Origin of the sequence: Halobacteriovorax sp. ZH5_bin.2, assembly GCF_043196375.1 — a bacterium.
Classification (GTDB): Bacteria; Bdellovibrionota; Bacteriovoracia; order Bacteriovoracales; family Bacteriovoracaceae; genus Halobacteriovorax_A.
Genome location: NZ_JBEBMJ010000005.1, coordinates 122,082 through 172,691 on the forward strand (window position 1 = coordinate 122,082; position 50,610 = coordinate 172,691).

56 protein-coding genes and 1 pseudogene are annotated in these 50,610 nt (G+C 37.7%); 25 read left to right on the forward strand and 32 right to left on the reverse strand.

From position 1 onward, the window contains the following. Positions 1-249: 249 nt before the first annotated feature. The 4 genes from ABMA76_RS13210 to ABMA76_RS13225 all read left to right on the forward strand — a co-directional run bounded on the left by ABMA76_RS13210 (position 250) and on the right by ABMA76_RS13225 (position 2,983). A complete protein-coding gene (locus ABMA76_RS13210) occupies positions 250-885 on the forward strand; it encodes a MarC family protein (RefSeq protein ID WP_392911793.1) in 636 nt (211 codons plus the stop codon). Between the two features lie 63 nt (positions 886-948). Next, the gene (locus ABMA76_RS13215) at positions 949-2,286 is read left to right on the forward strand and encodes a D-alanyl-D-alanine carboxypeptidase (RefSeq protein ID WP_392911795.1); all 1,338 of its coding nucleotides are present in this window, start codon (positions 949-951) and stop codon (positions 2,284-2,286) included. Then, entirely contained in the window at positions 2,287-2,757 is a 471-nt protein-coding gene (locus ABMA76_RS13220; protein ID WP_392911797.1) for an ankyrin repeat domain-containing protein, read from the forward strand. 16 nt (positions 2,758-2,773) lie between these two features. Beyond that, on the forward strand, positions 2,774-2,983 hold the full coding sequence (locus ABMA76_RS13225; protein ID WP_392911799.1) for a hypothetical protein: 210 nt from the start codon (positions 2,774-2,776) through the stop codon (positions 2,981-2,983). A 106-nt stretch (positions 2,984-3,089) separates the two neighbouring features. Here the strand turns inward: ABMA76_RS13225 and ABMA76_RS13230 are convergent, their stop codons facing one another. The 7 genes from ABMA76_RS13230 to cdaA form a co-directional block, all read right to left on the reverse strand. Continuing rightward, the gene (locus ABMA76_RS13230; RefSeq protein WP_392911802.1) at positions 3,090-4,244 is read right to left on the reverse strand and encodes a cysteine desulfurase family protein; all 1,155 of its coding nucleotides are present in this window, start codon (positions 4,242-4,244) and stop codon (positions 3,090-3,092) included. Beyond that, positions 4,228-4,788: an Rrf2 family transcriptional regulator gene (locus ABMA76_RS13235; RefSeq protein ID WP_392911804.1), complete on the reverse strand. Its 561-nt coding sequence runs from the start codon at positions 4,786-4,788 to the stop codon at positions 4,228-4,230. The genes ABMA76_RS13230 and ABMA76_RS13235 overlap by 17 nt, the downstream gene beginning before the upstream one ends. Positions 4,789-5,126: 338 nt before the next feature. Next, entirely contained in the window at positions 5,127-5,582 is a 456-nt protein-coding gene (locus tag ABMA76_RS13240; RefSeq protein WP_392911805.1) for a tRNA (adenosine(37)-N6)-threonylcarbamoyltransferase complex ATPase subunit type 1 TsaE, read from the reverse strand. 80 nt (positions 5,583-5,662) lie between these two features. Further along, positions 5,663-6,427: a pyridoxine 5'-phosphate synthase gene (locus ABMA76_RS13245; protein ID WP_392911807.1), complete on the reverse strand. Its 765-nt coding sequence runs from the start codon at positions 6,425-6,427 to the stop codon at positions 5,663-5,665. Continuing rightward, on the reverse strand, positions 6,427-7,791 hold the full coding sequence (gene glmM / locus ABMA76_RS13250) for a phosphoglucosamine mutase (protein WP_392911809.1): 1,365 nt from the start codon (positions 7,789-7,791) through the stop codon (positions 6,427-6,429). Before glmM ends, ABMA76_RS13245 begins: the two co-directional genes overlap by 1 nt. After that, a complete protein-coding gene (locus tag ABMA76_RS13255) occupies positions 7,791-8,723 on the reverse strand; it encodes a YbbR-like domain-containing protein (RefSeq protein ID WP_392911811.1) in 933 nt (310 codons plus the stop codon). The genes glmM and ABMA76_RS13255 overlap by 1 nt, the downstream gene beginning before the upstream one ends. 1 nt (position 8,724) lies before the next feature. Further along, positions 8,725-9,528 (reverse strand): diadenylate cyclase CdaA, encoded by an 804-nt coding sequence (cdaA, locus tag ABMA76_RS13260; RefSeq protein ID WP_392911813.1) that lies wholly within the window; start codon positions 9,526-9,528, stop codon positions 8,725-8,727. Between the two features lie 43 nt (positions 9,529-9,571). On the opposite strand from cdaA, the gene ABMA76_RS13265 reads away from it, so the two are divergent. Continuing rightward, a complete protein-coding gene (locus ABMA76_RS13265) occupies positions 9,572-9,991 on the forward strand; it encodes a secondary thiamine-phosphate synthase enzyme YjbQ (protein ID WP_392912040.1) in 420 nt (139 codons plus the stop codon). Between the two features lie 76 nt (positions 9,992-10,067). Here the strand turns inward: ABMA76_RS13265 and rplT are convergent, their stop codons facing one another. The 9 genes from rplT to ABMA76_RS13310 form a co-directional block, all read right to left on the reverse strand. Then, entirely contained in the window at positions 10,068-10,412 is a 345-nt protein-coding gene (rplT, locus tag ABMA76_RS13270) for a 50S ribosomal protein L20 (protein ID WP_021267308.1), read from the reverse strand. Between the two features lie 142 nt (positions 10,413-10,554). After that, positions 10,555-10,752: a 50S ribosomal protein L35 gene (gene rpmI / locus ABMA76_RS13275; protein ID WP_021267185.1), complete on the reverse strand. Its 198-nt coding sequence runs from the start codon at positions 10,750-10,752 to the stop codon at positions 10,555-10,557. A gap of 198 nt (positions 10,753-10,950) precedes the next feature. Beyond that, a complete protein-coding gene (gene infC / locus ABMA76_RS13280; RefSeq protein ID WP_392912042.1) occupies positions 10,951-11,505 on the reverse strand; it encodes a translation initiation factor IF-3 in 555 nt (184 codons plus the stop codon). Positions 11,506-11,621: 116 nt separating this feature from the next. Then, positions 11,622-12,035, reverse strand: a complete 414-nt coding sequence (locus tag ABMA76_RS13285) for a hypothetical protein (protein WP_392911815.1) — start codon at positions 12,033-12,035, stop codon at positions 11,622-11,624. A gap of 3 nt (positions 12,036-12,038) precedes the next feature. Beyond that, positions 12,039-12,941, reverse strand: a complete 903-nt coding sequence (locus ABMA76_RS13290; RefSeq protein ID WP_392911817.1) for a cation diffusion facilitator family transporter — start codon at positions 12,939-12,941, stop codon at positions 12,039-12,041. A gap of 12 nt (positions 12,942-12,953) precedes the next feature. Next, positions 12,954-14,738: a 1-acyl-sn-glycerol-3-phosphate acyltransferase gene (locus ABMA76_RS13295; protein ID WP_392911819.1), complete on the reverse strand. Its 1,785-nt coding sequence runs from the start codon at positions 14,736-14,738 to the stop codon at positions 12,954-12,956. A 15-nt stretch (positions 14,739-14,753) separates the two neighbouring features. Then, a complete protein-coding gene (locus tag ABMA76_RS13300) occupies positions 14,754-15,815 on the reverse strand; it encodes a guanosine monophosphate reductase (RefSeq protein WP_392911821.1) in 1,062 nt (353 codons plus the stop codon). Between the two features lie 103 nt (positions 15,816-15,918). Beyond that, on the reverse strand, positions 15,919-17,040 hold the full coding sequence (locus ABMA76_RS13305; RefSeq protein WP_392911823.1) for a PQQ-binding-like beta-propeller repeat protein: 1,122 nt from the start codon (positions 17,038-17,040) through the stop codon (positions 15,919-15,921). A 4-nt stretch (positions 17,041-17,044) separates the two neighbouring features. Continuing rightward, a complete protein-coding gene (locus ABMA76_RS13310; RefSeq protein WP_393061823.1) occupies positions 17,045-17,707 on the reverse strand; it encodes a YfgM family protein in 663 nt (220 codons plus the stop codon). Between the two features lie 121 nt (positions 17,708-17,828). Between ABMA76_RS13310 and ABMA76_RS13315 the strand changes: the two genes are divergently transcribed. From ABMA76_RS13315 to ABMA76_RS13325, 3 genes are all read left to right on the forward strand, one after another. Continuing rightward, positions 17,829-18,308: a hypothetical protein gene (locus ABMA76_RS13315; protein WP_392911826.1), complete on the forward strand. Its 480-nt coding sequence runs from the start codon at positions 17,829-17,831 to the stop codon at positions 18,306-18,308. A 26-nt stretch (positions 18,309-18,334) separates the two neighbouring features. Continuing rightward, a complete protein-coding gene (locus ABMA76_RS13320; protein ID WP_392911827.1) occupies positions 18,335-19,102 on the forward strand; it encodes a hypothetical protein in 768 nt (255 codons plus the stop codon). Positions 19,103-19,463: 361 nt separating this feature from the next. Further along, complete coding sequence (locus tag ABMA76_RS13325) at positions 19,464-19,838, forward strand: DoxX family protein (protein WP_392911828.1); 375 nt, start codon at positions 19,464-19,466, stop codon at positions 19,836-19,838. Here ABMA76_RS13325 and ABMA76_RS13330 read toward each other — a convergent pair. From ABMA76_RS13330 to rnc, 4 genes are all read right to left on the reverse strand, one after another. Continuing rightward, the gene (locus ABMA76_RS13330) at positions 19,828-20,658 is read right to left on the reverse strand and encodes an NAD(P)H-hydrate dehydratase (RefSeq protein ID WP_393061825.1); all 831 of its coding nucleotides are present in this window, start codon (positions 20,656-20,658) and stop codon (positions 19,828-19,830) included. The two genes, ABMA76_RS13325 and ABMA76_RS13330, sit on opposite strands and share 11 nt — an antisense overlap. 118 nt (positions 20,659-20,776) lie before the next feature. Next, positions 20,777-22,582, reverse strand: a complete 1,806-nt coding sequence (locus tag ABMA76_RS13335) for a GTPase (RefSeq protein WP_393061827.1) — start codon at positions 22,580-22,582, stop codon at positions 20,777-20,779. A gap of 30 nt (positions 22,583-22,612) precedes the next feature. Beyond that, positions 22,613-23,581, reverse strand: a complete 969-nt coding sequence (gene era, locus ABMA76_RS13340; protein WP_393061829.1) for a GTPase Era — start codon at positions 23,579-23,581, stop codon at positions 22,613-22,615. A 15-nt stretch (positions 23,582-23,596) separates the two neighbouring features. Beyond that, positions 23,597-24,451 (reverse strand): ribonuclease III, encoded by an 855-nt coding sequence (gene rnc / locus ABMA76_RS13345; RefSeq protein WP_393061831.1) that lies wholly within the window; start codon positions 24,449-24,451, stop codon positions 23,597-23,599. Between the two features lie 133 nt (positions 24,452-24,584). Between rnc and ABMA76_RS13350 the strand changes: the two genes are divergently transcribed. After that, positions 24,585-25,559, forward strand: a complete 975-nt coding sequence (locus tag ABMA76_RS13350; protein ID WP_392911836.1) for a tyrosine-type recombinase/integrase — start codon at positions 24,585-24,587, stop codon at positions 25,557-25,559. A gap of 2 nt (positions 25,560-25,561) precedes the next feature. Here ABMA76_RS13350 and ABMA76_RS13355 read toward each other — a convergent pair whose 3' ends face one another. Continuing rightward, complete coding sequence (locus tag ABMA76_RS13355) at positions 25,562-26,395, reverse strand: hypothetical protein (RefSeq protein ID WP_393061833.1); 834 nt, start codon at positions 26,393-26,395, stop codon at positions 25,562-25,564. Positions 26,396-26,508: 113 nt separating this feature from the next. Between ABMA76_RS13355 and fsa the strand changes: the two genes are divergently transcribed. From fsa to ABMA76_RS13380, 5 genes are all read left to right on the forward strand, one after another. Then, positions 26,509-27,153 carry a fructose-6-phosphate aldolase gene (fsa, locus tag ABMA76_RS13360; RefSeq protein ID WP_021267224.1) on the forward strand — a complete coding sequence of 215 codons (645 nt, stop codon included), beginning with the start codon at positions 26,509-26,511 and terminating at the stop codon, positions 27,151-27,153. Between the two features lie 173 nt (positions 27,154-27,326). Continuing rightward, positions 27,327-28,226, forward strand: coding sequence for a matrixin family metalloprotease (locus tag ABMA76_RS13365; RefSeq protein ID WP_393061835.1), 900 nt, complete (start codon positions 27,327-27,329; stop codon positions 28,224-28,226). Positions 28,227-28,284: 58 nt separating this feature from the next. Continuing rightward, positions 28,285-28,956 (forward strand): paraquat-inducible protein A, encoded by a 672-nt coding sequence (locus ABMA76_RS13370; RefSeq protein ID WP_393061837.1) that lies wholly within the window; start codon positions 28,285-28,287, stop codon positions 28,954-28,956. Then, positions 28,943-29,539 carry a paraquat-inducible protein A gene (locus ABMA76_RS13375; RefSeq protein ID WP_392860401.1) on the forward strand — a complete coding sequence of 199 codons (597 nt, stop codon included), beginning with the start codon at positions 28,943-28,945 and terminating at the stop codon, positions 29,537-29,539. The genes ABMA76_RS13370 and ABMA76_RS13375 overlap by 14 nt, the downstream gene beginning before the upstream one ends. Next, positions 29,532-31,103, forward strand: coding sequence for an intermembrane transport protein PqiB (locus ABMA76_RS13380; protein ID WP_392911845.1), 1,572 nt, complete (start codon positions 29,532-29,534; stop codon positions 31,101-31,103). The genes ABMA76_RS13375 and ABMA76_RS13380 overlap by 8 nt, the downstream gene beginning before the upstream one ends. 53 nt (positions 31,104-31,156) lie before the next feature. Here ABMA76_RS13380 and ABMA76_RS13385 read toward each other — a convergent pair whose 3' ends face one another. After that, positions 31,157-33,100, reverse strand: a complete 1,944-nt coding sequence (locus tag ABMA76_RS13385) for a sigma 54-interacting transcriptional regulator (protein WP_392911846.1) — start codon at positions 33,098-33,100, stop codon at positions 31,157-31,159. Positions 33,101-33,330: 230 nt separating this feature from the next. On the opposite strand from ABMA76_RS13385, the gene ABMA76_RS13390 reads away from it, so the two are divergent. Genes ABMA76_RS13390 through ABMA76_RS13400 form a run of 3 tightly spaced genes read left to right on the forward strand, consistent with a single transcriptional unit; the run spans position 33,331 to position 35,631 of the window. Beyond that, a complete protein-coding gene (locus ABMA76_RS13390) occupies positions 33,331-34,263 on the forward strand; it encodes an adenosylmethionine decarboxylase (RefSeq protein ID WP_392911848.1) in 933 nt (310 codons plus the stop codon). A gap of 22 nt (positions 34,264-34,285) precedes the next feature. Beyond that, positions 34,286-35,152 (forward strand): polyamine aminopropyltransferase, encoded by an 867-nt coding sequence (gene speE, locus ABMA76_RS13395; protein ID WP_392911850.1) that lies wholly within the window; start codon positions 34,286-34,288, stop codon positions 35,150-35,152. 17 nt (positions 35,153-35,169) lie between these two features. Then, positions 35,170-35,631, forward strand: coding sequence for an EVE domain-containing protein (locus ABMA76_RS13400; RefSeq protein ID WP_392911852.1), 462 nt, complete (start codon positions 35,170-35,172; stop codon positions 35,629-35,631). Here the strand turns inward: ABMA76_RS13400 and ABMA76_RS13405 are convergent. The 5 genes from ABMA76_RS13405 to ABMA76_RS13425 all read right to left on the reverse strand — a co-directional run bounded on the left by ABMA76_RS13405 (position 35,628) and on the right by ABMA76_RS13425 (position 41,251). Beyond that, the gene (locus ABMA76_RS13405) at positions 35,628-35,909 is read right to left on the reverse strand and encodes a hypothetical protein (protein ID WP_392911854.1); all 282 of its coding nucleotides are present in this window, start codon (positions 35,907-35,909) and stop codon (positions 35,628-35,630) included. The two genes, ABMA76_RS13400 and ABMA76_RS13405, sit on opposite strands and share 4 nt — an antisense overlap. Before the next feature lie 79 nt (positions 35,910-35,988). Further along, complete coding sequence (locus ABMA76_RS13410; protein ID WP_392911856.1) at positions 35,989-37,047, reverse strand: hypothetical protein; 1,059 nt, start codon at positions 37,045-37,047, stop codon at positions 35,989-35,991. Between the two features lie 108 nt (positions 37,048-37,155). Next, the gene (speA, locus tag ABMA76_RS13415) at positions 37,156-39,069 is read right to left on the reverse strand and encodes a biosynthetic arginine decarboxylase (protein ID WP_392911858.1); all 1,914 of its coding nucleotides are present in this window, start codon (positions 39,067-39,069) and stop codon (positions 37,156-37,158) included. A 21-nt stretch (positions 39,070-39,090) separates the two neighbouring features. After that, the gene (speB, locus tag ABMA76_RS13420; RefSeq protein WP_392911860.1) at positions 39,091-40,005 is read right to left on the reverse strand and encodes an agmatinase; all 915 of its coding nucleotides are present in this window, start codon (positions 40,003-40,005) and stop codon (positions 39,091-39,093) included. A 103-nt stretch (positions 40,006-40,108) separates the two neighbouring features. Beyond that, positions 40,109-41,251, reverse strand: a complete 1,143-nt coding sequence (locus ABMA76_RS13425) for a M14 family zinc carboxypeptidase (RefSeq protein ID WP_392957781.1) — start codon at positions 41,249-41,251, stop codon at positions 40,109-40,111. A gap of 87 nt (positions 41,252-41,338) precedes the next feature. Between ABMA76_RS13425 and ABMA76_RS13430 the strand changes: the two genes are divergently transcribed. From ABMA76_RS13430 to bfr, 3 genes are all read left to right on the forward strand, one after another. Beyond that, a complete protein-coding gene (locus ABMA76_RS13430; RefSeq protein ID WP_393061839.1) occupies positions 41,339-42,202 on the forward strand; it encodes a RimK family alpha-L-glutamate ligase in 864 nt (287 codons plus the stop codon). Positions 42,203-42,298: 96 nt separating this feature from the next. Further along, positions 42,299-42,523 carry a bacterioferritin-associated ferredoxin gene (locus tag ABMA76_RS13435; RefSeq protein WP_392911864.1) on the forward strand — a complete coding sequence of 75 codons (225 nt, stop codon included), beginning with the start codon at positions 42,299-42,301 and terminating at the stop codon, positions 42,521-42,523. A gap of 67 nt (positions 42,524-42,590) precedes the next feature. Continuing rightward, complete coding sequence (gene bfr, locus ABMA76_RS13440) at positions 42,591-43,073, forward strand: bacterioferritin (RefSeq protein WP_393061841.1); 483 nt, start codon at positions 42,591-42,593, stop codon at positions 43,071-43,073. A 100-nt stretch (positions 43,074-43,173) separates the two neighbouring features. Here bfr and hemH read toward each other — a convergent pair whose 3' ends face one another. Beyond that, positions 43,174-45,606 (reverse strand): ferrochelatase, encoded by a 2,433-nt coding sequence (gene hemH / locus ABMA76_RS13445; RefSeq protein WP_392911866.1) that lies wholly within the window; start codon positions 45,604-45,606, stop codon positions 43,174-43,176. 64 nt (positions 45,607-45,670) lie between these two features. On the opposite strand from hemH, the gene queF reads away from it, so the two are divergent. Together queF and ABMA76_RS13455 are read left to right on the forward strand one after the other, a co-directional pair. Next, a complete protein-coding gene (queF, locus tag ABMA76_RS13450) occupies positions 45,671-46,240 on the forward strand; it encodes a preQ(1) synthase (RefSeq protein ID WP_392911868.1) in 570 nt (189 codons plus the stop codon). 22 nt (positions 46,241-46,262) lie between these two features. Further along, positions 46,263-46,469 (forward strand): twin-arginine translocase TatA/TatE family subunit, encoded by a 207-nt coding sequence (locus tag ABMA76_RS13455; protein WP_392911870.1) that lies wholly within the window; start codon positions 46,263-46,265, stop codon positions 46,467-46,469. A gap of 3 nt (positions 46,470-46,472) precedes the next feature. Here ABMA76_RS13455 and ABMA76_RS13460 read toward each other — a convergent pair whose 3' ends face one another. The 3 genes from ABMA76_RS13460 to rpsP all read right to left on the reverse strand — a co-directional run bounded on the left by ABMA76_RS13460 (position 46,473) and on the right by rpsP (position 47,495). Continuing rightward, complete coding sequence (locus ABMA76_RS13460; protein ID WP_392911872.1) at positions 46,473-46,859, reverse strand: response regulator; 387 nt, start codon at positions 46,857-46,859, stop codon at positions 46,473-46,475. Positions 46,860-46,948: 89 nt separating this feature from the next. Beyond that, positions 46,949-47,188 (reverse strand): KH domain-containing protein, encoded by a 240-nt coding sequence (locus ABMA76_RS13465; RefSeq protein WP_021267274.1) that lies wholly within the window; start codon positions 47,186-47,188, stop codon positions 46,949-46,951. A gap of 58 nt (positions 47,189-47,246) precedes the next feature. Next, a complete protein-coding gene (rpsP, locus tag ABMA76_RS13470; RefSeq protein WP_021267155.1) occupies positions 47,247-47,495 on the reverse strand; it encodes a 30S ribosomal protein S16 in 249 nt (82 codons plus the stop codon). A 140-nt stretch (positions 47,496-47,635) separates the two neighbouring features. On the opposite strand from rpsP, the gene ABMA76_RS13475 reads away from it, so the two are divergent. Both ABMA76_RS13475 and ABMA76_RS13480 read left to right on the forward strand, forming a co-directional pair. After that, on the forward strand, positions 47,636-48,343 hold the full coding sequence (locus tag ABMA76_RS13475) for a TatD family hydrolase (RefSeq protein ID WP_392911874.1): 708 nt from the start codon (positions 47,636-47,638) through the stop codon (positions 48,341-48,343). After that, a complete protein-coding gene (locus ABMA76_RS13480; RefSeq protein WP_392911876.1) occupies positions 48,298-49,359 on the forward strand; it encodes a tRNA-dihydrouridine synthase family protein in 1,062 nt (353 codons plus the stop codon). Before ABMA76_RS13475 ends, ABMA76_RS13480 begins: the two co-directional genes overlap by 46 nt. Here the strand turns inward: ABMA76_RS13480 and ABMA76_RS13485 are convergent. Next, entirely contained in the window at positions 49,356-49,802 is a 447-nt protein-coding gene (locus ABMA76_RS13485) for a MerC domain-containing protein (RefSeq protein ID WP_392957784.1), read from the reverse strand. The genes ABMA76_RS13480 and ABMA76_RS13485 overlap by 4 nt on opposite strands. A 181-nt stretch (positions 49,803-49,983) precedes the next feature. Between ABMA76_RS13485 and ABMA76_RS13490 the strand changes: the two are divergent. Then, positions 49,984-50,610, forward strand: a pseudogene (locus ABMA76_RS13490) (hypothetical protein); the annotation flags it as partial.

Sequence of the window (50,610 nt, forward strand, 5' to 3'; positions counted from 1 at the left end):
ATTTAACTCTTCAAAGAACTGTACCCGACTCGTCCCTTCCTGGGACTCGCTGGGTTGAATAGCGTCATCTGCTCCTGCCCTGTTGTGCGTAGATATTCATTCAATATAAAATTATTTAACTCTTCAAAGAACTGTACCCGACTCGTCCCTTCCTGGGACTCGCTGGGTTGAATAGCGTCATCTGCTCCTGCAGATGACGCTAACAAAAAACTAACTTGAATAATCTTTGAAAGTCGTCATAATAAATTCATGGAATTTAGTATCATGGTCTCTTTCTTTGTCGCATTATTATCAGTCGTAAACCCAATTGGTGCACTTCCAATGTTTATGGGGCTTACGAAGAACCTTTCAAAAACCCAAAGAAGAAGCATGGTACGAGTCTGCTCAATTGCAGTATTTGTTACCTTAATCATTTCACTATTTATTGGAAAAAAAATCTTGTCCTTCTTTGGGATCTCTATTGGTGCCTTCACTGTAGGAGGAGGAATACTAATCTTCTCAATGGCAACTTCCATGATCAATGCTAAGGACGTTGAGTCTAAGCTGACTCAAGAAGAGATGGATGATGACTCAATTCGAGAAGTCGGTATTGTACCGCTTGCAATTCCCCTACTAGCTGGCCCTGGAGCAATTTCAACAACCATCATCTATGCTCAGAATCTGACCTCACCACTTGATTGGGCCCTAAGTATTCCAATTATCTTCCTGGCCGTTCTTTGTATTTATATTGCCCTTATTAACGCTAATCGTATTAGTGAGAAAGTTGGTCAATTAGGAGTAAATGTCACAACACGAGTCATGGGTCTTTTCCTCTTGGCCATGTCAGTTGAAATGATAACAAATGGCCTTGCTTCAATTCTACCGATTCTGAAAGCAAAGCTTTAAAGCTCAACACACTGCGTACGCCTTTCTTGACCGAAGAACTTATATTCTTTAGAATTAGGCTTCATGTTTATTTTAAAGATCCTAGTTACTATATTTATCACACTATCCCTTGCTCATGCGTCTAACCATCAAGCAATTGAGGCGAAGTGGTTATCCCTTTCAAAAGAATTTAACTTAGACCCAAGCGAGCATGGCTTCTGCTATATTTATCAAGGTCAAGTCTTTGGTAGAAACGCACACTTAAAAAGCCGTTTGGCCTCAACGAGTAAGCCAATTACCTCACTAATGGCACTTGAAACATTAGGCCCAAACTTTCATTATGAAACAAAAGTCTACTCTAATGGAAATAGCATTCACTTAGAGGGTTCAAATGATGGGATGTTTAGTGAAGAGAAAATCTTCTATTTAATTGCAGCACTAAATGCAAATGGGATCACGAAACTCGATACAATTAGCTTTGATGACAACACTCCTATTTTTGCCATTGCTTTAAGGCCATATATGAGCATGAGTGAAGCTTGGTATTCAAAAGAGTATAATATTGAACAATTGCAAGAATACTTTAACCTGAGTAGTAATAAGAAAATCAGAACAAGACTTAATGAGTTTTTAGAAAAAACAGGAGAAGACAGACTAAGAGAATTAGGGCTCCCACTTAAAGCTTCCGCATATCAAATGAGCGTTAAAAGAGTTCTCTATGCCAAATCAAATCCACTCAACAATATTAACAGGACTTATCTAATAAAGTCTCCTGACTTACTTACTTATTTAAAGTTTCAAAACTCTGTCTCACATAATTGGCTTTCTGATATTACTTATAAGAGCTATGGAGCAGAGAAATACTCGAGCTGGTTTTTACAAAACTTAGTCGAAGAGAAACTCGGAAACGACTACTATCAAAAGAGAGTTGGGTTCAAAGAGAATGAAAAGAACATTAAGTTATATACGGGCTCTGGCCTTGATTCTAAAGTCGACGGCAAAAGAGTTGATAACTACGCCACCTGCGCCATCGTCTTAAGCTCGTATCTCGAACTTGAAAACAGCTTACACCAAACAGGCAATTCTCTTGAACATGTTCTCCCTGTTGCAGGTATTGATATTGGAACACTTTCAAAGAGATTAAACTCACAAAGAAATCGTGGTGCCATTCTAGCAAAAACTGGAACCCTCATGAATACAAAGTCTTTAGCAGGGAAGATTTCCACACAACAAGGCCCAATCTTTTTTGGCCACTTTCATCATGTCTTTAAGTCAAATGGCCAAGATCAATACAATGCGAAGATCGTTCAAGACCTAATGACCGAGTTTATGATTGAAAAATTTGGTGGTGCAAAGAAAATCAAGAATTATATGAAACCAAGACATTTTATCCCACTAGAAGGTACGGTGGAAGAAATCTAAATGAATAAAACTGTAATCCCAATCGTCATCTTACTAATCGGACTTGCCACTTATATCTCTAATGAAAGTACAAAAATGGTACAAGAGAAATTTCAGGAACCTACACCAATTAATGCAATTGAATCATCAATTGCACAAAAGCAAGCGACACTAAAAAAGCCTAAAAAAATTATTTCTAAAAAAGATGAGGCCAACCACAAACTCTTAGGGGCCCTGGCAGACGAACGCGAGGATCTCGTTATCCAAGCTCTAAAAAGTGGCGCTAACCCTAATCTCATCTTTAACAATAGACACTTCACCATGGCCATGGACAAGAGCTTAAACTGTAATCCAAACGTCTTAAGAGCATTAATTAAAGCAGGGGCCAATCTCCAACTTAAAGATACGCACGGAAAAAATGCAATGGACTATGCAAGAAGAAACGGTAGTCCAGAGTGTATTAAAATTTTGAGTGAGGCCGGTTTAAACTAAAAAAGAAAATTGGGCCTTGGTTTTTACTTTAAGAAGAAAAGATAGGATTTTAGAACAAGAGAAAAAAACAGATTCCTGTTTTTCAGCATGGCCGGTAGAAGTGATTTTGGGACTCTTATTAAAGAACCAAGGCCGTCCAACCATTGATACTATTAATAAAGCAATGACCGTGCCAACTTTTTATATGAGCAAACCAGGGTCTCTCATAATAATATCAACAACTTAGTACTGGAGCAAAAAGGTCACTGAGGTCAAAATGAACTCGTTTTCTAACTTAAAGAAAGGGTTCAAAGTGCACACCGCAATGCATCGTTCGTATATCTTGTGTCTTGCTATGATAAGAATTTAGATAAAACAGGATCTAATTTTGAAATAATAGATTTTGCTTCTTGCGAGAATGGAGAAAAAGAAAATCGAATCACATTTGTAGCGGCCTCATCACTTAAGTCATAGGCCTTTGCAATACGTGAAGGCTTGATAATACCGGATGCACAAGCAGAACCGCTTGAAGCACAAATTCCGGCCATATCTAAGGCCATCATAACAGTATTAATATTCTTGTCATGCACACTAAAGAAAATGGTAGTGGCATTTCTCATTTTTGCCTTAGCACCAATTATAGTAATTTTTGGGCCAAAGTTTTCAACTAACCAATTTTCAATTTCATCTTTTACGCCTTGAGTTCTTTCAATATTTGAATTTGAAAGATTATAGTCGAGAGCAAGATTGATTGTATAAACACCAAAGGCATTCTCTGTTCCTGAGCGCATGGCCTTTTGTTGGCCACCACCTCGAATTAATGGGGTCCAACTTGCCTCTTTTGAAACAAGAGTAAAGCCGACACCTTTAAGCGCGCCAAATTTATGACCAGAGAAAGTATAATAATCAAGGCCAAGAGTTAATTGGTCCCAGTCTTTGATTTTTCCAACAACTTGTACACAATCGACATGAACACAAGCGCCAGTTTCTTCTTTAACTTTTAGAACCTCATCAAGATCCCATACGACACCATTCTCATTATTCACATATGTGAAGTTAATGAGTTTCTCACCTTCAAAGTTGTTTAAGGCCTCAACGACTTCTTGTCTATCAAAGTCACCACCATGTGTTTTCAACACGTGAAAAGTGCCACCAAGAAGCTCGACGTGCTCCTTCTGATTAACCATACTCGAGTGATCAACATCAAAGCAGAAAACATGAAAACTTTCTTTTGCTTTTAAAGCATTAAAGCAAAAACCCTTTACAACACTATTGATGGCCTCTGTTGCACCAGAGTGAAAGAAGACATCATACTTTGTCGCATTGAAAGTATCTTGAATTATTTTAATGGTTTGATTGATTAAGGATTTTGATTTCTTTCCTACTTGGTGAATCGAAGCTGGATTACCAAAGTAGACGGCCCCCTCGCAAAGCCAGTCTTGGACTGGTTTAACTAAGGGGGCCGTAGCATTATAATCTAAGTAGAGATAATTATTGATTAATTTCACCTAAACCTGATCTAATTCCTGAAGCGTACTCGCTAAATGCACTTTCAGTTGAAGTGTTCTGAGTAGCAGCTTCTACAGTTTGAGTAGTTTGCTCATTAGAAGCTTCTTCACCTCTAACTTCTGACTCAACCTCACCTGATTTTCTTACAAGGTCACCTAAAGAAGTTGTCGTTAGGTATTCGCTCATAATGAAACCAAGATTTTGAAAGTAGTTCTTAGACAGGTGGAATTCAACAGTGCTTGCTTGCTCTGCCTCTGTTCCAAGGATGTCTTTAGCTGGGTTGATATTTTCTCCAACACATTCAAGAACATCTTTAATTGTGATTTCTTCCATTGAACGAGCAAGAACATAACCACCACCTGGTCCTCTTACAGACTTAACAGCTTGGCCATTTCTTAGCTTTCTGAAAAGTTGCTCTAGGTAGTGTAGTGAAATGTTTTGTCTTTCTGAAATTTCCTGAAGTCTTACAGGGTTTCCGTTGCTGTGAGTAGTTAGGTCAAGCATTGCTCTAACTGCGTAGCGTCCTTTCGAAGTGAGTCTCATTGGTCTTCCTCCATAAATCCAAATGTTAAATAAAAAAATAGTTTTTAAACTTTAAGCAAATAAATTGTGTGCTAATTAAGGACTCGCATTCCGTGCTATCCTTTCAAGTGAAAGATTTATTCCGTTAAAATCTTTCTCCTAAATATTATGTCAGCCCACAAGTCTTAAAGTCAACTTGATTTAATCAATTATTATAAAAAAATATTTTTTCTTTACTAGAGCTCATGGAACACGACGAAAAGTCAATAATATCTGTATGTTAGAAAATATTATGAAGATGATGACAAGATATGCCAAACAGACTTAATCGGTTATTTCTGCCCACTTGTTAGAAGATGTTAAAAAATAATTTTCTTTAAAAAATAGTTTCGAGAAGCGTTTTCTTCGTCATCTTTTTTGTCGTTGGTTTCAATACTTAATTGAAAATAATTGAAATCATCAGATAGCTCGCGGTAGATATCTCTGATGTAATCCTTACCCCACTCAACAAGAAAGTATTTTTTCTCATCTAGGTACATTGCTAATTCAAGGTGGATGATTTCTTCAGCTGAATCAAGACGGTAGAAGTCTGCATGGACAATATCACCACAGTCATTGATAAGGGAATATGTTGGAGAACCTGACTTGTCTTCACCAAGGAAGACATTAGTAAATGTCGTTTTACCAGCACCAACTGGGCCATCAAGAATAACAACCGATGGCTCACTTAATGATTCTTTTAACTCGACAATAATATTTGAAATATCACTTTGGTAAACTTTTTTCCAATGCCTAACATCTTGATAGTCAAACAACAGGTGCTCCTTAGAATTAATTGCTTAGATATTTATTTTCCACGATAAAGATCAATACGCAATCAAAGGCAAACCATACCTTACTTAACTGGATGGTTTCTAAATAAATTTAACATATCCTTAGTAACATTTGAGATTCCACTAAATACGGCCTGAGACACAATCCAGTGTCCAATATTGTATTCAGCAAATAGACCTTGTTCTAAAAGTGGTCTAACACTCTCCATTGTTAGTCCATGGCCTGCATGAAATGCAACGCCAGAACCTTCAAGAGTTTTAAAACACTCAACATAACTATTTAAGTGAGGGTTTAGATCCCCTTCTTTAAGGAAATCGATCGCAAAGGCACCAGTATGGATTTCAACAGCATCGGCCTTAAGTTCAATGGCCTTCTTCATTACCTCTGTCGAGGCTTCAACAAAAAGAGAAATCTTCGTTTTAGGTGAATGCTCCCTTAGGTATGACATTGTTTGAGAAACCTTGTCATAATTAGCAGGAGACAAGTCTAGGCCACCTTCAGTGGTCTTCTCTTCTCTCTTTTCAGGAACAAGACAAATCCAATCTGGTTTAAAATCTGCTGCTATTTCAACAATTTCTTTAGCACAACCAATTTCAAGATTAAGTGGTTTTTCAAAACGCTTTGTTACGGCCATAACACTCGTTAAGTCCGTATCTTGAATATGTCTTCTATCTTCACGTAAGTGAATTGTAATTTGATCAGCACCGGCCATTAAAACATCTTGGGCGGCATTTGCAACACTTGGGTAGCCTTCATCTCTTTGTTGTCTAAGAGTTGCTACGTGGTCAATATTTACACCAAGTCTTGGAATCATTTTATCAGTCATTATGCAATTTCCTTTTTAAGAGCGCTTACAAGACGATCACAAACAGCATTAATTTTGTCTTCACAACGTCCTTCAACCATAACACGAGCAAGAGGCTCAGTTCCTGAGTATCGGAAAATCACACGCCCTTCTTCACCTAATTCTTCTTCACATGCCTTAAGTTCTGCAGCAAAAGCTGGCATCTCTTCTACCTTTTTCTTTTGTGAAACAGAAACGTTCTTTAAAACTTGTGGGTATAATTCAACTTCTTGAGATAATTCATTGATCGACTTCTTAAAGAAGTAAGTCGCTTCAATTGACTTAAGGGCCGCAAGTGTCCCATCACCAGTTGTCGCGTGTTCAAGGAAGATAATATGACCAGAAGGTTCTCCTCCAAGTAGAGCATTTTCACTTCTCATATATTCCATAATATAGCGATCACCAACTGCGGTACGGTGAAACTTAAGTCCAAGTTTTTTTAGGTAATTTTCAAGGCCAAGGTTTGACATAATTGTCCCAACGACAGTGTCACCTTTTTTAAGCTTACCTTGCTCAAGTAAGAGCTTAGCGAAAATACCAATAAGTTTATCGCCTTTGATGAGACCGCCATCTTTATCTATTACTTGAATTCGATCAGCATCTCCATCAAGACAGAAGCCCATATCAGCACGAAGCTTTACAACCTCTTGACTTGCAAGTGTTGGGTGTAAGCTTCCACAATTTAAATTGATATTTTGTCCATTAGGATTTACGCCTAGTGGAAATACTTCAGCTCCAAGCTCACTCATCACAAGCGGAGCAACTTTGTAGCTGGCACCGTTTGCACAATCAACAACAACACGCATACCACTTAGATCGCATTCCTCATCAATTGCAGACTTAACGTGAACAACATAGCGTCCTTCAACACCCTCAAGTCTTTTAGCACGGCCAATTTCGGCCCCTACCTTAGGTGGGATCAACTTAGGATTTAGAACAAGCTCTTCAAGTTCAAGTTCTACTTCATCAGGGAGCTTAAATCCATGAGCGTCAAAAAGTTTAATTCCATTATCATCGTAATCATTATGTGAAGCTGAGATCATAACACCTGCATCTGCACGCATTGAAGTTGTCACAAAAGCAACACCTGGTGTTGGAAGAGGTCCTGTAAAAATCACTCGTCCACCTTGTGAAAGAACACCAGCTGAAAAAGCTTGTTCAATCATATAACAACTAAGTCTAGTGTCTTTTCCTACGATGATTAATGGTGTTTTCTTATTCTTATTCTTCTTTTGGAAATAAAATGTTACAGCACGGCCAAGGGCCGTCGCGATCTCTGGAACCATTGGATAAATATTTGCCTTACCTCTAATTCCGTCTGTTCCAAATAATTTTCTTTCTGTCATTATCTACTCACTTTAATTATTTCTGGGTGTATTTTTAATAAATGAACGTCCTCTGGCAGCTCAGCCCTTAGGTGAATATCTGCACTTCTTCCCATATCAGAAGGAATCTCTGCATATACCTTAACTTCGCTCGCCTTTATATCATCTCGGCCCGTCGTTAGTACATCTAAAGAGACTTTTCTAATGCGAGAACGAAACTTTATATTAGGCGCAACAAATAGTATTGGAATATTCTTAAGAGTTAAATTCGCCTTTTGAGGTCTAATATCATACTTGAAGTTAATTGTATCACTTTCACCGTAACGAAGAAACTCAGGAAGGTCTTCAAGTTGAATTGGAACTTCTCCTTGACCAGATAACTCAGAGAGGTCGATAAGACGTGTCTTAACTTGTCCAACAGTTCTCATGATATCACGCGCACCTTCAATTTTAATCTTAGAGCGATTAATTGAAGAAGAAATAAGCTTAAGTTCCTTTGGGAGATTATTCATATAATTTATCTTAATTGGAACATTCTTATAAATTAGCTTATCTAATTTTATCGTTAAGTGTTTTGGCTTAATATCGACGACTTCAACACCAAATGGAACAATCAAGTCAGTCTCACTAATTGAGTACTTAACTTGTTTTGTGGAGCGATCAACCTTCATCTTCTTTAAATCAACTTGTAGCTTTAAATGATCATCACCATGAAAGTCTTTTAAAAATGCACGGGCACCTTTCAACGTAACATGAATTTCATTTGCCGATACAGAAGTAACATCCATACTAGTGGCAGGAAGAACCTCTAGGTTGTATATTCTCTCAGTTGTTATAGGTTCAGAGTTTACAACATAGAACCATAAGAAGATGGCCAAGATAATACTCAGTAGAGTTAGTAGTTGATTTTGAATTAGTTCAAATAAGTTATTACTTTTAATTTTTTTTAACATCTTATGCCTGCCCTACGATTTGAGATTGTAGATCAAGTCTCTTTCCGGCCCACGCCTTTTTAAGCATCATGCGTAGCTCATTTTCATTATGTGAATAGAAAAATTGGCCATTGATACATAATTTAATCTTACCTGTCTCTTCACTAACGATGATAACGATAGCATCTGAGACTTCAGAAACCCCAAGGGCCGCACGGTGGCGAGTCCCGAAGTGGCGATCAATTTCAATATTCTTTGAAAGTGGCAAGAAGCAGCCTGCTGCTAAGATCTTTCCATCTCTCAAGATAATTGCACCATCGTGCAGTGGTGAGATTGTTTGAAAGATCGAGTAGATAAGATCAGAGTGAATGGTCGCATCGATAATCGTTCCAGTATCGATATAATTTTGAAGTCCATTCTTTCTTTCAATAACAATAAGAGCGCCGGTTCTCTCTTTTGAAAGGGCCGTTACACTTTTTATAACTTCTTCAATATCATAATTTACTGGAGAACGATCAAAGAAGTTAAACATCTTCCTTCCTGTCCCAACAGTAGCAAGAGCTGCTCGTAACTGATCTTGAAAGATAACAATAAAAATAATGAAGATATAATCAAAGAAATGTTCGAGAATCCAATTTACTGTGTAGAGATTGTATTTAATCCCTAGAGTATAAAGGACAGCGAGAAAAACCATTCCAAGTAGAACCTGAATGGCCCTCGTCCCTTTTACGATCTTTAAAACCTGATAGATCATAAGAGCGACAATGCCCATGTCGAAAAAATCTTTAATGCTTAATTGCTTTAGTAGCGTTGAAAATAATGTCATAATATATAAGTTGCTAAATATTTAAAATGTTTGGAGTTTAATGATGCCTATAAAAACGCAGATAGTAAACACATCAGGTGAAGGCTTTTACGACATAACTAAAGAGATCCGACAATGTCTTAGAGATCTGGATCCACAAAGCACAGATGGTATCCTAGTGTGTCAAATTCAGCACACCAGTGCCGCGTTGTGCATCAATGAGGCATTTGACCCCAGCGCCAAGCTAGATCTGGAGAACTTTCTAAAACATCTGGCCCCAAGAAACCTCCCTTTTATCACTCATACAGCTGAAGGTCCTGATGACTCTCCTTCTCATATGAAGTCTATACTTATGCAAACGTCACTCACATTAATCGTTGAAAATGGTGAACTTGATATCGGTCGTTGGTCAGGGATTTATCTTTGTGAATTTCGAGATGCCCCTCATACGAGGAAAGTAAAAGTGAAGTTTATGCAGGGATAATACAAGGGCCTCAAAAATGAGGCCCAAGCACTATATAGTTTTGTTTGTGTTTTATTAAATCAAATAGTTTAATGAATTATTTTGTTGATTCGTAGATTGCTTTGAATCCGTCGAAATCTCTTGCAGCGATTTCAGCAAGCATCTTTCTGTTGATTTCAACATTGTTCTTCTTAAGCTGTCCCATGAACTTTGAATAAGAAGTACCAAGAAGCTTAGCAGCTGCAGAAATACGTACGATCCAAAGTCTTCTCATATCTCTTTTAAGAAGTCTTCTACCGATGTATCTGTAGTGTAATGCTCTTTTTACTGTTTCAGAAGCGTGATAGTATTTAGTTCTTCTTGAAAAGTGAAAACCTTTCGCTAATTTAAGAACCTTATTTCTTCTCGCTCTTGCTTTAAAACCTCTTCTAACTCTAGACATAATTTACTCCATTTTTTTGACGTTTGGGGACCAAGTGAATGGTTCTTTCGTTCTTTCCCAAAAATCAGGTTAAAAAAACAATTTTGTCGATTTAAAGTTTCGACCAACTCACTCTTTTTTTGAATCGCTTGCGCTTAGAAAATTAAGCGTAAGGTAGACATCTCTTTACACGAGCAACATCTGAAGCGTGAACGTAGTCAGTTTTACCTGCTCTTTTCTTCGCATCAGTTGGCTTCTTTTCAAGAATGTGTCTTAGGTTAGCTCTTTTTCTTTTGAACTTTCCGTTACCTACTGGCTTAAATCTTTTAGCAACAGCTCTTCTAGTCTTCATTTTTGGCATTTTATACTCCTTGAATTTTACTCACCTTAAGGTAAGTCGAGAATTCAACAAAATACAACAAAACTATAAGTGCATATTTTTATCAGGTTTAATCACTTAATGCAAAGAATAATCGATAAATTGAAAAAAAATATCAAGGACTTAGGATGAAAAGAAAAACAAGTGCCCAATGTAAAATCAGACACTTACAAGATTTAGTTACTTAGCTTTCTTTACAGGGGCAACGATTGTAATAATACGATTCCCCATCATTTTGATCGGAGACTCGATTGCTGCACCAGCTTCTTCACAAACCCCATTTAGGATTGCTTCGAATTTCTCTTTCCCCATATCTTTATAGGCCATTTCACGACCTCTAAATTGCATAACAAACTTAACCTTGTCACCACCCTCTAAGAACTTGTAGGCCCTTTTAAGTTTAGTTTCAAGATCGTGTGCTTCAATATTTGGACGTAATTGAATTTCTTTTAGCTGAACCTTGGCCTGCTTCTTCTTAGCTTCAGCAGCTTTCTTTTGAAGAGCATACTTATACTTCCCGTAGTCCATTAGCTTTACAACTGGTGGTTTAGCTGTTGGAGCAATCTCAATTAGATCAACACCAAGCTCATCTGCAATTTCGCGTGCTCTATCAATTGATACAACTCCGTATTGCTCCTCATCACTCATTAGTCGACATTCTGAAACTCTAATTTGCTCGTTAATTCTTGGGCCTCTTTCTTTTCTTGGCCTTCCACCTCTAAAATTGTTGCTAATAAATCACCTCCGGAAATAAACCAATTATTAGCGAATCAGTTATTTTCAATAATTACAATTCTAATGGCTGCCCACTAGGATTGCAAACATAACAAAAAATATACCCACAGTATACATTATTGAATGAGATATTTCTCATAAAATGACAGATATTGCCCGCCATGAGACGTAATTCTTATAAAATACTCCTCAGATAAGCAAAGGTCAGTATATATATTCTTAATTCTCGTATAGTCTTTTAGTTTTTCAACTCCAAATTCACAACTCTCCAGCTCACCAGCGTGAAGATCAAAACTCTCAAGGTGTTTGTTTTGAAGATTGCCAATCATTGGAACACCGACTCTATAATTTTCTAGATTATCATCGGCAAAAACAAAGAGCTCATCACTTTTAAAATGAATAAGCTGTCCATGAACAATCTCAGACATCAATCTAGCAGCGTTAGCAAAGAGTTTTGAAAAGTCCTCTTCCCATGGGCCTACGGCCAACCTGATATTTCCAATTTGGCGCTTTATTATCTTCGTCTCCATCATCTAATCCTTATGTCCTTCATCATCTGGCTCCATATGAATCAAGATATCAACATCACGACAATAGTCTTTTAACATAACTCTTAGACGGTCTTCAACAGTATGTGCGATATCATGTGCCTCCCCTAGAGAGAGATCTGGCTCAAGAAGTAGATGAAAATCAATTTGCATCCAAGTCGAATTTCCACGTGCACGAAAATTATGAATATCACGAACATGCTTTATATCTTCGAGAGATGAAATATACTTATCTTTTAAAATAGGGGCCACATCTAAAAGATCATTTAAATTTTCTAGAGTAATCTGAATCCCTAGATAGATCAAATAAAGAATAATTAAACCACCTACAATATAGTCAATTAAGTAAACCTGAAAGTAAGCAGCAACAATTGAAATAAGAACACCAAAGCTAATAATCATATCGCCAAAGGTGTGATTGCTATCCGCAGTTAAAATTTGAGAGTTAAGCTCGCGCCCTTTGCGTCCTTCATAAGAAGAGACCCAAAAACTCATAATCATTGAAATAATAATTGAGAGAACAGGGATTGGACCAAATTGGCCATACTTTGTCTGCGTTCCCATGATGAGGTCATGATAATCAAGACCTAGCTTGATTGCCGAACCAAAGAGCATAAAGGCAATAATAAGGGCACCAAGGTTTTCAAATTTATGATGGCCATAATTATGCCTACGATCACGTGGCTTTGAAGCAAGAGCGATTGTAACAATACCGAGTAGGTTTGAGGTTCCATCAAAAACAGATTCAATACCAGAGGAACGAAGTGAAATGAAATTAAATTCGATACCTGCAAAAATCTTTATAAGAGCTACAGCCAAATTTAAAAAGAAAGTAATAATTAAAACTTTCTTGATTTCTTTTTCTCTCTTAGATAACTCTAAATACAAAAGATCTCCTATTTAGACAACTTTGAAGTTTAACTTCAGTTGATCTTTTAAAGTTTTTTCAGTCGATTGGATAAACTCGTCTAGTTTCGCTCTATTTGCAATGACATACGAGTTATCCTCGTAACCAAGAACTCCAATTTGTTCAAAGTAAGTAAGTGCCGTCTTCATAAGCTCAACATTCTGACTTTCAGCAAAACGGATAATGCGCTGACTAAGAATTTCGGCCTTAAAAACGTCAACAAAGCGTTTCATATAGTCGGCTGCCTTGAAGTGATCAACACCATCCTTTTGAAAGCTCTCAAGAGTAAGTGCTGAAACGAAGTAAGCTTCGTTTATATATGTTAAGCTACGTGCAAAAAGACTCAGTTTCGAAGCGACTTCATATAAGTCTTTATTAGTAAATTCGATAGCATCTTGTAAATTCGTAATTTCTCTTCCAACAGCATTACTTAAAATACGAAGTGTCTTGGCATAGTACTCTTTTACAGTTGGAAGATAGAACTCCATCTTAAGCATATCTCTTTGCTTAACAAAGAATGTTTTAAGATCGTCGACATTATCAATCTCACCACTAAAGACATTGAACCAAGCTAGTGAGATTGTCCAAGGGATGATGAAGTGGTGAACAATAGTATTCTTAAAGAATAGAAGTTCGCCGCGACAGTTTTTCTTAATTGCGTAAAAAAGTGAAGTTCCTTCACTTTGGCCAATAACATCCACTTTGTTATTACCAATGAGAATATCCATAGCACGACCGATGGAATCCTCTAATTTACTTGCCTTTAAGCCTTCGGTAAAAGGTATATCATATTGCTGACAGTATTCTAAAATCGCCTGTGCTTTTAAAATAATATCATTCCACTTCAATGCACCACTAGGCTCATCTAATAGAATTAAAACTAAGAGATTTGTTGGTGTGATTACCATTTGATCACCAACACTTCTAAAGCATTTAAAAGCAAGCTCTCTTACATTTACCTTATTTTTTTCAGGATCATCAAGTTTATGAGCATATTGTGGCTTACCAAGAGAGATATGAATCTTTCCAAATTGATAGGCCATGAGCTTAAAGAGGCCAAACAGTTGTCCTGTTGACTCCTTCACTTTCTTTCCACCCATCATCTCTTTTGCCAGTGCCTTCTGCTCAGGAACATACTCATGCGCAATACTAACAGGAACAAAAGCAAGTCCACGCTCTTTAGCGTCAGGTAGATGAGAATGGGCCTCAAGTAACATTTGATAGAGGCCGTACTTAGGGGGTCTAAGTTTCCCAGACCTTGTTCTTCCACCTTCAAAGAAGAACTCGATTGGTTCCTTGCGCTTTAAAAGAGCAAAGAGATAAGCTTCCATTGTAAATTTATAAAGAATATCATTTTGAAAACTTCTTCGAATAAAGAAGCAGCCTGACTTTCTAAAAATTTTACCAATTGGAAAAATATTTAAGTTATCACCACCAGCAACGTAGAGCATACGCTTATATTGCTTAAAGAACTTATAGTTAATTGCAATATAGTCAGCATGAGACTGGTGGTTTGGAACAAGAACCACGCTGGCCTCTTCTAAAAGAGCATTGAGGTCTGTTTCATTTTCATTAAAGCTAACTCCATCATATAGACGAGGAAGAGTAGCATCAAAGAATTTTGCCATCGATTTTAGATAAGATGGAGAATAGTCGGCCTTCATTTCATTGAAGTTGGCGACAACCTTCTTTTTTGTTTGAGCTGGATTATCACTTTCTTCAATTCTTTTTATAAGTTTTGGATAACTTAATAAATCGTCAAGAACACTATTTCCCATATTCTAAGGCCTTTCTTATCTTTTTCCGTGTGGCTTACTTTCGGCCATTCCTGATGAAGACATTTCCATAAATAGTGCTGCTTCACTCATATTTACAAGTTTATCAACACCAAGGTAAGTCATTCCAGAACGGATACCACCAGTTAATTCATTGATGATTCCTTCAGTTGGTCCTTTACATGGAATCATTGTATCAACACCTTCAGCGGCCATACCTTTTGGAAGCTCTCCACGCCAAGAAACTTGTGCGGCCTTTGATGCCATCCCACGGTATTCTTTCATACCACCCTTGACTTCACCTGGAGTTTCAAGTGCTCCAGACAATAGTGAGCCGGCCATACAAGAACTAGCTCCAGCACTAAGTGCTTTTACCATATCACCAGAGTTCTTAAGGCCTCCATCGGCAATTACAGGAACACCTGCTTTCTGTGCTTCAGCAACACACATTGCAATGGCCGTTAACTGAGGAACACCGTGTCCTGTAATAATTCGAGTCGTACACATACTTCCAGGTCCAATTCCAACCTTAACAGCATCTGCACCTTTATCAATCATGCGCTTTACTCCATCAGGAGTTGCAACATTGCCCGCGATCACATCAATTTGTGGGTAGTTCTTTTTAATATACTCAAGAACTTCCATCATCATGATTGAGTCGCCATGTGCGATATCAACAGTAAGAATTTCAACACCAAGAGCAGCAAGAAGGTCTGCTCTTTTCTTACCTTCTTCCTTAACGCCAACGGACGCAGCAATTGGAAGATTGATTGAATGTTCTTTAAAATAGTTTTGGATTGCTTTAACGTCTTCAACTTGTTGCTCAGGAGACATAAAACGGTGAAGGATACCAACACCACCTAAGCGTCCCATCTCCATTGCCATTTCTGGGCCTGTTACCGTGTCCATATTGGCAGCAATAATAGGGATATCAATCGAATGATTCTTTGTAATTTTTGTTTTAAGATCAGTATGACGACGAGAAGAGATCTCTGAATATCTCGGAACTAATAAAACATCGTCAAAAGTTAAGCCTTTACCACGACTAAGAATACCATTTGCTTTGAATGTTAAATCCATTAATCTCCCCTAAATCTAGAAACTTGTGTGCGTTATAACGACGAAATAATAACATTGTCGAAATAACACGCACAAGGTAATTTTTAGAGTTTATACTTAGGATCTACTTGAAGGTATACAGACGAAATCTCGATGAAATGAATGCGAGAAAATCTTCGTCCTGTGTCATACTCCCAAACACAGCAGAGTATGCTGAGCCCAGATCAAATCGTTGCGTAATTTGCCCACGTGAATCAATATAGTAAACAGTCTTGCCAACAGTTGTCACAACTAACCCATCTTTCCAAACGGCCAGTGAAGAAACTGCAAGCTCATCAACTTTAATACGCTTTACTTCATTAAACGACGAATCAATATAGACAACTTCACCGTTTACACTACCAAATGCAGCAAGCTTACCACCATCAACAAGAACACCTTTACGGTTTGATTGAAAAGCAAGTTTCTTATAAAGAACACCTGACTTCAGATCAATAACTTCCATTTTATCATCAACTGAGCCAACGATTAGTTTAGAGTTAAAGATTGTCGGTCTCATGTCGACGTCAACAAACTTCTGACCAGCACTCATGCGTCTTTCCCAAAGGACTTGGCCCTCTTCAAGAGAGAAGCATATGAAGTAGCCATCAGCAAAGCCAGCATAGACTTTATTACCAGAGATTAAAGCAGTTGATGTTCGTTGAACTGTTGAGTAATAAGGAACAGATCTCTTATATGACCAAATGACTCTTCCTGTGTAGGCGTCGATATTAAAGAGTTTATGATTTCTTGTATGAACAAAAAGTCTACCATTGTGAACAACAGGAGTTGAGTCAACACCTGCATCCAAATCAAACTCATATGCTAGCTCACCCTTATTAAAGTCGTAAGCATAGACGCGACCTGTATTGTCTCCGAAGATCAATAGGTTTTCATAAACAATTGGAGCACTTGTCATCTGACCTTTAATATTTAAAGACCACAGAAGTCTGCCAGTTTCAACATTGTAAGCATTAAAGTGCCCACGGCCATCAGCTGCAAATAATTGGCCATCGTAAATTAAAGGAGAGGCCAGTGAGATAGGAAGATTACCGCTCTCGTAACTAGGTTCTAAATTCTTTGCCCAAGCTAGTGTAAGAGGTTTCTTCTCTAATTTATCTGCTGATAACTTAGTCGTCACACTGTTTAGTGTTGAACAAGAAGTAAGAAGAATGGCCACAATCGTGGCCGTTAGAATTTTTATCATAAGATTACTTAATTTTTGCTAAATAGCTCTTAGCTAGTGATTTGTAGACGTTTTGAGTTGTAAGAGTCAGAACTTTATCAAAGTGAGTTTTCGCCTTTGCCATGTCACCTTTTTGAAAGTACATACGTCCTAGATCAAGCTCGATACGCCCCATTGTTAGATTATTTTCATTATTCTTAAGTTCAGTTAAAGATGCAATAGCACCATCAATATCATTAAGATCTTCTTGAACCACTGCCTTTCTTAAATTAACAAAGTAAGACTGTAGAGAAGTTCCTGGCTGCATCTTAGTAAGAATATCTAGTGCAATTTTGTTTTCACCCTTATTAGTAAGGTAATCAACAGCAAGTAAGCTTGTTGCAAATGAAGCTGAAGTACTTGCGTAGTCATTTAGAAGAAGTCCTAGCTCTGCACTCATTGCCGCAGCATCTAGTCCACCTTCTTGATATTTCTTTAAGGCCCCTTGCTCAAATTGATAGAAAGCAGTTGCAGCTTTTTCATTAGTTTGTGCTTTTGTGTAAGAAAAGATTCCGTATCCACCAATGGCAGCTACAATTAAGAGAATCAGTCCTAGAAATAAAGCTTTGTTTTGAGCGATAAACGCTCCAAGCTCAGTTGAATTTAATTCAGAATTTAGGCCTTCATTTGGCGCTACCTGTGTTGTCATCCATTACCCTCTGGTTAAAAATTTTTATCATTTTAATAAAGAACATTGAAAGTTGTCAAAAATACATGAGTATTGTTAAAATATATTTACTCATAATTAGGAAAAAGGAAAATTACGCACCATGAAAAGGATTTCTCTAGTAATAGCAGCTTTTATTATCTCTTTTAACACTCTTGCACTGGAACGTGTTGGACGCCTAGGAATAGGCTTCTCAAATACTGTTAATGATAATATTCCATCACTTTCAATTAAAGTTCAACGCAGCACAACGTTTGCTTATGGTGCAATATTTGGTGTAAACACTGCTGACAACGGTGGCTGGCATGGTGGAGTTCGCCTCTATCGCAATATCTTCGATGAACCATATCTAACTTTCTATGCGGTAGGGGCCGCAGTTTTACTAAATAATAAGAACCCTGGCCAAGACTCAGACTCAGGATTTCAAGGAGATCTAGGATTTGGAACAGAATTCTCATTTCAAGGAGTCGACAGTATTGGCTTCAGTACTGAGTTTGGTATTCGTTTTGAGAATATTGATGAATTTGAAGTGACAACAATGGGTGAGCACTTTATTACAGCAGGTTTCCACTTCTATCTATAAGACTAGATTAAATTACGGACAAATTAATGTTTAAAAATAAAATTATATTCTTCATCACACTACTATGCCTTCAAGGTCTTTCTTTGGCCCAAGAAGGAATGGTCGGTGCAGATGATGACCTCAATATCGGTGGCGATATCTTTTCTGACTTCAACGAAGATCTTGAAGAATCTCAAATCTATGAAGATGAGCGCTATTATAAGTACGGCCGCTTTTTCTCGTTTTCAATGGCCATCGGCTACACGACCTGGTCAGGAAATCGTGGAATGTTATATGAAGACCTACCACCTACTTTTGGATTAACAATTCAATACTTTTCAGATTTTCAATCAGCTTGGAATATTGGGTTTGCCTATTCTAAACACAACATCACTCTTACTTATCCAACTCAAGGGATTCAGCAGTTTCCAACATCAGTTGATATCTCTATGCTTAGATTCTACTTTGGTTATCGCTACTATATCGATACCTCAAACCTTGGAACGGCCATCACATACTCGAACCCTTATTTAACAGCAAGATTTGAGTATTGGTATGAACAAGAAAAGATCGCAAACCAAGATGGTGAAGTAGAAGACTCTTATGGTGGAGTTGGGATTGCGCTTGGTGGTGGACTTGAGTTCCCTATTAAAATAAAAGAATCTTACGTCAATGTTGAGGCACTGGTTCACTCAGTTGCCCTGCAAGATGTACGTACGATTAAGTATGCTCCTGCCACAAAGGGCGGGCCAGGTGTGAGTGACCTGACTGGTTTCGCATTCACTCTTATGGTTGGGTATGTTTGGAATTGGTAGCGCATCCGCTGCAAAATGATTAATAATCATTTTGAGCGGTGCGTGCGCAGTCGCTTGTAATGACGAAATAACAATAATCTCAACGAGCTTTAGCGAGTTGATGATTGCAAAGCGCAAACTTAATATGTACCATTTTGAGCGGTGCGTGCGCAGTCGTCTGCAATGACGTAGAAGCAATAATCTCAACGAGCTTTAGCGAGTTGATGATTGCAAAGCGCAAACTTAATATGCACCATTTTGAGCGGTGCGTGCGCAGTCGTCTGCAATGACGTAGAACCAATAATCTCAACGAGCTTTAGCTATGAAGTTAGACGTTAAGAAATTGAAAATAGATATAATAAACATAAACAAGGATAGTTAAATGAACAGATTAAATTCAGACCTAGGTTGGCTAGTACTTAGAGTTTCAACAGCACTAATGATGCTATTAGCTCACGGTTGGGGCAAGCTTGCTAACTTCACAACACTTCTTACAAAATTTCCAGACCCAATTGGACTAGGGATTCCATTTTCACTAACTGCAACAGTTTTTGCAGAAGTCTTTTGTCAGGCCTTCATTATCGTAGGATTTAAAACTCGTTGGTTTGCAGCAATCTCTGCTATTACGATGCTAGTTGCGGCTTTTGTTATTCACGGAAATGATCCATTTGCTTCAAAAGAAAAAGCACTACTCTACGCCGTAGCTTATATTGCTATCTTCTTTTCAAATGGTGGAAAGTACTCAGTTAAAGCATAACCTTTCTAATATAGGGGAAGAGGTCACTGGCCACACTTCCCCTAACCCCTTCTTCATTTTCATATAATAAATCAGCGGCCCGGCCATGCACCCAAACCCCAAGACAAGCAGCTTCTTCTAAGCTTAATCCTTGCGCCAAAAAACTTCCAATAATGCCTGCAAGGATATCTCCTGTCCCTGCCATCGCAAGAACTGAATTACCACTTTGATTTTTATGAACACCAGACTGTGAGGCAACAAGGGTTTCATTACCTTTTAGAACACATGTATTCGCATATTTCATTAATTTTTTTACAGTTGATAGCCTGTACTTTGAAATCTCTACTCTAGCGACATTAAGAAGCCTTGCTGCCTCACCTTCGTGTGGTGTGATAACAGTATTTACCAACTTCATTGTACTCTGGGCCTGTGATAAGAACCATAGAGCATCGGCATCCACAACTTTCTTATGTTTGAGATGACAGAAGTGATCCCACATGAACTTCCCCCATTCATCTCGGCCAAGGCCTGGGCCTAGAACAACACTTGTCGCCTTTTCTAAAATTGCACTTGCATGATTAAGTCCTCTCTCATTGGCATCTATTCCTCGAACCATAAGTTCAGGACGTCCAGCTAGAATACCTGAGACGTTCGCCTTTCGAGTAAGAACACTTACCATCCCTGCGCCGGAGCGTAGAGCTCCTTCAGCCGCAAGTCGTGCAGCTCCGGCATATCCTAGGTTGCCTCCGATAACAACAACATGGCCAAAGCTATACTTATTGGCATCCTTATCCATTACTGGAAGCTTTTTTAAGAGAGAAAAAGGAAAGTCATTACTCATACCTTCACATATCGGAAAGTATCGATAAGGTACACGCCATCTTTTTCAAATTAAGATAAATTAAGAGGGATTTTTATAAAACTTTAAAAAAAAGGCCCTTTAATAAGGGCCCTTCTATTTATTTTGAAACTTTCTTCATGCGATTTTGTAAATCCGTTCCAGTTCTGAAAATCAGGTGGATTGGCGTGTTATCCAGAGGGAATGCACCACGAAGGCCATTCTTTAGATAACGACGGTAGTTTTCAGGGATCCCCTTAGACTTATTCGTATAGAATAGGAATGTTGGTGGATCGGCCTTAATTTGAGATGCGTACTTAACACGGAATCTCTTACCACGAGAACCTTTTAGAATGATTGGGTGTCTCTCAATTAGTTCGAATACGAATCGGTTTAGAGCACCTGTTGCAATTGACTGTCTTCTAATAAAGATTGTCTTAGCAAGAATTTTCTTAAGACGCTTAAGCCCTCTCTTATGTTTTGCAGAGATAGGAATGATATCGCAGTAGTTTAGCCAAGGCATCTTATCGCGAATATTTAAAAGCCACTCTTTACGAGCTTCTTGATCCTTAAAAGTGTCTCCCATCAGATCAACTTTATTAAGACATACAATAACTGAAGCGCCCTTTTCAATAGCGATATCAAGAAGACGCTTGTCCTGGTGAGAAACACCTTTAACCGCATCAATCATATAAATACAAACATCACTATCTGCAATACTTCTTAGAGAGCGGTATACTGATTGAGATTCAACAAAGTCATCAATCTTCTTTTGCTTTCTAATACCAGCAGTATCGACGATGTGGATTGAGCGCCAGTGGCTGCCTTCTGCTTCTGCTTCTGCTTCGCCTTCACTTGACTCTTCTTCAGAGTTAGCATCAGTGTTTTCATCACCGAAAACTTGAGCTTCCATACGAGTAGCAGATGTTTCATCTAACTCTTCGTCTTGTTCAAGAATTACATCTTCAAGGCCCTCGAGTTCATACTCATCTAATTCAGTCTCAATCTCTTCTTCTAGATCATAAGATGAAATTAGCTCGTTATAGAGATCAGGGTTATTCTTTTTAAAATCTTCGTACTGTGTACGTAGAAGATTATCATTTTTGAAGAAGGCCTTTGCCTCATCAAGCTTCTTAGCATCATCACCAAGGAAAAGATCAAAGTAGCCATCAATTGGGTCAACTGTTGTTCCAGCAATATCAGAAACAAGGGCACGCTCACTTCCTAGAAGCTGATTTAAAAGAGTTGATTTACCAGCATTAGGTGCTCCAATAAGAGCAAGCTTTGCCACAACATTTTCACGTGGAGTAACTCCTCTTTGTAAAGCAGAGATATTCATTACATCATTTGATTCTGAAAATGCCATCATCTCACGGTGGATATTTTCACGAAGGTTTTCCATTCCTAGGCCATGGGCCGCAGAAGTAACAAACATTTCGTCATTATTTACACCAAGCTCATAGAATGCATACTCATCACCGTCTTGAGCACTAGAGTCAAATTTATTTACGATAAGCCACATCTTCTTCTTTTGTTTTCTAATGAAGTTAGCAATTGTCTTATCAAATGGCAGTACACCTTCTCTTACATCAACAACAAAGAGAACAAGGTCAGACTCTTCAATTGCCTGATGAGCGTGATCCGTCATGATATTAAAGAATTTATTTGCATTAATCTCTTGCTCGTTCTTTCCTTTCTCATCAACTTGAGTTGGATAGAAACCACCTGTATCAACAAGAATTGCATCTAGTGGGCAATCCTCGTCTGCATCACTGAAAGTAGTAATTCCATAGTGACGATCACGAGTAACACCTGGCATATCATGTGTAATGGCCTTAAATTGTTTCTTCATTAATCGGTTGAATACGGAACTCTTTCCAACATTCGGTCTTCCAATTAATGAAATGATCATTGATCGTTTTTGCATATTAAAGTCCTATTTTTTTATAAATTTAAATTATCTTTTTTTCCAAACACGTGCAGAGTTTGTTGCTCTAGGAAGACCAAGCTCTTCTAGAACAAAATTATTCTTAAACCATTTAGGAGAAACCTTTACGTGTAGATTTAAGTGAACTGTTCCATCAGTCATGGCAGCAATTTTCTTACGAGCACGCATACCAATTTCTTTAATCATTGTTCCTTTTGATCCAACAACGATTGCACGTTGAGACGGGCGGTTTACAAGGATTGAAGCCGAAATGTGAGCAGCAAATGCACCTGTCTTATCTTTAAAATCTTTGTACTCATCAATAACAACGGCCATTTCATATGGAAGCTCATCTTTTAATAATTCAAAAGCTTGCTCACGGATATACTCTGTTGCAAAGAATCTTTGAGACTTATTAGATATTGCACCATCTAAGTAGTAGTGAGAACCTGGCTTCGCTTCGTCACATAGAGCAGCCGTTAGTAGGTGAACATTATCTCCCGCCTTAGTTGAGATACAGAAAAATTTCTCAATTGATGGAATAACATCTTTAGCTTGTTCAAATACTTTATCAAGAGGAAGCGCCTCTGCGTTTTCAACACGATCTGACTTCGTGAAAACTAGCCAAGTTTTTGATAGCTCTTTGCCACCAATATATTCTTTAAAATCCTTGATTTGCCCAAGGATATCTTTTGTTAGATCAATAAGAAGAAGGTTTACATCAACACCATCAACACCTTCAACTGCTTGTTGATTAATTCTTTTATTTAGTTCCTGACTTGCCTTGTGTAGACCTGGAGTGTCTACTAATACAACTTCAGTATGATCAACTGTAAATACTGCGTGAAACTTATTACGAGTTGTTTGTGGCTTGCTCGTTACAATTGAAAGGTCCATACCAAGTAAGTAGTTTACAAGTGAACTCTTTCCTACGTTTGGAGCTCCAACGATAGCGGCCATAAGTGATTTGTTGTCTGGGTGTTGATTTTCTAATAACATAACTTCTCCGTAAAATTAAAGTCGATCTAATAAATTATTTTTTAAGCATTTCTTTGCAATTTCTTTTGTTCCATTTTTTTTACTATGAGACATTAGCTCACAGATATATTGCTCATTTACATAGAGCTCAATTTTAAATTCTTGTCCAATCTTTGTGGCACGATATTCAGGGAGACTTTTAAAACGGGCCAGTGTTTCCTCTTGTAGTTTTGTCTTTGGATCGAAGTCTATTAGCTTCTTTTCGCAAAAGAACTTCTCCCCAACTTCCTTCTCATACATGGCCAACACTGTATTTAAATACTCGTCAGCACGGTCAACACCTTGATCAATCGCAATTGCTCCAAGAAGAGATTCGAAGAGGTCACAAAGAATCCCACTATTTACTTCTTCCTCTAACTCTCCCTTTCCAACGATTAGGAAAGAAGATAGGCCTAAGAAATTAGATAGGCCGCTAAGGCTCTCTTCATTAACAAGAGCACTACGAAGCTTTGAAAGTTGACCTTCATTCATCTCATCAAAATTTAAAAAGAGATTCTTTGTCACAAATGCACCAAGAACAGAGTCACCGTAAAACTCTAGCCTCTCATAGCTTTTTACTTTTACCTTGGCCTCATGAGCATATGAGCTATGTGTAAAGGCACGCATAAGAAGTGCATTATCTTTAAAATTTAAATTGAAAGTAGCTAAAAGCTTCTCTTCAATATTTGAATATTTAAGGAATGTATCAATTAAGAATTTGTGATTTTGCTCTAATATACCGCTAGCAGTTGTGTCACTTGATTGCTTAAAATTTGCAATCGTGTGCACATAAAATGCATGGGCAAATGGATTACTCTTCCCTTTCGGGCCGAGTGAGGTCGTCTCGAGCATAAATCACCTAATATTGTATTGTTAAGGCCATTTATAATGCTTTATGCCACCATTTGCAAGCTTAAGCTTCTTCTTGTGAAATAATAACAGGTTCGTTAATATATTCAGTAATATACGTAGTTTAAGGATGGATATGGAAATCGCAACTGCCAATAAAAATAAGTTAGAAAAATGGCAAAAGGCCTTCTTCAAGAAGATTGAGGCCAAAGGCCGAAGCCTAAATACAATTAAAAATTATCGAACAGACCTGGCCTGTTTTAATCAATATGTTACTGAGAGTGCAAAACAAACAAGTATTGAACACTACTCAATCCCAGAGATTCTAGAGTATGGAAAATATCTTGAGGCCAAGTATAGCTCTGATAACTCACGCCGCCGCCGTGTTCAGGCCTTAAGAATTTTCTTCGATCACTTGGTAGAAGAAGGTGTTTTTAATGCCAACCCTGTTCGAAAAATCCCAACCTCACCAAAGTTTTTGGACATTCCAAGGCCTGCAACTTTCTCTCATATCAAGAGTTTGTGGCATACACTCTTAAATGATCAACGTACGGCCAAGAACGATCTTGAAAAACTTAAGGCCAAGCGAAATGGAATTATTTTTAGTGCCATCTATCTTGGCGGACTTAAAGTAAGTGAGCTTTCAAAAATTAAAGTCTCTAGCTTCTCTTTTAGAGATGAGATTAAAGCCGTTATCACGCATGAAAAGCGTGACCCCTATACGGTTACCTTCCCTGCTATTTTTGGACGACTATTCTATGAATATATCGAGTTACTTGAAAAAGTAAAAAAAGAGCAAGGTCACAATTTTCCTCATCTTCTCTTTAATGCCAATGCCCATAAGATTCTTTCAGGTGGACTCTCGGCCCGTGGAATGGAGTTATTATTTGAAGAGTGGCGAAGTCAGCTAATGATTCAAATTACACCAAAGTCTCTACGTCAGTCTTGTATCTTCACTTGGCTTCATAATGGAGTTAATGAGACGACAATGAAGGAATGGCTAGGAGTCTCTCCTGCATACTCTCTAAAACCATATAAAGAACATATGGATAAGCATTTCTACAATGATCAATTTATTGAACTTGCCATGAATGAAGACAAGCTCATTTAAGATTAGTAAGAATTCTTAATTGGAACAGGTCTGTCATATACTGGCAGGCCCGCATCCTTATCAAGGTGCCAGCGATCAGTATAGAGTTCATCTTTCTCAATTCGATAGAAGTCAAGGTCTTGATCAAGCTTATCTAACTTATAAATAAGTTCAGCTTGTAGGCGAACCTGATCATTCTTTTTAGAAAGAAGAAGGTTCAATGCCTCATCTTTTTTTCTTTGAAGTTCTAGAATTTGCTTGTCGTAATCGGCCGCCACTTCAACTTGTTTTTGTGAAAAGCCCCATACAAATTTATTCACGTCATTTAACTGAAATGTAAAATCTCTCTTTTTTGCAAGCAGTGATAAACGGTAGCGAGAGGCCTCTTTAATTCTGGCCGCTAGCATCTTGCTATCAAAGACAAGAATCGTTCCTCTTCTTAATGTTGAGTTTTCACCCCAACAGTCCTCAAGATCCTTTGCATAAATTGTTATGTACTTGTCTTCACTGGCGCGAACATGGCCCTTACAACGATCATTATCCATATTTCTTGCGACGTTGAAGTAGACAACATCAGATGGCTTAAGAAACTTCACATTGCGTGACTCAACCTGAATTTTAAAAACTGTTGAAGAAGGATCTTTATCGGTAACACGACCAGAAAACTTTGAATAGTCGATACTTGGATCATAGAAAGTATCAAAGCCATGATTATTAATATAATTTTTATAGGCATTATAATCCTTCTTAATATTCTTATTGCGAACATCATCCTTCTTGATGATAAAACCATCAGCATTGGCATGCACCTGGCCTTGGGCCATAATCAATGAAAATACTAGAAGTATTAATCTCATATGTTCATTATAGCGCAAAACGTCTTTACTAAAAGAGGTAGAAAACTTGTCCATTACCCCTGCCCATGTTAAATTTCTTTAGTAAATTTTTATATTTCCCTTAGGAGCAAAGAATGCAATTTTTTATCGATACAGGTGATATCAACGAAATCAAAGAAGCAGCGAAATGGGGCATCATTGATGGTGTGACAACAAACCCATCAATCATTGCTAAAACAGGTCGCTCACAAGTTGAAGTTATCAAGGATATTTGTGAAATCATCGATGGGCCAATCTCTGCAGAAGTTATTGCAACTGACAAAGATGGTATGATTAAAGAAGGAAGTGAACTTGCAAAAATTCACAGCAATATCGTTATTAAGCTTCCATTAACAGAAGACGGAATCGCTGCATGTAAGTGGTTTAGCGAAAACGGAATCAAAACAAATGTAACTCTATGTTTCAGCTCTAATCAAGCTCTATTAGCAGCTAAGAATGGTGCTACTTACATCTCTCCATTCATTGGAAGATTAGATGATATTGGTGCAGACGGAATGACTCTAATCCAAGAAATTCGTCATATGTATGATATCTACGGCTTTGAAACAGAAGTTCTTGCAGCTTCAGTTCGTCACGCAGATCACGTAAAACACTGTTCAATGGTTGGTGCAGACGTTGCAACAATGCCATTTGGTGTAATTAAGTCACTTTTTGGTCACCCTCTAACAGAGAAGGGACTGGCACAATTTCTGGCCGATCACGCGAAGTCACAAAAGTAGTCACATTTGTCACATCTAAAGAATAAATGTAAATAGTATATATAATTACGGGGGCTTACGGCCCCCGTTCTTTATTTTTTCTAAATTTAATATTCCAAAGACCGATATCCATTAAAATAGTGCTTACCAGCACATATCCGAGCGTTTCGCTCATTTATTGGTAAAGGTTTGGGATGAAATTTATTAAATCAACTTTTCTATTAGCGTGTTTTTGTGCAGCGGCTATCTCCTGCGTTGCAGAACCAGATAAGGGGCCTTCACTTAGCACACTCCCACTGCGCTGGAATTCTTCGGCCCTGCCTTTAACAGTCAAAGTCCACAATGACTTTAATATTATCAATGATCTTGATAAGGGGTCTGATAACATGCCTCTTGCCGACGAAGATGACGGGGATTACCTAGAGTACGACATGATGGAAGAGATGCAAAAGGCATGGAATGATGCCGATGATGCTAGAGACTACTTTGTCTTAGGCCATGGCCAAGCGGCTTCTCGCGATCCGGCCTCAGATCTTGATGATTATTATGATGGAGAAATCGGAATCTATATTACCCAAGATTGGTATGCGGATGTTGGCTTCGGTGTTCTTGCCATCACCTCTTATTTTGCAGAACATAAGGGCGATTACCTAAGAATGGTTCACGGTGATATTATTGTCAATTTACAGGACTATTGGTTCACTTTTGATAAGACCAATGACACTTCTTCTTTCTATGACATGCCCTCTGTCATTCTCCATGAGCTTGGCCACTTAATTGGCCTAAAACATACCAATTCAAAGTCAGTAGAGTCCATCATGTACCCACAATTAGGTGGTGGAGAAAAGAAGAGGTCCTTAAGTTTCTATGACTCAAAAACAATTCAAAACCTCTATGATAATGCAACAGCTATGACGGCCGCAGTTCGCACCTCTGCTCTAGGAAGTGCTGACGAGTCAACGAAGTCAGCTGGCCAAGACGATGAACCAGTTGAGAAGCCGAAGCTAATTCATGGATATATTGAACTACGCACAGATGGAAATTGTCGCCACTACCAAAATGGTAAACTAATTGATACACACAAGGCCTTTTAGTCTATAGTGCAAGGTTTGCTCTCTTAAAAATAACGGTAATTTATGGCCTAATATTAGTATGGCCAACGTTCTAGACCACACTGACGAGAGACAAAAAGCGTCTCTTCCCATTGATGAGGAAACCCTCAAGGATAACTCAAAGCTACTGCTTTGTCCGCAGTGTGATGAACTCTATTTATTTGAACTTATTGCCCCAAGACAAAAGGCCGTTTGTAAGTGTTGTGGATATACTCTCTACCGTGGCGATAGCACACTTCGCATGGTAAAAGTTCTAACAATCTCCGGACTTTTATTATTCTACCCAGCATTTTTCTTACCTGTTTTAAAAATTCATATGGCAGGAAACAGTTTAGAAACATCTACTTATCAATCAGTTTTTGCTTTTACGACGAGTACTTATTGGCCAATTGCCATTTCTGTTATACTCTTTGCTATTTTAATTCCCCTCTTTAGACTTCTCATTTATTTATCAATCGTATTCAAAAATAAGTTTATCAATCAAAATATCGGAAGGCCTCTTCTGAAGTACCTTGCGCCATCACATGAATGGTCTATGGTTGATGTCTACTTTATGGGTATTATTGTTACGGTTGCAAAAATGGTGGATCGCTCTGATGTTGAACTTACTATTGGAACTCTTAGCCTGATCTTACTTATGGTTAATAACATTCTACTTCAATCAGTTACTCACTTTGATGAATTATGGAAGAAACTTTATGAGAGGAATTGATCATCAAAAGGCACTGTGTCCTAAGTGCCAAAAAGTAAACTCAATTCTTACCTGTACGAGATGTGGTGCTAAGATTGAGCTTAGAAATTACGAAGGTATTTCTCGTTGTAAGGCCTATCTCATAGCTGCCATTGCCCTTTATATACCGGCAAATCTACTTCCGATAATGACGGTCCTTACGTTTAACAGAGGGACACCAAGAACAATTCTAGGTGGTGTTCTAAACCTAATCACATTAAAAATGTACCCTATTGCCATGATTGTCTTTGCGGCCAGTATAATTGTCCCAATATTTAAAATCATTTCACTTTGGTATATCATTGATAATATAAATACTTTAGATGAGAGAAAAAAGAAGAAGTTAACAAAGCTTTATCGAGTTGTTCATATCGTTGGAAAATGGTCTATGCTTGATATCTTTGTTATTGCCCTCCTTGTTATACTTGTTAATGTTGAATTCATTTCTCAAATAAAGGCAGAGCCTGCAGTGCTCTACTTTACAGCAGTCGTAATACTAACCATCCTGGCGTCAAATGAAGTGGACACAAGATTAATCTGGGATGATAAGGAAAGATATGAGTAACGGTAAACCTCAAGTTGTTAGCAAAAAAGGAATTAATCCAATTTGGTTTTTTCCCGTAGCTGCTGTATCAATTGGGATCTGGCTTTTATATACAAACTTAATGGCACGTGCCTCATATATTACAATCAATTTTAGAAATGCAGATGGAATTATTCCAGGCAAGACAACAATTATCTATAAGGGAACAGTTGTTGGCCGTGTAAAGGATACTGAGCTTAATAAAAATCTCACAAGCGTTGCTGTTCATGTAGAAATGAATCCTCGTATGCGTGATTACTTATCAAAAGATACAAAGTTTTGGCTCGTAAGCCCAACTGTAAACCTATCAGGTATCTCAGGTCTAAGTACTATTATTAGTGGTAAGTTCATTAATATGCACCCAGCAAAAGGAAAATTTGTTAGGAATTTTGATGCTCTTAATGAAACTCCTCGCAGTCTTAGAAATGACGGGATTTATATTAAACTCAATGCTAACAAACTTGGCTCAATTTCAAATGGCTCCCCGATTTACTACAATAAGATTCAAGTCGGAGAAGTCACAAGTTACGACCTCGACATAGAAAGAGATGGAGTTGATATTACAGTTTTCATTGAAAGCCGTTATCAAAACCTGATTCATTCGACTTCAAGATTTTACAATGTCAGTGGAATGCAAGTTGATGCTTCTCTTGCAGGAGTAAAAGTACGTACAGAATCACTGGCCTCATTAGTCAAAGGTGGTATCTCATTTGTAAACTTTGAGAATGACGATGAAACTATTCTTAAAGAAAACTTTGAAAAGAGCTATAAACTGTACTCTTCTTATGAGGAAACAATCCCTGGAAAGGAGATTGAAATCGAATTTCCTCTAGGCAGCGCTGTATCGAAAGTTAAAACTCCAATTAAATTTAGAAGTATTGTTATTGGATATGTAACTGGTTCAAAAATTGATCGCAATAAGTCGACCCTTACGGTACAGGCGACAATAAAGAAAGAGTTTGAAAATGTTGTAGTTAAGGGAGCAAAGTTTTGGGAAGTAAAGCCTAAGATTTCTCTTAGCGGTATTGAGTCAATCGATGCTCTTACAGGAAATTATATTGCTGTGGATATCAGTCGTTCGAGATATAATAAAGGCAAGCAAACAGATCGATTTAAGGCGCTAAGACAGGCCCCTCTAAAAGAAGTACACAATAAATTTGGACAAAGGCTTAGCCTTTATAGTGATCGCAGAAACTCTCTTGCAAAGGGACAAGGCGTTTACTATCGTGGAATTCAAGTTGGTGTTATCACAGATGTTAGACTCAACACTCGTGCAAAGAATGTCATTGCTGAAATCTTTGTAAACTCACCTTATCACAGACTTCTAAAAGAAGAGACGAAGTTTTGGAATATTAGTGGTGTCGATGTAGAATTTGGACTTTTTTCAGGAGCAAAGATAAGCACTCAATCACTAGAGACTCTCCTTTCAGGAGGAGTTGAATTTGCAACGCCAGAGAGATTCTCACAGAGAAAAAAGAATTACTTTAAGATTCACAAGAAGGCCAATAGTGAATGGCTAGAATGGAAACCAATTATAGAATTATAAACATAAAAAAAGCCTCGCATGGCGAGGCTTTTTCATCTATATCGAATAAATTATTAAGCGACTTTCTTATCTTTTTCCACCTCAGGTGCGCCAAGATTATCAAGAACTTCTTGAGAGTAAATTAACTTCTTACGAAGTGCCTCACGAGAGATTCCCATCTCTTTTGCGGCCTTAGACTTGTTTCCAAAGTTTCTTTTAATCTCATTAAGAATCATTTCACGCTCAACAAGAGCAAGACGATCTTTTAGCGGAAGAGTGAAATCAGTGACGTGATCAATCTGTCCAAACTGCTTTTGTTTCATTGAAATATCAACTAGAGGAGATACTCCGTCGTTGATTTCAATATCAGAAATAATATGTGACTTTGGATGATAAAGCACAGCTCTCTCAATGCACTTCTTTAATTCATAAATATTTCCTGGCCAGTCATACTGTAGGATTTGTTCCATAACCTTCTTAGAAAAACTCTTAAGAAGTAGGCCTTGTCTCTTACACTCAACTTTCAAGAAGTACTCAACAAGCATTTCAATATCATCTTCACGGCGTCTAAGTGGATCAATATTAATTTGTGCTTGTGATAAGAACTCAAAAAGATCACGGTGGAATAGGCCTTCATCAGTTAAGATTCCAAGATCCTTAATCGAAGTTGCCATAATACGACAATCGATACTTACAATACCACCAGGTGTACCTCTATTTGAAATAACTTCAAATAATCTCTCTTGCCATTCGTATGAGAGATTTTCAATATGATTAAGAACGACAGTTCCACCCTGTGTTTTCGAGAAAACACACTGATCTTCATCAGGGCCAAATAGCTGGGCCTCTAATTTATTTATATCTTGTAGTTTACAATTTACAGTATTAACTTCATGTAGTCCGCGCTTACCTTCAAAGTGAAGAACAGTTGCATAAAGATTCTTACCAACGCCTTTCTCTCCTGTAATAAGAACAGGGCCATCAAGGTCCTTAAGCTTAGAGATTGAACTTCTCATGGACTTAACACCAGCAGTGTTTCCAATGATTGCATACTGGCGATCATATGGAGCTGAGAAACGACGAATCTTTGAATTATTCGAAATTGGGTTAAAGCTATGGAATACTGATGAGAAAACAAGAGCTAAAACTTTCATTGTTTTTTCATCTTCAATTGTAAAACGGTTTTCATTTCGCTTATTAATAACCTCGATTACACCAATGATCTTATCTTCACGGTTATAAATCGGATAACAAATAATAGACTTTGTCGTGAATCCATTTTGCTCATCAAAGGCATTATTAAATCGAGACTCATCACTTTCAGTACAAATATTTAAAGCGACACCTGTTGTGAAAACAGAACCTGCAACACCTAAGCGATAATCAAATTTTAACCCCGTCTTATCAAGCCCTAAAGCGGCAATGGCCTCAAGCTCGTTAGTATCTGGGTTGATTAGAAAGATTGAAGAGCGTTGCGCATTCAGAATACGAATCACCTCTTCAAGCATTGTATCAAGAAATCCTTCTTTATCACCAAAGTGTGTAATATCCTTGAATAGTGAAAGTAAAAGAGAGAACATTTCAAATCCTTCATTTGGATCTGTATAGCGCTCTTTTAATGCTGATTGAATCAGGCAATCTTTTAGTCTTTCTGATGAGAAGCTCATGATATATGATTCAAGAAATTTATTAATTCCTTTTTCAACATCAAGCTCAACACCGTAGATAATCTCTTCATCTTCTAAAACATTTGAAAAGGCACGAACAACTCGCCCTGTTAGATCAAGATGCTTCTTTTTAAACTGTAGAGAAACCTCTAATTCTGTTCCAACAGAAATCCTCTCATGTGTCTTAAAACCAAAACCAGTGACAGAAATATCAACAAGTTTAGCGTCATCGATATACTCGAGATGCCCAACTTCATCTTCTTTCTGAACGAGAAAACGTAAGTTATCCGCTTCCTCGACTGGAATTCTAAATGATTGAAAGAACTTAAATTCTGAAAAACTGGCGAGCATGATAATCCCCTCATTAATGCTTTACGGTTATTAATCGGTAAAATTTGGTTAAAACTTTAGGGTGATGCCCAAAATTATTGGCTATAAATTCTATACGATGGGCCTCATTATGCCCTTATTGCTTGCCTGTTGAGCTCACAAGCAATAAGATGTGATATTAAAATTAGTTGTAATATTGGATACTTGCACCATGCGGGCAGGTACTCACGCATTTAAAAATTGGATGAAATATGATTTTTGAAGGTTCAGAAAAGAAGGCCGAAATCATCGTTAAAGATGGCCTTAACTTACTAGAAATCCCTGATACTTTTTGGGCCCAGCTAGTTGAAAAAGCGAAAGCGACAATCCTTTCAAGTGTTAAAAATGACAAGTTGAAAGCATTTCTACTTTCGGAGTCCTCTCTCTTTGTTTGGGAAGACAGGATGCTTATTATCACTTGTGGCCAAACAACATTAATTCAGGCCATTGACTTCTTTACTAGTGAGTATGGAAAGGACTCGATTAAACAACTTATCTTTCAAAGAAAGAATGAGTACTTCTCTCATATGCAGCACTCAACTTTTACGGATGATATAAAACTTCTTGAAAATAAATTTAATGGAACAGCATTTCGTTTTGGAAATATTGATGATCATCACAACTATATTTATTTTCTTGACCAAGAATACACTCCATCTGCAGATGATCACACTTTCGAACTTCTAATGTATGAAATCTCTTGCGAAGCAAGAAAACTTCTTACAGATGAAAATGTAACAAAAGATCAAATTAGAAACTTATTAAAATTAGATGAAATCTTACCAGGTTTTGAGCTTGATGATTTTGTTTTCAATCCATACGGCTATTCTTTAAATGCCATCAAGGATGATAACTACTTCACTTGTCACATCACTCCACAAGAAGAGTGTCCATATATTAGTTTTGAAACTGATATCGACATGAAAGAAATTGCAGGAGCTCTTATTGATGCAATGGAGCCAATCTCTTATGACTTCATTGAGTTTTGTCCAAATCAAGATGGAAATTGTGGACTCAATGTAAACCCTGGGGAATACAAGGCCAAGACTCAAGTTGAAAGCTATTTAAAATGCGGCTATATCATGTACTTTTCACACTTTTACAAATTACGTACAAACCGCTTAACACCATATAAATTACTTTAAAAAATAAAACCAGGAGACAGTTATGCACAGTAACCTATGGATCGAAGAAAGATATAAAGATTTTTACGGAATGAGATATAAAGTAGAGAATGTTCTTTACTCAAAGAAAACTGAATTCCAAACAGTAGATGTTGTCGAAACAAAGGGGCATGGAAAAATGCTTCTGAACGACGGACTAGTAATGGTAACAGAAAGAGATGAGATCGCTTATCACGATATGATTTCTCACGTGCCGCTTTTCGTTCACCCAAATCCAAAAAACGTACTTGTTATCGGTGGTGGTGACGGTGGAACAGCAAGAGAAGTTCTTCGCCACTCTTCAGTTGAAAAATGTACAATGGTTGAAATTGATGGTGCCGTTTGTGAAGCATGTATGGAGTTCATTCCACAAACTGCCGAAGTTCTTAAAGGCCACCCAAAACTAGACCTAATCATCGGTGACGGTGTTAAATTTGTTCAAGAAACAACAGAGAAATTTGATGTTATCATCATCGATTCAACAGACCCAATCGGACCTGCGGCCCCTCTATTTGGCCCTGAGTTTTACACAAATGTGAACAAGTGCCTTGCCGATAACGGTATCGTTGTTTCTCAAGGGGAATCTCCTTGGTTTGAAGCAGAAATTCAAAAGAGCATGCTAGGTGTTCTAAATGGTATTTTCAAAAATACATTTATCTATAACTTCTCTAACCTAACTTACCCAGGTGGACTGTGGTCATTTACCTTTGCAACAAAAGGTGACACTCACCCAATCAATGACTTTAGAGAAGAAGCGGTAGCAGCAAGTGGACTTGAGTTCTCTTACTACAACGCGGGCCTTCATAAAGCGGCTTTTTACCTGCCAACATTTATGAAGAAAAACCTTGAAGGGCTAATCCAAAACCCTTAGGAAACGAAGGACCTAAAATGCAATACTGGCTCTTTAAAAGCGAACCTGATGCTTTCTCAATTGATGATCTCGCAAGACGTCCAAAACAAACGGAATCTTGGGATGGAGTGAGAAACTATCAGGCACGTAACTTCATGAGAGATGAAATGAAACTTGGCGACAAGGTCTTCTTCTATCACTCAAGTTGTAAGGAGCCAGCTATCGTAGGCCTTGCTGAAGTCGTTAAAGAATCTCATCCAGATAAGACACAATTTGATGAGAAATCGAAATACTTTGACCCAAAGGCCACAAAAGAAACTCCACGCTGGTTTCTTGTTGATATCAAATTTCTAGAAAAATTTTCTAAAGCATTAACGTTAAAAGAAATGAAAGTAGACAGTCGCTACGATGAGATGCCTTTAGTTAAGAAAGGCTCTCGTCTATCCATTATGCCAATCCCTAAAAAGATAGCGGCAACAATTTTAAAAGATATTTCTTAGAAAATTTTAAAGACTAGAGTTTGTAAAAACTCGCGCCCGAAAGTTGTATAACTAAGAAATAAAGTAACAAAGGACAAGACAAGTCCAATTGTAAAGAAGCTTAGTATAACAAGGCCGGTGCGCCCTATTAGTGCCTTAATCGGCTGTTTATAATAAAGAGACAGATGTGAGAGATCATTATGTCCATGAACACCACCAAATTTATACTCCTGAACACCGCCACCTTGTGTGTCTTCAGATGTATTTAAATCGACATCAGATAGGTCCTGAATTGGCATTTCCCATAACTCCTCACACCAGCTTTATCCGCTGATATGAAGAGTATCGGTAAATGCTTAAATTATTTTAATATTTCGATTATTGAATAATCTGAGATTCTTGAGATGTGTGATTAGTTGCTGAAATTACAGTATTTTCTTCAATTAGTTCAGAGTCATCATCACGGCCAATTGTTTCTTCAACTAAATCCATTTTAGTTGCCATAATTTCACTTGCCGCCTCAATTTGTCCTCTAACTTCTTCAATCTCACAAGCAATATCTTGTTTTGAATCTAAGTAAGAATCAATCTCATCACGGCACATAGATAGTTTTTCAATTAGTTGATCCTGATTTCCACGGTAAGTTTCTTCAAGATTTGAAAGTAGGCCAATTACATTATTGAAGAATTTTGCAAGATTACGGCTTAGGCCTTCGAGTTCACTACTACTCTGAGTCATTTCAGAATCATTGAGTAAGCTTGCTTGAACATCAACACGAAAGCTTAATGTCTTAAGTTGAAAGATAATATCTTTCATATCTTGGAATTCATTCATAAACTTTTCAAAAGTTTCCTGAAATTTAGAATCCCCTTCTTCTGTTTCAATCTTAGCATCACTTTGCTTTGGCAGCTCCTTAATGAACTCAAGAGCTCTTTCTCTTAACTCATTAACTGAATCAACAATAGGCCCCATTCCCTTGTGCCCATCATTGATCACAAGAAGTTGGTCCTTAATATCATCCATCGTATTTTGAAGTTCAATATTTATTAATTCAAATTGAGAGATTTGCTCTTTTTGACTCTCAACCGCTTCCATTTCTTGTGAGAGCTTGATTTGAAGTGACTTCTTACTATCTTTTAATTCTTTAATTTCATTTGTCAGCCTTTCAACTTCCAGGCGAAATAATTCACTATCATTAAAAAGACGCATTTTTGCGTAATACTCTTTAATCATAGGAATGATAGCAACGATGGCAAGAACACCTGCTACAACCATAAAAATGAGATTGTATAAGCTTCTTGTAATTAGCCAATTATAGATGAGAACACCATGTGTCATTAAAGATAGTGCGCATATAATGATGTAATTCGATTTTGAAGTTGGTGATTTTGGTTGTTTTGGTGGTTTGATTGAATTCTTTTCAATTTTTAAAGACATGTTATCGATCCCTGACAAACTTTCTTTTAATAATACAATAATTATCAAACACTAAAGTAAGTAAGTCAATTATCAGAGACCGATAATTTTAAACAACTTATGACAGTTTTATTTTAAGTAAGTATAGCTTTTGAGACAATCTTCATAGAAGTCTACAAGAGACACACCATCACGAGGACGGATTCTTCCACGCGATACCTGGCGATCAATATAGCGTTTTACTTTGAATGCCATAAACTCCGGGTTGTACTGCATTGTTGAAAGAACCTGACGTGCAGAATTTCCTTCAACAGTCTCTTCAATATAAAAGCCCTTTGGATCGTCACTATCTGCATAAACGTGAACTTCGTTAACACGTCCAAAGAGATTATGCATATCACCCATTACATCTTGATAGGCTCCAGTTAGGAAAATTCCAATGCGATACTCCTCACCTTCATTAAGTTGATGAACCGCAATTGTCTTTTTGAAACCTTCATCTGGATCATAGAAGCGGTCTATCTTCCCATCACTATCACAAGTAATATCTGCAAGAGTTGATCTCTTAAGAGGCTTTTCGTTAAGACGTGTTAGTGGAACAACAGGAAGTACCTGTTCAATGGCCCAACTATCACATGCAGATTGGAAAACTGAAAAGTTACAAAGGTATTGGCCACTTAGCGTATTTTCAAGGTCCTGCATTAGTTCCGATTGAAAATCTTCTTCAGGAACTAGTGAATTAATTTCTTTAAGAATACGCAGGTGCATTGTCTCAATTTTCGCACGTTCCTCAAGCTCAAGAATCCCAAGCTTAAAAGCATGAATTGAATCAGTCTTAATTTTTAAAGCGTCATTGTATGCTTCTTGCCAGTTCTTCGTTTTCTCTAAAACCTCACCAACTTGCCTCATTTCTGTAACAAGATTATGCTCGCCGGTTTCTTGCTTAGTTGAAAACTCAATCTTTGTATTATCAATTTCACCGATAATATTAGTGATAACACAACTGTGGTGTGCCGTGATTGCGCGCCCACTCTCAGTAATAATATGTGGATGCTCAACACCCTCTAAATCACATACAGACTTTAGTCCGTAAACGATATCTGTAATATAATCTGTAATTGAATAATTAATTGATGAATCGTTTGTCGAATTCGTCCCGTCGTAGTCAACACCAAGTCCACCACCAACATCAAAGTACTGCAGAGGAGCTCCAATCTTTTGCATCTTACAATAGATACGAGAGCCCTCTTCAATTGCTTCTTTAATCGAGCGAATATCAGTAATTTGAGATCCAATATGAAAGTGAAAAAGCTTTAACATATCCAAGCGGTCATGCTTTTTTAGGAACTCAATCGCTAGGATAATTTCTGAAGTCGTTAAACCAAACTTCGCTTTATCACCACCACTTGACTCCCATTTCCCACGGCCCTTAACAGACATGCGGCCACGAATTCCAATAAATGGAATAACCCCATGTTCCTTACCTAGTTCAACAAGCATACGAAGCTCAGAGAATTTTTCAATAACAACAAAAACCTTTCGCCCAAGCTTTGCACCAAGAATAGCAAGCTTTAGATAGTCGCGATCTTTATAGCCATTTAAAACTGTAAGAGAGTCGGCGTTATTATTATAGGCAAGGGCCGAAAGAAGCTCAGGTTTAGAACCAGCTTCAAGCCCGTAGTTGTAGCGAGAACCAGCATCAACAATTTCTTCAACTACTTCTCTCATCTGGTTTACCTTTACAGGGTAAACACCAAAGAACTTCCCACGATAATCTTCATCATCAATTACTTTTTGAAAGGTATTATTTAAAAGCTTTACTTGTGAGCGTAAAATATCATGAAAACGAATTACTAAAGGAAGTTGAATTCCTTGTTCTTTTGCTTCTTCAATAACGTCATTAATAACGATTCCAACATTCTTATTAGGGTTTGGAGTCGCTTTAAGTTGTCCATTTTCTTCGATCTTAAAATAACCATTACTCCACTTACTTACGTTGTAGAGGCGGTCAGAATCTTGAATTGTCCAAGTCTCATTTGTCATTTCTTAAATTTCCTTTTCTTACTAAGACTTCGTTTTGCTCGTTAGAAGTAAGATCATCTCCCTTACAACTTTCGCAGCAAAAACAGAACTATTCCCAGACGAGTCAATCTCTGGAGCTAGCTCAACAATATCACAACCTACTATATTCTTTTCTAGTAGGATTTTTACAAAACTAATAAATGAATGAAAGTCTTCTCCACCTGGCTCTGGTGTTCCAGTTCCTGGAAAGAAGCTTGGATCAAAGTAGTCCAGATCAAGAGTTAAATATACCGGACGATCAGCAGGGATCGCACGAACTCGCTCTAAGAACTCTGCGCGAGACTTTGCAATTGTTCCATTCTCATTCATATACTCATATTCTTCTTTCGTACCAGAGCGAATTCCATATTGAATAAGACTATGCTTTGGCCCAAAGTGATCAAGGCTTCGCTTAATAATTGAAGCATGTGAGTAGTGGTAACCAAGATAACCATCACGAAGATCAGCATGCGCATCTAGATGAATTAAAACAAGGTCTTCAAAGTCATGAAGATACTTTTTAATTGGAGCATAAGAAATTGAATGCTCTCCACCAAGAGTCATAATTTTAATATCGTTTTCTTTTAAATTAATGTGATCAAAATTCTCTTCGAAACAAGCTGTCGCAACCTTCCAACTCTCCTCCTGTTGATCCGCAACCGGAAGGTTTCCAAGATCGTAGAAAGTGCAATCTTCTGTAGAAAGATCAAGATATGGTGAATAAGTTTCGATACCATCGGAAACTTCTCTTAAAGCATCTGGCCCTAAGCGTGTCCCTTTTCTGAAACATGCAGTTCCATCAAAGCCAAAACCAACAAGATTAACACTATGAGGTCTTACTTCGTCAGTAACAATTGCCATATCGTAAGGCGTCTGTGGGGCCTCTAGGCCCGCTAATTTCCATAAGTTCTTTTCCATAGGCTACTAATAAATCCTAATGGAATTTGAGTCAATTTAAATTGATATGAAAGTGTAAAAAAGTGGCCCAAAATTGCTTTTAAGTCACTAAAATGACTAAACTTTAATCAATCTGATTCTTTCTGGCCGTAACTTCAGTACGAGTCATTGGAGCATGGAAAACTGCGAAGTCAATTGACTCACGAAACATCTTCCAATACTTCTTATGATTGCGGTTATCACTTGAAGGAAGCTCAAGTGTATAAGTTGGTATCTTTCTCTCATTGCCAGCATAGTTTCCTAAACTACCAGGAAAGAAAGGATAGTTCTTCACACGATATCCATTGGCCTTCTTACTCATTGTATTAAGAAGTTCTTCGGCCTTTAGCGCAAGCCCATCCTCTTCATGAATATGATTAGAAACCACTGGCCCATCATAGTCGAGAATCGTTAATGGGGCGTGAACTGTAATAATCTTATTTGGGTTATAACGTGAGATAATATTCACTTGAAAGATCGTCTCTTGTTCTGAGTTTGCAACCTTTCCAGGATACCTACGCTTGGCAGCTCCATAGCGAGTCTTCCATAAGTGTAGGGCCTTCTTCTCCCAATCCCTAGTCGGAAAATTTCTATTAGGATCAATTCCACGTGAGTTTGTTCTCGTTGGCCTTCTCTTAAAGAATGAGTCTGGAGAGACAATTGGGGCAACGGCAACAAGATTATCCTTTAGCTTCTTTTGTCCTTCAATCGTAGCAACCTCATGATAAAGGTGGTGTAAAATATCGAAACAAAACTTGATAGGAGTGATTTCGTCACCATGAACACCACATAGAACTAAAGTCATATTCTTAGGCTCTTGCTTGTGTTCTTCCTCATCCCCAAAAACTGTCCACATAATTGGACGGCCTTGGTGCGTGTCTCTAACGTGAATCCATTTATAAGACTCACAGTGAGACTTCCCCCATCCATACTTATTGAATTTCTTATCAATATCGCCACAAAATGACTTAACACGCTTTGTATTTTCAACAGTTGAAAATTCATTCTTATGAGAGTGATCTGTGAAATCTAAATTTTTACTGACTGCTTCCTTCTTAGGATGCTCAATTCTTTTTCTTGCGACTTCACCTTGCTGGCCAACTTCTGGTGCACTTGATGTCTCATGTCCATGTTGGTTATTTTCAATAACCTCAACACCAGAACAAGAAAGTAAAACGATAAATAAAGAAAATAGAATTGTGTAATTAAATTTTGAGAATCGATTCATAGCTACCATTAAGGCCAAATTAATATAGTGTTATAATATCATATATAATTTATAGATATTCAATATTTTAGTGAGATATTACGCAATATGAAAAGCCAAAACTTACTCATTTTGACAACCAACCCAAGGCTTTATGCCTGTACTCAACTCGAAGCAGCGATCACAGAAGCGACTCATTCGTGCCGATACTCTGATCCTTACTCCGTAACTAACCAGGAGTTGGCCTGGGCCGATGTTGTAATCAATCGTAACACAGGATTGAACTATAATGATGATGACCTTGAAAAATTGGCCATACTCGACAGACAAAAAATCATTAATCCTCTTACTTGTTCACGTATACTAAGGGATAAGTTTGAACAGTGGTTATTGTTTAAAGAGGTGCTTGGTCTATCTCAACTAATTGAAACCTATTCACTTAAGCAGGCCCCTATCTACGCCAGCAAGCAAAATAAATGGATTATCAAAACAACGCGAGGTCAGCAGGCCAAGGGTGTCTATCCATCAACAGATATCATTAATGATCGAAAGAAGTTAATTGATAAAGGAGATCTCAACTATATCATCCAGCCCTATATTGAATTGAAGTCTGAATGGCGAGTTCTGCTATTCAAGGGCATATCTTCAAAGAAAGTAGAAAAACTCATTATTAGAAAATTACCAAAGAATTCACAAAATGATTTTCATATTCTAAATTTTGCTTCTAGTAGCTGTGAAATTATCCAAGAAGACAAGACACCACAACAAGTACTTTCCATCGCACACACAGTTGCAGAAAGTCTCGACTTCTACTTCATCAGTATTGATATCTTGGAGGAACAAGTAGGCGGCTTTCGTCTAATCGAAGTCAACGGATGCCCTGGAATGGCCCATAGTGACGAACTACTCCTCACCTCAAAGTATCAAATGACCATGGCACAGCTCTTTACGATGAAAGTCATAAATAACTGAAATCACATTTTAGAAACCAAATATATTTATCACGTGTCAACTTTTTGTTTGATTATTGAAACTTTTGACGATAAGATCAAATGAGGAGACAAGTTAATGTATATTTGTATATGTAACGCCATTACACAAGATATGCTCGATAATGCAATCAAGCAGGGACAAACAGAGAAAGAGGTTATCAATAGCCTTGGTATCGGTAACTCATGTGGTGTTTGCTTATTAGAACAAGTTTCTGCAGGCCTTGCGAAGAAAAACCTTAAAGCTAATCAGAAAGAGCAGGCCAGTGAAGTTAAGAATAACTTAACTACAGTCAAAAAATAAAATCCTTGAAACACATCCCAATCTTCTATAGCATTAATCCATAATTAATTATTGAAAGGGATTAATCATGAAAGGTGATCAAGACGTAATCAAAGCATTAAATAGTGTTCTTACAAAAGAATTAACGGCCATTAACCAATACTTTCTTCATGCAAGAATGCTTGAGGACTGGGGACTCGATAAGATCGGCCATCTTGAATATAAAGCAAGTATCGATGAGATGAAGTACGCTGATGAAGTTATTAAGAGAATTCTCTTCTTAGAAGGACTACCTAATCTTCAAAAGCTTGAGAGAATTAGAATTGGTCAGAATGTAAAAGAAATTATCGAAGCAGACCTTGAAACAGAAGCTGAAACTGTACCATTGTTAAAAGAAGCAATTGAGCTTTGTGAAAAGAAGCAAGATTACGTTTCTCGTGATCTTTTATCTAAGATCCTAGACTCAGAAGAAGAGCATGTCGACTGGCTTGAGACTCAACTATCACTTATTGAAAAAGTTGGTATTGAAAATTACATGCAATCACAAATTGAAATGAAAACTGGACACTAGTCCCTAGTTTAAATAAAAGACAAAAAAGCCTCGCTTAGCGAGGCTTTTTTTTATGTACAGGATGTACGGTATGTCTGCGGGAGGCAGGAGCCGGAGCAGACTACGCTTTTTCTTCGATTGGTTTTGGAAGTCTTGCAATCATAAGAATTGGAATAATCAAAAAGATACTTCCAAGATAATATGGTGCTGCTGAATTGTAGCGCCAGTAAACAAGAGATGCCACGATTGGCCCAATAACTCTTGCTAATGCTCCAAGGGATCTAAAGACACCAATAACATGCCCCTGACTTTGTGCCGGTGAATACATCGAAACAAGTGAAGTTAAGCATGGGATTACTAGAGATGATCCAACAGCTAAGAAAAAGAGACCAGCATATACGAGCCAAGAAGATTCAGCTAGGCCAATGAGAACAAGGCCAGGAATAATTGTCACAAGACCTTGAAGTGCCATACGCTTCTCACCTACTGTATGGGCCTTACGGCGAACATATCCACCTTGAACAAGTGCTAAGATAAGTCCAATAAAGATAAACATATAAGCGTTATCCATTGATGAGTAACTTAATCTTTCAGCTGCAAGGAAAGTTAGCGTAAATTCCATCCCACTAAATGCTAGTAGGAATAAGAAGTAACCAAAGTTTGTTAGGTTAACACCTTTATATGGAAGTGGTTTAAAAAGCGTAATCGGGTTTGCACTTCTCTCACTCTCATGCTTTCCACGCTTATCCTCAGGAAGAGTTTCATCAAATTTATTAAATAAGTTGATTAAATTAAATAGTGAAAGAACACCTGCCACAATTGCGGCCATCGAAAATGGATTCACGCCGTAATCAGCAAGTACAGGGTAGATCTTAGTTAGATCAAATAGAGATAAAATCCCACCCATTGCTGGCCCAATGATGAATCCTAGCGCGAAGGCAATACCAATAGTGGCCATCCCTTTTGAGCGGTTCTTATTAGTTGTCACATCGGCCACAACAGCAGTTGCTGTCGAGATATTTCCACCCATGATCCCGCCAATAAAGCGAGCAATAATTAGGATCGTAAAATTACCTGCAACGGCCCAAAGAACATAACTGATAAACAGACCGAAGACTGAAACTAGCAGAACTGGCTTTCTTCCGATACGATCTGATATTGTACCCCAAATTGGTGCGGCAACAAATTGTAATAATGAATAAAGTGCTCCAAGCGCACCACCAAAGAGTACGATGGCCGAGAAGTTACTTGCTCCTCCAGCTTGAGTTAGTGTATCGATAGAGCCAAAGATAGCTTTTAAGAAAACATTATCAGCATCAACAGTTAAGTAATACTTAGCAAGTGCCGGGAATAGTGGGAAGATAATCGAGAATCCCACCAGGTCTAAGAATAATGTTAGAAAGACGATCTTAAGCGACTTCTTAGCATTATCACTTAATGGCTCTGATTCCATTGTTTGCTTTGGCATATCCATGTATTTTTCCTCTTCTAATTGATACTCTATTTTTTCAACATCTTTTGGGTTTTCACAAAGTGTTTCAACGTAATTAGCAAAGCCTTTGGCCCAATTTTCATCATCATTCAAGCATTTAATCGCATGAATGTGAGTACCATACTCTTCAACTTCTTCTTGTAGCTCAGTTCCAATTTCATCAATAGTTTCTAAGCAATCAGCAACGAAGGCCGGGCAATAAACGGCAATATTCTTTGCGCCACCTTTTGCAAGATTCACAGTGTACTCATCTGTATATGGAGTTAACCACTCTTCACTTCCAAAGCGAGATTGGTAAGTCATATGAATTTTATCTGACTCAATTCCAACCACACCTTGCTTGATAAGCTCGAAAGTTTCAAAGCAGTGCTGATAGTATGGATCTTTCTTATAGATAACTCTCCTCTTTGGGATTCCATGAAAAGAGATCACTAATTCATCAATGCTTTCATTGGCAAGCTTCTCATTAATTTTTGCAATTGAGTTATCAATAAAAGCATGGAGACGGTGAAAATTTGTAATCACTTCAAAGTTTGGAATTCTAACTTTCGTCTCTAAAAGTTTTCCAAAGAAATCAATTCCACTGGCAATTGTTGATTCCGAATATTGCGGAAACATCGGTATGACAATTAACTTTTGAGCTGGATCTTTTCTCTCATCAAGCTCTTTTTCCCACTTTGCATAAACGTCAGCAACTCTAGGCCCACAAAGTAAGAAGGCATGTTCGACTTCAATATGCTCAGGAGTCAACCCATTCACTCGATGAGTAAACTCGCGAGTAATTCTCGTTAATGGAAACTCACTTCCTTCCCAAATTCTTTTATATAATGCAGCTGACCTCTTTGGCCTAAATGGGAGAACAAAGAGATTTAAAATGATTTTCCAAAGTCTTGGATCAATGTCCACGACTCGCGGATCGGCCAAGAATTCTTTTAAGTATTTTCGTACATCCGATGTTGACGGAGACTCGGGAGATCCAAGTTGAACAAGAACAACTTTAGTAACCTTGTGCCCACCTTTTTTACCAGCTGGAAATGTTAAATGATCATGACGCATTGCCATTGTTCCTTGATAGTGTTAAATTAAGTAAATATAACCTATCAAAATAATTCAAGAGAGTCGATAAATGTCAGCATCGAAAAAAGCTACTAAACAAACCAAAACGAAAACAAAGTCAAAAGCTAAACAATCACCTAAAGGAAGAAATGTAAAAGAACTAGATGCATTTGCACTCGGTTCAGCAAATACAGAATACCCTGACACATATGCTCCAGAGGTTCTAGAGGCCTTTGACAATAAGAATCCAGGAAGTGATGCTTGGACGACATTTGTGTGCACAGAGTTCACATCTTTATGCCCAAAAACAGGTCAGCCAGACTTTGCTCGTATCTACATTAATTATATTGCAGATAAAAAGATGGTTGAGTCTAAGTCTTTAAAGCTATACCTATTCAGCTTTAGAAATCATGGTGACTTCCACGAAGATTGTGTGCAAAAAATTTGTGACGATTTAACAAAGCTTATGAAGCCAAAATACGTTGAAGTTATTGGTGAATTCACACCTAGAGGTGGGATTTGTATCTACCCATATGCCTCAAATTCCAACAATAAGAAGATTTATAAGGATATTCGTGCAAAAAGATTTAGCGAATATGCTCCAGGTAAGTATACAATGGACTTATCTAAAATTTATTAATTTAGCTTGAAATGAGGAAAATATGAGCCTTGGAATTACAGAAAGTTTAATTATCCTAGCTATCATTATTCTACTATTTGGAGGTAAGAAACTTCCAGAACTTGGTAAGTCTCTAGGAAAGGCCATTACAGGCTTTAAGCATGGACTTAAGGAAGAAGATCAGCAGGACAATACTAATACTGCCAGCAAAATCGAAGACCAAACAAAGAACGTAAATAAGAATAGCTAGATTCTAATTTTGTAGAACAGTTATTACCTGCTTAAGGGTAAATGGTTTTGGTAGAATTCCACTAACACCTTTGCCCTTAATCGTATCAGAATTAATCGAACAATCACCAGTTGCAAGAATAAAAGGAGGCATCTTCTCTTTTAGAACTCCCTTTGCTTGCGAGGCAAGCTCCATCCCATTCACTTCTGGCATTTGGTAATCCGAGATAACATGCGAATACGTATGTTCACCTAGAGCACTTAAGGCAGCACTTGCATTTGCACAAGCATCAACCTCGTATCCTTCCATCTGTAAAGCATCTTGTAAAAGCTCTAAAATTTCAATTTGGTCATCAACCAATAGAATACGTTTTACTTCTGGATTTGGTGAAATAGACATTGATTCAATCATATATATGCTCTCTTTTGTTTAAACAAAAATAAAAAAACCTATCTTTCGATAGGTCTTTTTAAAACACAATATTTGTTGATTCAAGTAAATTATTCTATAATTTCTAAAACAGATCTTTTTTTCAACTTTGTTGAAGCAGCATTAAGAATAGTTCTTAGTGCGCGAGCTGTTTTCCCTTGCTTCCCAATAACTTTACCAAGGTCAGTTTTATCAACCTTAAGTTCGATAACTGTTGTTTGTTCTCCAACAATCTCGTTTACTTCTACTTGCTCTGGCATATCAACTAATGCGCGACTAACTGTATCGATTAAGTCTTTTAACTCACTCATCATGAACTCCTTCTACAAAAATGCCGTTTATGCTTTTTTAAACGAAAAACAAAAATTACTAGTTAAGAGTAACTTTGTTCTTCTTTAGAAGTGTTCTTACAGTATCAGAAATTGTAGCACCTTTACCAAGTAGCTCAGAGATTCTCTCAGCTTTGATATCGATAAGGTTATTTTCTTTAAGTTGTGGGTTATATTGACCTAATTTCTCGCTGAATTTTCCGTCTCTTGCATTTCTTGAGTCAGCTGCAACGATTGTGTAAATAGGCATGTGAGTTCTACCACCGCGTTGTAATCTAATTGTTAACATTAAGTACTCCTACATCAATTTGTAACGCTTATAATAAATATATTAAATAATTCCTAAATAAATAATTGATTTTAAAAAGATAAGCAATATCTTTTTTCAAATTTTTAATTAGAAACGTAATGTATTAAAATATATGCCATATGACAAGCAAAGAAAGCGAAAGTGCAAAATTTATCGACCTTCACGGCCATTCAGGGCCGAGCAAAACAGCTCCTATTGAGGATTTGCGCATTTATTCCTATTCACCGCAAATCAATGACTTACCTAAAGAAGGCCAATACTTTAGCGCTGGAGTTCACCCATGGAGGCTTAAAGAGGCCCTCAATAGCTTTGAGGAAGTTAAGAAGCTATGTCGTATGGAATCATGTCTTATGGTTGGAGAGGCCGGCCTTGATCGCGCTATCGGTAGTGATTTAGCGACACAAGAAAAAGTCTTTAGGTGGCATATTGAATTGGCCAATGAACTAAACAAGCCTCTTATAATTCATAATGTAAGATGTCTGTCTGAGATATTTCGCCTTCATAAATCTTATCCGGGCCATACAGCATGGGTTCTTCATGATTTTAATGGAACAATCAAAGATATGAACGACTGTCATGAACGTAGAGTGTATACTGGCCTTGGTCCCCGCTTCTACGAGTCGTCTAATGCAAAAATTAGCAGCACCATCTTGAATAATAAAGTGGACTTAGAGTATATCTTCTTTGAAACTGATGACCGTCGTGATCTTGAAATTTCAGATATCTATCGAGAATTCGCGAAAAGACAAGAGCTCGATTTAGCAGATCTAAAGGAACAAATTTGGCACAACCTCAGACGCCTTCTTGGCAAAAATTTAACGACTTAATCGAGTTTAGAGCACTTCTTGCTCCTATGGTTGGCCTTTCACATGTTGCTCTTAGAGATGCCCTCAGGCCATACTTCCCAAAGGATGTAAAAACCTTGTGGGCCACAGAAATGCTAAACTCAAGAAGGCTACCTGAGCAGATTCTTGGGGAGACACCAGAAACGTTAAAAAGCGAAAATGACTATGGACTCTACCCACAAATACTCTGCAATGAAGAAAGATATATTGAAAAGGCGATCCCAAAGCTAGAGGCCTGGGGAGCCAACGCTATTGATATCAATATGGGCTGCCCTGTGAAGAAGGCCCTAAAGCATAATTACGGTGTTTCTTTAATGGGCGACACAAAGTATGCAGCAAGTGTTGTTGAGATGGTTAAAAGACATGCTACGGTTCCTGTCTCAGTGAAACTTAGGGCCGGTCATCAAAATGATAAGAACTTTCTTTTGGACTTTTGTTGTGCCCTTAAGGAAGCTGGTGCAGACTGGCTCATTTTACACCCAAGACTAGCGGCCCAAAAAAGAAAGGGTGTTGCAGACTGGGAGCAAATCAAATTCTTACAGGAAAGTATCGATCTTCCAATTATTGGTAATGGAGATATCCAAGATCATGGTGACATTGCTCAAATGTTAAATGAAACAGGCTGCCAAGCAGTTATGCTAGGACGCTCTTTAACGGCGAAGCCTTGGCTAATAACACAATTTGCGGCAGATCAAGGATATGAGCTCGATGAATTCCAAAAACAATTTCTAAGCGAAGACCCTCACCTTCATGCTCGCTACTATGGTGAATTTGTGAAAGCCTATATCAATGCATGCTTCAAGTATTATGAACCAAAGGCCGCACTAAAGCGCATTCGCTTCTTTTTAAAAGTTGGGCATGTATGGCTTAACTTTGGCCATAGTTTTACAAAAAAAGTTTTTGGACTAGAAAGCGCGCAAGAATATAGCGATGCTATTGATCTCTATATGAATAACTCTTCCTTAAAAATTTCGAAAAGAACGAATCTACGTTACTAGTGTTCGCAGTGGTTACAACGGCAAAGCTTAATATTCAGTAAGTGCGCAGCTATAAGAGCTAGACCACCAATGATTGAAGCGACAACTTCAACAGTCCCAATTGCATGAGAGTGACTGTGCATGTGCATATGACCAGCGTGTTCGGCCAAGAAGTATTGATTAAAGTGACCAACTAAAATAGCGGCCATCCCAAGAATACCAATAAAAAGTGGTCTCTTATCATTGTGAACTTTTAGGTTCTTGATAAAAGCATAAAGACCAACAGGAACAATAATGAGAATAGCGAGACTATGAATCAGTGGATTTTCAAAAAAAGTGGCAAGGGACGGAACAAAGATAATCAGTAATGGAATTGCCATGCAATGTAGGCAACATAAGACAGAAACGAGCAGTCCTGCGCGATCCGCTGATTCATCATATTTAGCTGTTTTAACTTCTTCCATTTTGTTGTCCATAAGCGTCCAATTGATTGATATATGTATATATAGAGAATTCTGTGACTCAAAGCAAGTAATTATTAAAAAATTACCATCATTAAAGTGTTGAAAATACTTTCTAATACGATACACTTGTAACGTAATATTATTTACGTGTATCAAGATAATCTTGCTACAGGGGGAAAAAATGAGTGGTTTAGACGATTTTTTAAAAAAGAAGAACAAACAGGCCAAGCATGCACTTACATCGTCAAGTGATGAGATTGTGAAGAAGTGTAGACACCTGTTAGAAAGAATCCAGGATGAAGGTAGTGAGAAATACGACGAGCTATATGCTCTCTTTCGCTTTCGCTACGACAAAGTAAATGTACAGAAACATAAGGTTGAGAAATTCTTAGAAGAGCTCCAACAAGAACTAGATCGTCTTGGAAAAGACCCAATTAAAGTTCTAGCAGAATACGATAAGCTGATCGAAAAAGAGCTTGAGGCCATTGGGCATATTGAAACTTATCAAAATGTTAAGAAGTCGACAAAGAAGGCAATTAACAAAATGGCAAAAGCTGCAAAAGAGGTTTCAGACGATGTTGAAGAAGCCGTTGAGGAAGTTAAGCGAACAACCAAGAAAGTGGCAAATGACCTAACGAAGAAAGCCCAAGACGCTAAAAAAGAAGCAAAGAAAGTCGTCAAGAAAGCGACGAAGAAAGTAGCTAAAAAAGTAGAAAAGAAAGTGGCCAAAAAAACTGCTAAGAAAGTAGCTAAGAAAACGGCCAAGAAGACTGCAAAGAAAGTGGCTAAGAAAACGGCCAAAAAGACT

Coding starts and splice junctions, on each gene's coding strand:
- rpsP (WP_021267155.1), bottom strand. CDS start 47,495: ATGTTAACAATTAGATTACAACGCGGTGGTAGAACTCACATGCCTATT.
- ABMA76_RS13355 (WP_393061833.1), bottom strand. CDS start 26,395: ATGAGATTAATACTTCTAGTATTTTCATTGATTATGGCCCAAGGCCAG.
- ABMA76_RS13285 (WP_392911815.1), bottom strand. CDS start 12,035: ATGGAGACGAAGATAATAAAGCGCCAAATTGGAAATATCAGGTTGGCC.
- ABMA76_RS13235 (WP_392911804.1), bottom strand. CDS start 4,788: ATGAGACTCACTTCGAAAGGACGCTACGCAGTTAGAGCAATGCTTGAC.
- speB (WP_392911860.1), bottom strand. CDS start 40,005: ATGGAAAAGAACTTATGGAAATTAGCGGGCCTAGAGGCCCCACAGACG.
- queF (WP_392911868.1), top strand. CDS start 45,671: ATGTCAGCATCGAAAAAAGCTACTAAACAAACCAAAACGAAAACAAAG.
- ABMA76_RS13390 (WP_392911848.1), top strand. CDS start 33,331: ATGATTTTTGAAGGTTCAGAAAAGAAGGCCGAAATCATCGTTAAAGAT.
- ABMA76_RS13325 (WP_392911828.1), top strand. CDS start 19,464: ATGAACAGATTAAATTCAGACCTAGGTTGGCTAGTACTTAGAGTTTCA.
- ABMA76_RS13315 (WP_392911826.1), top strand. CDS start 17,829: ATGAAAAGGATTTCTCTAGTAATAGCAGCTTTTATTATCTCTTTTAAC.
- speE (WP_392911850.1), top strand. CDS start 34,286: ATGCACAGTAACCTATGGATCGAAGAAAGATATAAAGATTTTTACGGA.
- hemH (WP_392911866.1), bottom strand. CDS start 45,606: ATGGCAATGCGTCATGATCATTTAACATTTCCAGCTGGTAAAAAAGGT.
- ABMA76_RS13330 (WP_393061825.1), bottom strand. CDS start 20,658: ATGAGTAATGACTTTCCTTTTTCTCTCTTAAAAAAGCTTCCAGTAATG.
- rnc (WP_393061831.1), bottom strand. CDS start 24,451: ATGCTCGAGACGACCTCACTCGGCCCGAAAGGGAAGAGTAATCCATTT.
- ABMA76_RS13410 (WP_392911856.1), bottom strand. CDS start 37,047: ATGTCTTTAAAAATTGAAAAGAATTCAATCAAACCACCAAAACAACCA.
- ABMA76_RS13220 (WP_392911797.1), top strand. CDS start 2,287: ATGAATAAAACTGTAATCCCAATCGTCATCTTACTAATCGGACTTGCC.
- ABMA76_RS13335 (WP_393061827.1), bottom strand. CDS start 22,582: ATGCAAAAACGATCAATGATCATTTCATTAATTGGAAGACCGAATGTT.
- fsa (WP_021267224.1), top strand. CDS start 26,509: ATGCAATTTTTTATCGATACAGGTGATATCAACGAAATCAAAGAAGCA.
- ABMA76_RS13305 (WP_392911823.1), bottom strand. CDS start 17,040: ATGATAAAAATTCTAACGGCCACGATTGTGGCCATTCTTCTTACTTCT.
- ABMA76_RS13400 (WP_392911852.1), top strand. CDS start 35,170: ATGCAATACTGGCTCTTTAAAAGCGAACCTGATGCTTTCTCAATTGAT.
- rpmI (WP_021267185.1), bottom strand. CDS start 10,752: ATGCCAAAAATGAAGACTAGAAGAGCTGTTGCTAAAAGATTTAAGCCA.
- ABMA76_RS13405 (WP_392911854.1), bottom strand. CDS start 35,909: ATGCCAATTCAGGACCTATCTGATGTCGATTTAAATACATCTGAAGAC.
- ABMA76_RS13370 (WP_393061837.1), top strand. CDS start 28,285: ATGGCCAACGTTCTAGACCACACTGACGAGAGACAAAAAGCGTCTCTT.
- ABMA76_RS13295 (WP_392911819.1), bottom strand. CDS start 14,738: ATGGGAAATAGTGTTCTTGACGATTTATTAAGTTATCCAAAACTTATA.
- ABMA76_RS13210 (WP_392911793.1), top strand. CDS start 250: ATGGAATTTAGTATCATGGTCTCTTTCTTTGTCGCATTATTATCAGTC.
- glmM (WP_392911809.1), bottom strand. CDS start 7,791: ATGACAGAAAGAAAATTATTTGGAACAGACGGAATTAGAGGTAAGGCA.
- ABMA76_RS13350 (WP_392911836.1), top strand. CDS start 24,585: ATGGAAATCGCAACTGCCAATAAAAATAAGTTAGAAAAATGGCAAAAG.
- ABMA76_RS13320 (WP_392911827.1), top strand. CDS start 18,335: ATGTTTAAAAATAAAATTATATTCTTCATCACACTACTATGCCTTCAA.
- ABMA76_RS13455 (WP_392911870.1), top strand. CDS start 46,263: ATGAGCCTTGGAATTACAGAAAGTTTAATTATCCTAGCTATCATTATT.
- ABMA76_RS13265 (WP_392912040.1), top strand. CDS start 9,572: ATGCCTATAAAAACGCAGATAGTAAACACATCAGGTGAAGGCTTTTAC.
- ABMA76_RS13375 (WP_392860401.1), top strand. CDS start 28,943: ATGAGAGGAATTGATCATCAAAAGGCACTGTGTCCTAAGTGCCAAAAA.
- ABMA76_RS13255 (WP_392911811.1), bottom strand. CDS start 8,723: ATGTTAAAAAAAATTAAAAGTAATAACTTATTTGAACTAATTCAAAAT.
- ABMA76_RS13435 (WP_392911864.1), top strand. CDS start 42,299: ATGTATATTTGTATATGTAACGCCATTACACAAGATATGCTCGATAAT.
- ABMA76_RS13245 (WP_392911807.1), bottom strand. CDS start 6,427: ATGACTGATAAAATGATTCCAAGACTTGGTGTAAATATTGACCACGTA.
- ABMA76_RS13430 (WP_393061839.1), top strand. CDS start 41,339: ATGAAAAGCCAAAACTTACTCATTTTGACAACCAACCCAAGGCTTTAT.
- ABMA76_RS13485 (WP_392957784.1), bottom strand. CDS start 49,802: ATGGAAGAAGTTAAAACAGCTAAATATGATGAATCAGCGGATCGCGCA.
- ABMA76_RS13300 (WP_392911821.1), bottom strand. CDS start 15,815: ATGGATTTAACATTCAAAGCAAATGGTATTCTTAGTCGTGGTAAAGGC.
- ABMA76_RS13310 (WP_393061823.1), bottom strand. CDS start 17,707: ATGACAACACAGGTAGCGCCAAATGAAGGCCTAAATTCTGAATTAAAT.
- ABMA76_RS13215 (WP_392911795.1), top strand. CDS start 949: ATGTTTATTTTAAAGATCCTAGTTACTATATTTATCACACTATCCCTT.
- ABMA76_RS13465 (WP_021267274.1), bottom strand. CDS start 47,188: ATGAGTGAGTTAAAAGACTTAATCGATACAGTTAGTCGCGCATTAGTT.
- ABMA76_RS13475 (WP_392911874.1), top strand. CDS start 47,636: ATGACAAGCAAAGAAAGCGAAAGTGCAAAATTTATCGACCTTCACGGC.
- era (WP_393061829.1), bottom strand. CDS start 23,581: ATGTTATTAGAAAATCAACACCCAGACAACAAATCACTTATGGCCGCT.
- cdaA (WP_392911813.1), bottom strand. CDS start 9,528: ATGACATTATTTTCAACGCTACTAAAGCAATTAAGCATTAAAGATTTT.
- ABMA76_RS13460 (WP_392911872.1), bottom strand. CDS start 46,859: ATGATTGAATCAATGTCTATTTCACCAAATCCAGAAGTAAAACGTATT.
- ABMA76_RS13425 (WP_392957781.1), bottom strand. CDS start 41,251: ATGAATCGATTCTCAAAATTTAATTACACAATTCTATTTTCTTTATTT.
- bfr (WP_393061841.1), top strand. CDS start 42,591: ATGAAAGGTGATCAAGACGTAATCAAAGCATTAAATAGTGTTCTTACA.
- ABMA76_RS13385 (WP_392911846.1), bottom strand. CDS start 33,100: ATGCTCGCCAGTTTTTCAGAATTTAAGTTCTTTCAATCATTTAGAATT.
- ABMA76_RS13365 (WP_393061835.1), top strand. CDS start 27,327: ATGAAATTTATTAAATCAACTTTTCTATTAGCGTGTTTTTGTGCAGCG.
- ABMA76_RS13380 (WP_392911845.1), top strand. CDS start 29,532: ATGAGTAACGGTAAACCTCAAGTTGTTAGCAAAAAAGGAATTAATCCA.
- rplT (WP_021267308.1), bottom strand. CDS start 10,412: ATGTCTAGAGTTAGAAGAGGTTTTAAAGCAAGAGCGAGAAGAAATAAG.
- speA (WP_392911858.1), bottom strand. CDS start 39,069: ATGACAAATGAGACTTGGACAATTCAAGATTCTGACCGCCTCTACAAC.